Origin of the sequence: Streptomyces sp. NPDC046465, assembly GCF_040646035.1 — a bacterium.
Classification (GTDB): domain Bacteria; phylum Actinomycetota; class Actinomycetes; order Streptomycetales; family Streptomycetaceae; genus Streptomyces.
The window spans coordinates 57,672-115,342 of record NZ_JBEYZK010000003.1 but is presented as its reverse complement, the minus strand read 5'-3'; the positions used below and the strand labels follow the sequence as shown (position 1 = coordinate 115,342).

General features: G+C 72.2%; 43 protein-coding genes and 2 pseudogenes (2 of these 45 cut by a window edge). 17 read left to right on the top strand and 28 right to left on the bottom strand.

The window, feature by feature from the left end; translation table 11 throughout:
- From ABZ953_RS05860 to thpR, 8 genes are all read left to right on the top strand, one after another.
- Positions 1-751 carry the 3' portion of a SidA/IucD/PvdA family monooxygenase gene (locus tag ABZ953_RS05860; RefSeq protein WP_361717327.1) on the top strand. It extends 527 nt beyond the left edge of the window, so 751 of the gene's 1,278 nt are visible here — the last part of the coding sequence; the start codon falls outside the window, past its left edge; its stop codon occupies positions 749-751.
- The gene (locus ABZ953_RS05855) at positions 748-1,155 is read left to right on the top strand and encodes a cupin domain-containing protein (RefSeq protein ID WP_361717324.1); all 408 of its coding nucleotides are present in this window, start codon (positions 748-750) and stop codon (positions 1,153-1,155) included. Before ABZ953_RS05860 ends, ABZ953_RS05855 begins: the two co-directional genes overlap by 4 nt.
- Positions 1,148-2,251 carry an FAD-dependent oxidoreductase gene (locus tag ABZ953_RS05850; protein ID WP_361717321.1) on the top strand — a complete coding sequence of 368 codons (1,104 nt, stop codon included), beginning with the start codon at positions 1,148-1,150 and terminating at the stop codon, positions 2,249-2,251. Before ABZ953_RS05855 ends, ABZ953_RS05850 begins: the two co-directional genes overlap by 8 nt.
- The gene (locus tag ABZ953_RS05845; protein ID WP_361717318.1) at positions 2,248-3,894 is read left to right on the top strand and encodes a class I tRNA ligase family protein; all 1,647 of its coding nucleotides are present in this window, start codon (positions 2,248-2,250) and stop codon (positions 3,892-3,894) included. Before ABZ953_RS05850 ends, ABZ953_RS05845 begins: the two co-directional genes overlap by 4 nt.
- Positions 3,891-5,138, top strand: a complete 1,248-nt coding sequence (locus ABZ953_RS05840) for a hypothetical protein (protein ID WP_361717315.1) — start codon at positions 3,891-3,893, stop codon at positions 5,136-5,138. Before ABZ953_RS05845 ends, ABZ953_RS05840 begins: the two co-directional genes overlap by 4 nt.
- The gene (locus ABZ953_RS05835) at positions 5,131-6,408 is read left to right on the top strand and encodes an MFS transporter (protein WP_361717312.1); all 1,278 of its coding nucleotides are present in this window, start codon (positions 5,131-5,133) and stop codon (positions 6,406-6,408) included. The genes ABZ953_RS05840 and ABZ953_RS05835 overlap by 8 nt, the downstream gene beginning before the upstream one ends.
- A 70-nt stretch (positions 6,409-6,478) precedes the next feature.
- The gene (locus ABZ953_RS05830; RefSeq protein WP_361717309.1) at positions 6,479-7,678 is read left to right on the top strand and encodes a low specificity L-threonine aldolase; all 1,200 of its coding nucleotides are present in this window, start codon (positions 6,479-6,481) and stop codon (positions 7,676-7,678) included.
- Positions 7,679-7,745: 67 nt separating this feature from the next.
- Positions 7,746-8,387 (top strand): RNA 2',3'-cyclic phosphodiesterase, encoded by a 642-nt coding sequence (gene thpR, locus ABZ953_RS05825; RefSeq protein WP_361717306.1) that lies wholly within the window; start codon positions 7,746-7,748, stop codon positions 8,385-8,387.
- A gap of 31 nt (positions 8,388-8,418) precedes the next feature.
- On the opposite strand, the gene ABZ953_RS05820 is transcribed toward thpR, so the two are convergent.
- Together ABZ953_RS05820 and ABZ953_RS05815 are read right to left on the bottom strand one after the other, a co-directional pair.
- Positions 8,419-10,278, bottom strand: a complete 1,860-nt coding sequence (locus ABZ953_RS05820; RefSeq protein WP_361717303.1) for an APC family permease — start codon at positions 10,276-10,278, stop codon at positions 8,419-8,421.
- A gap of 145 nt (positions 10,279-10,423) precedes the next feature.
- Complete coding sequence (locus ABZ953_RS05815) at positions 10,424-11,158, bottom strand: SDR family oxidoreductase (protein WP_361717300.1); 735 nt, start codon at positions 11,156-11,158, stop codon at positions 10,424-10,426.
- 126 nt (positions 11,159-11,284) lie between these two features.
- On the opposite strand from ABZ953_RS05815, the gene ABZ953_RS05810 reads away from it, so the two are divergent.
- Positions 11,285-11,875 carry a helix-turn-helix domain-containing protein gene (locus ABZ953_RS05810; protein ID WP_361717297.1) on the top strand — a complete coding sequence of 197 codons (591 nt, stop codon included), beginning with the start codon at positions 11,285-11,287 and terminating at the stop codon, positions 11,873-11,875.
- Positions 11,876-11,964: 89 nt separating this feature from the next.
- Positions 11,965-12,777, top strand: coding sequence for an SAM-dependent methyltransferase (locus tag ABZ953_RS05805; RefSeq protein ID WP_361717295.1), 813 nt, complete (start codon positions 11,965-11,967; stop codon positions 12,775-12,777).
- 11 nt (positions 12,778-12,788) lie between these two features.
- Here the strand turns inward: ABZ953_RS05805 and ABZ953_RS05800 are convergent, their stop codons facing one another.
- Positions 12,789-14,576 carry a helix-turn-helix transcriptional regulator gene (locus tag ABZ953_RS05800; RefSeq protein WP_361717292.1) on the bottom strand — a complete coding sequence of 596 codons (1,788 nt, stop codon included), beginning with the start codon at positions 14,574-14,576 and terminating at the stop codon, positions 12,789-12,791.
- 602 nt (positions 14,577-15,178) lie between these two features.
- Positions 15,179-15,736, bottom strand: a pseudogene (locus ABZ953_RS05795) (AAA family ATPase); the annotation flags it as partial.
- 347 nt (positions 15,737-16,083) lie between these two features.
- Here ABZ953_RS05795 and ABZ953_RS05790 point away from each other — a divergent pair.
- Positions 16,084-17,847 carry a putative Ig domain-containing protein gene (locus tag ABZ953_RS05790; protein WP_361717290.1) on the top strand — a complete coding sequence of 588 codons (1,764 nt, stop codon included), beginning with the start codon at positions 16,084-16,086 and terminating at the stop codon, positions 17,845-17,847.
- A gap of 22 nt (positions 17,848-17,869) precedes the next feature.
- Here the strand turns inward: ABZ953_RS05790 and ABZ953_RS05785 are convergent, their stop codons facing one another.
- Complete coding sequence (locus ABZ953_RS05785) at positions 17,870-18,670, bottom strand: hypothetical protein (protein ID WP_361717287.1); 801 nt, start codon at positions 18,668-18,670, stop codon at positions 17,870-17,872.
- Positions 18,671-19,055: 385 nt separating this feature from the next.
- Between ABZ953_RS05785 and ABZ953_RS05780 the strand changes: the two genes are divergently transcribed.
- Entirely contained in the window at positions 19,056-19,742 is a 687-nt protein-coding gene (locus ABZ953_RS05780; protein ID WP_361717284.1) for a phosphatase PAP2 family protein, read from the top strand.
- Positions 19,743-19,792: 50 nt separating this feature from the next.
- Here the strand turns inward: ABZ953_RS05780 and ABZ953_RS05775 are convergent, their stop codons facing one another.
- From ABZ953_RS05775 to ABZ953_RS05675, 21 genes are all read right to left on the bottom strand, one after another.
- Positions 19,793-21,118: a glutamate-1-semialdehyde 2,1-aminomutase gene (locus ABZ953_RS05775; RefSeq protein WP_361717281.1), complete on the bottom strand. Its 1,326-nt coding sequence runs from the start codon at positions 21,116-21,118 to the stop codon at positions 19,793-19,795.
- Between the two features lie 7 nt (positions 21,119-21,125).
- Positions 21,126-21,677: a dTDP-4-dehydrorhamnose 3,5-epimerase gene (rfbC, locus tag ABZ953_RS05770; RefSeq protein WP_361717278.1), complete on the bottom strand. Its 552-nt coding sequence runs from the start codon at positions 21,675-21,677 to the stop codon at positions 21,126-21,128.
- Positions 21,674-22,921: a polysaccharide pyruvyl transferase family protein gene (locus ABZ953_RS05765; RefSeq protein WP_361717275.1), complete on the bottom strand. Its 1,248-nt coding sequence runs from the start codon at positions 22,919-22,921 to the stop codon at positions 21,674-21,676. The genes rfbC and ABZ953_RS05765 overlap by 4 nt, the downstream gene beginning before the upstream one ends.
- Complete coding sequence (locus ABZ953_RS05760; protein WP_361717272.1) at positions 22,918-23,883, bottom strand: glycosyltransferase family 2 protein; 966 nt, start codon at positions 23,881-23,883, stop codon at positions 22,918-22,920. The genes ABZ953_RS05765 and ABZ953_RS05760 overlap by 4 nt, the downstream gene beginning before the upstream one ends.
- On the bottom strand, positions 23,880-25,190 hold the full coding sequence (locus ABZ953_RS05755) for a hypothetical protein (protein ID WP_361717269.1): 1,311 nt from the start codon (positions 25,188-25,190) through the stop codon (positions 23,880-23,882). Before ABZ953_RS05755 ends, ABZ953_RS05760 begins: the two co-directional genes overlap by 4 nt.
- A gap of 5 nt (positions 25,191-25,195) precedes the next feature.
- Positions 25,196-26,479: a DUF4910 domain-containing protein gene (locus tag ABZ953_RS05750; protein ID WP_361717266.1), complete on the bottom strand. Its 1,284-nt coding sequence runs from the start codon at positions 26,477-26,479 to the stop codon at positions 25,196-25,198.
- Positions 26,467-27,492: an SDR family oxidoreductase gene (locus ABZ953_RS05745; RefSeq protein ID WP_361717263.1), complete on the bottom strand. Its 1,026-nt coding sequence runs from the start codon at positions 27,490-27,492 to the stop codon at positions 26,467-26,469. The genes ABZ953_RS05750 and ABZ953_RS05745 overlap by 13 nt, the downstream gene beginning before the upstream one ends.
- 3 nt (positions 27,493-27,495) lie before the next feature.
- Positions 27,496-28,143 (bottom strand): PIG-L deacetylase family protein, encoded by a 648-nt coding sequence (locus tag ABZ953_RS05740; protein ID WP_361717260.1) that lies wholly within the window; start codon positions 28,141-28,143, stop codon positions 27,496-27,498.
- Positions 28,140-28,934, bottom strand: a complete 795-nt coding sequence (locus tag ABZ953_RS05735) for a glucose-1-phosphate cytidylyltransferase (protein WP_361717257.1) — start codon at positions 28,932-28,934, stop codon at positions 28,140-28,142. Before ABZ953_RS05735 ends, ABZ953_RS05740 begins: the two co-directional genes overlap by 4 nt.
- A complete protein-coding gene (locus tag ABZ953_RS05730) occupies positions 28,931-30,187 on the bottom strand; it encodes a class I SAM-dependent methyltransferase (protein WP_361717254.1) in 1,257 nt (418 codons plus the stop codon). Before ABZ953_RS05730 ends, ABZ953_RS05735 begins: the two co-directional genes overlap by 4 nt.
- Positions 30,184-31,461, bottom strand: a complete 1,278-nt coding sequence (locus tag ABZ953_RS05725) for a glycosyltransferase (RefSeq protein WP_361717251.1) — start codon at positions 31,459-31,461, stop codon at positions 30,184-30,186. The genes ABZ953_RS05730 and ABZ953_RS05725 overlap by 4 nt, the downstream gene beginning before the upstream one ends.
- A gap of 8 nt (positions 31,462-31,469) precedes the next feature.
- Positions 31,470-32,696 (bottom strand): O-antigen ligase domain-containing protein, encoded by a 1,227-nt coding sequence (locus ABZ953_RS05720; protein ID WP_361717249.1) that lies wholly within the window; start codon positions 32,694-32,696, stop codon positions 31,470-31,472.
- A gap of 1 nt (position 32,697) precedes the next feature.
- Positions 32,698-34,224 (bottom strand): right-handed parallel beta-helix repeat-containing protein, encoded by a 1,527-nt coding sequence (locus ABZ953_RS05715; protein ID WP_361717246.1) that lies wholly within the window; start codon positions 34,222-34,224, stop codon positions 32,698-32,700.
- 9 nt (positions 34,225-34,233) lie between these two features.
- The gene (locus ABZ953_RS05710) at positions 34,234-36,177 is read right to left on the bottom strand and encodes an alginate lyase family protein (protein WP_361717243.1); all 1,944 of its coding nucleotides are present in this window, start codon (positions 36,175-36,177) and stop codon (positions 34,234-34,236) included.
- Complete coding sequence (locus tag ABZ953_RS05705) at positions 36,174-38,366, bottom strand: bi-domain-containing oxidoreductase (RefSeq protein WP_361717240.1); 2,193 nt, start codon at positions 38,364-38,366, stop codon at positions 36,174-36,176. Before ABZ953_RS05705 ends, ABZ953_RS05710 begins: the two co-directional genes overlap by 4 nt.
- Before the next feature lie 32 nt (positions 38,367-38,398).
- Positions 38,399-40,327, bottom strand: a complete 1,929-nt coding sequence (gene asnB / locus ABZ953_RS05700; protein ID WP_361717237.1) for an asparagine synthase (glutamine-hydrolyzing) — start codon at positions 40,325-40,327, stop codon at positions 38,399-38,401.
- A gap of 15 nt (positions 40,328-40,342) precedes the next feature.
- Positions 40,343-41,866, bottom strand: a complete 1,524-nt coding sequence (locus ABZ953_RS05695; RefSeq protein WP_361717234.1) for a Wzz/FepE/Etk N-terminal domain-containing protein — start codon at positions 41,864-41,866, stop codon at positions 40,343-40,345.
- Positions 41,863-43,260 (bottom strand): Wzz/FepE/Etk N-terminal domain-containing protein, encoded by a 1,398-nt coding sequence (locus ABZ953_RS05690; RefSeq protein WP_361717231.1) that lies wholly within the window; start codon positions 43,258-43,260, stop codon positions 41,863-41,865. The genes ABZ953_RS05695 and ABZ953_RS05690 overlap by 4 nt, the downstream gene beginning before the upstream one ends.
- Positions 43,257-44,522, bottom strand: coding sequence for a glycosyltransferase family 4 protein (locus ABZ953_RS05685; RefSeq protein ID WP_361717228.1), 1,266 nt, complete (start codon positions 44,520-44,522; stop codon positions 43,257-43,259). Before ABZ953_RS05685 ends, ABZ953_RS05690 begins: the two co-directional genes overlap by 4 nt.
- Entirely contained in the window at positions 44,512-45,828 is a 1,317-nt protein-coding gene (locus tag ABZ953_RS05680) for a nucleotide sugar dehydrogenase (protein ID WP_361717226.1), read from the bottom strand. The genes ABZ953_RS05685 and ABZ953_RS05680 overlap by 11 nt, the downstream gene beginning before the upstream one ends.
- Positions 45,829-45,916: 88 nt before the next feature.
- Entirely contained in the window at positions 45,917-47,395 is a 1,479-nt protein-coding gene (locus ABZ953_RS05675) for a sugar transferase (RefSeq protein ID WP_361717223.1), read from the bottom strand.
- A 692-nt stretch (positions 47,396-48,087) separates the two neighbouring features.
- Here ABZ953_RS05675 and ABZ953_RS05670 point away from each other — a divergent pair.
- Both ABZ953_RS05670 and ABZ953_RS05665 read left to right on the top strand, forming a co-directional pair.
- Positions 48,088-50,289 (top strand): annotated as a pseudogene (locus tag ABZ953_RS05670) (AMP-binding protein); the annotation flags it as partial.
- The gene (locus ABZ953_RS05665) at positions 50,282-51,079 is read left to right on the top strand and encodes a thioesterase domain-containing protein (RefSeq protein ID WP_361718240.1); all 798 of its coding nucleotides are present in this window, start codon (positions 50,282-50,284) and stop codon (positions 51,077-51,079) included. The pseudogene ABZ953_RS05670 and the gene ABZ953_RS05665, both read left to right, overlap by 8 nt.
- Before the next feature lie 24 nt (positions 51,080-51,103).
- Here ABZ953_RS05665 and ABZ953_RS05660 read toward each other — a convergent pair whose 3' ends face one another.
- On the bottom strand, positions 51,104-52,195 hold the full coding sequence (locus ABZ953_RS05660; RefSeq protein WP_361718238.1) for a HAMP domain-containing sensor histidine kinase: 1,092 nt from the start codon (positions 52,193-52,195) through the stop codon (positions 51,104-51,106).
- Positions 52,188-52,889: a response regulator transcription factor gene (locus tag ABZ953_RS05655; RefSeq protein ID WP_361717220.1), complete on the bottom strand. Its 702-nt coding sequence runs from the start codon at positions 52,887-52,889 to the stop codon at positions 52,188-52,190. The genes ABZ953_RS05660 and ABZ953_RS05655 overlap by 8 nt, the downstream gene beginning before the upstream one ends.
- An 87-nt stretch (positions 52,890-52,976) precedes the next feature.
- On the opposite strand from ABZ953_RS05655, the gene ABZ953_RS05650 reads away from it, so the two are divergent.
- The 3 genes from ABZ953_RS05650 to ABZ953_RS05640 all read left to right on the top strand — a co-directional run.
- On the top strand, positions 52,977-53,654 hold the full coding sequence (locus ABZ953_RS05650; RefSeq protein WP_361717217.1) for a M15 family metallopeptidase: 678 nt from the start codon (positions 52,977-52,979) through the stop codon (positions 53,652-53,654).
- 89 nt (positions 53,655-53,743) lie between these two features.
- Complete coding sequence (locus tag ABZ953_RS05645; protein ID WP_361718235.1) at positions 53,744-54,754, top strand: endonuclease/exonuclease/phosphatase family protein; 1,011 nt, start codon at positions 53,744-53,746, stop codon at positions 54,752-54,754.
- 410 nt (positions 54,755-55,164) lie between these two features.
- Positions 55,165-57,671: the 5' portion of an amino acid adenylation domain-containing protein gene (locus tag ABZ953_RS05640; RefSeq protein WP_361717214.1), read on the top strand. 1,456 nt of this gene lie beyond the right edge of the window; the window shows 2,507 of its 3,963 coding nt (coding positions 1-2,507); the start codon lies at positions 55,165-55,167; its stop codon lies off the right edge, out of view.

Here is a 57,671-nt window from a genome sequence, read left to right as displayed (position 1 = left end):
CGTCCTCGGACCCACCGTCTTCCACTCCGGGGAGTTCCTGCTGCGCTCCCCCGACGTGACCGGACGGCGGGTCGTCGTGGTCGGCGGCGGCCAGAGCGGCGCGGAGATCGTGCGCCACTTGGCGGTCGGCGCTGCCCCCGACAGCATCACCTGGGTCAGCCGGCGCTCGTCGTTCCTGCCGATGGACGACTCGCCGTTCGCCAACGACCTCTACACGCCCGAGTACGTACGCCGCTTCCACGCGCTGCCCGCCGACCACAAGGCCCGGCTCCTGGAGCGGCAGAAGTACACCAGCGACGGCATCGACCTCCAAGTCCTCCAGGACATCTACCGGTTGAGCTACCGCGACGAGTTCATCGAGAACAACCCCGGCAGGTTGCGCTTCCTGGCGGACTGCGCGGTCACCGCGATCGAGGGTGGCCCCGACGAATGGAAGCTCGTCGTCGAGTCCTCGGGCCCGGACGCACCCGCCGTGCTCGCCGCCGACATCGTGATCCTGAGCACCGGATACGCCCACGCGCTGCCGGACTTCATGGCTCCGCTGGCCGCGCGGCTGCGGCGGGACGACGGGATGCTCGTCGTCGGCGACGACTTCTCGGTCGCATGGGACGGGCCCGCGGAGAACCGGATCTACCTCCAGAACGGCGCCCGGCACTCCTGGGGCGTCGCCGATCCCAATCTCAGCCTGCTCGCCTGGCGCAGCGCGGTCATCCTCAACAGCATGCTCGGTGAGACGAGGTATTCCGTATGACCGCATCCCGTATGACCGCTTCCCGTATGACCGCCCATCAGGTCGCGCAGTTCCAGGCAGAGGCGGTCGGCGTCCTGGTCCCCTTCGGTCCGACCGAGGTGGAACCCGACGGAGTGACCGTCGCCGAGGCGGACTTCGCCCGTTCGGTCTTCCCCCGCGTGCCGTTCGAGGCGGCCCGCTTCACCGTGCCCCCGGGCGGGACCAGCTCGCCCGACCAGCACGCGGTCCAGGAGATCTGGGTGGTCCACGCCGGATCCGGCACCCTGGAGGTGGACGGCGAACGGTCGGTCGTCGGGCCCGGCTCCCTGGTGGGCTTCGCCTCGCAGGCCGTCCACGAGATCTTCGCCGACCAGGGCGAGGAACTGGTCATCTACTCCTTCTGGTGGTCGGCGCCCGATGAATGAGCGCACCACAGGGACCGGTGAGGCGCCCCACTACGACCTCGCCGTCGTCGGCGCGGGCGCGGTCGGCGCCCTCGCCGCGTACTACGCCGTGCGCCGGGACCCGGGCCGCCGCGTCGCCGTGATCACACACGCCGGACGGGGGACGGGCGCGACCCGTCTCTCCGCCGGGTTCGACACGCCCACGGGGCACAGCCCGGCCCAGCGCGCCCTGGCCGCCCGCAGCACCGCGCTCTTCGACGAGCTCGCCGCCGGACTCGGCGACGCCGGACGCGCGCCGGTCGACGTCCGCTGGCTGGTGGCGCGCGAGAACACGGCCGCGCTCGACGCGACCATGGCCGACGGCGGCCGCACCCGCCCGGTCACCGGTGAGCAGCGGGCCGTGCTCGACCGGACGTTTCCCGGGCTCGCCCACAGCGGCGACGAAGTCCTGCTGGCCACCGCCCCCATGTCGGCAGGTCAGCCCCAATGGCTCACCGACCGGCTTCTCGACGAGGTCCTCGGCCGCCGGGACAACACGCTCCTGGAGGGCTTCCGGGTCACCGAAGTTCGCCGTACGGGCGGCCGTGTCGAACTGGTCGCCGCCGACGGCAGCAGGATCACCGCCGCCAAGGCGGTCCTCGCGCCCGGCCCCTGGGTCCTCGACGGCCCAGTGGCGGCGGCGGCCCGCGAGCGCGGGGCCCGGGTGAAGAAGGTGGTGGCGTTCCACGTCATGACGCCGCCCCCGGCGGGCGCCCCGGCACTCGTCTTCGAGGACGCCGACGCCTTCCTGCTGCCCCACCGCCCCGGCGGCCACTGGATCTTCAGCATCACCTCGTCCGACTGGGACCGCGGCCCCGACGAACCGCTCGCCATCGACGCCCGCGACCGGGACATCGCCCGGTCCCTGCTCGCCCGGCACGTATCGGGATTCCTGCCGCACCTGCTCGGCGGCCGGGTCTTCAGCGACTGCTTCACCCCCGGCCATCTGCCGGTCGTGGAGACGGTCGGCGGCGATGACGTGGTCATGGCCATCGGCGGCTCCGGTTCCGGCTACCGACTCGCCCCGGCCATGGCCGAGGACGCACTGAACCTGCTCGACGGGAGAACGCGAACATGAGCCTGCTGACGGGGGACACGCACACCCCCCGGCACTACCTCCTGGTGCCGCCCGAGGCCACGCCCAACGGCCCCCTGCACCTCGGCCACGTCGGCGGCCCCTTCCTGTGGTCGGACATGATCGCGAGGCATCTGCGGGTCCGGGGCGACCTGCCGTTGGTGATCACCGGCAGCGATGTGTACGAGTCGTACGTGGCGCTCAAGGCGCACGCCGAGGACTCCACGCCCGGCGAGGTCGCCGCCCGCTACGGACAGCGCATCCAGGACGACTTGGCCGCGCTGCGCATCGGCGTCGACGCGTTCATCGTCCCCGATGAGGAGCCCTGGCGAGAGCAGTTCGAGCAGGAGGTCGCCGCCTCGATCGAGCGGCTGACGGCCCGGGACGCGGTGGTGACGCGCACCGAGCGCGTGCCGCATTGCGCGGCGTCGGACCGCTGGGTGGTGGGCGGCTGGCTCCAGGGCCGCTGCCCCGAGTGCGGTGCGGGCATCGCCAGTTACTTCTGCGAGGAGTGCAGTGCGCACTTCCTGCCCGAGTCGGTCGTCGAGCCGCGCCCCCTGCTCGACGAGGGGCCGCTGACCTGGCGGGAGATCTCCAGCCTCTTCCTGCGGCTGCCGGACCGCGACGTCCTGGACACCACGCTCGCGGACCTGGGCGTCGCCGACCGCTACCGGGCGACCGTGGCGCGCTTCCTGGAGCGCGACGGCCTGACCGTACGGCTGAGCGCCCCGCAGACGTGGGGACTTCCGCTGCCCGCGGCCGAGCCGGACGTGCCGCGCGCGCTCTTCCCGTACGCCGGGATCTTCATGTTCGCCCGCCTCGCAGGCGCCGTTCACGGCCGCCTCTCCGGCACCGGCGTGAACGCCTTCGACCCGGACTCCGGGGTCACCACCATCACCACTCTGGGGGTCGACAACGTGATCCCCACCCTGGTCTCGATCGTTGGCACCAGCCTGCTGCACGGCGACATGAAGCCGTACGACCGGTGCCTGATCAACAACTTCTACCGGCTGGCCGGGCGGAAGTTCTCCACCAGCGCCCGGCACGCCATCTGGGCGGCGGACATCGCCGCGTCGCCCGCCATCGGCGTGGACACCGTCCGGTACTACCTCGCCGGGGCCGATCTGGAGTCCGAGGCGGCGAGCTTCGAGACGGCGGACTTCCTGCGGACCGCGAACGCCACGCTCGCCGACGGCCTCGGCAAGCGGATCGACGCCGCCTGGAGCCGACTGCCCGAGGGGCCGCCCCGGCCACCCGCCCCGGCCGCCGTCGACCTCCTGGATTCCCTGCTCGCCGAGCAGTCCGCGGCGCTCGACGGCGCCCGTGTCTCGACCCGGCGGGCGGTCGCGGCGCTCGACCGCTGGTGCGCCGACGACGCGGTCGCCCACGCGGCCGATGACGGCGCCTACTGGTGGCTCAAGGGCCTGTCCCTGCTGGCGTTCCCGGTGATGCCGGACCTCGCCGAGCTCGTCTGGCAGCGCCTCGGCGGCGCCGGGGAGCCTCGCGCGGCGGCCTTCCTCGCCAGGACCCCGGCCCACCGGGACCGGCCCGCGCCCGGCTTCGGCCGGGTGAGCGCCGCCGATCTGGACGCCTGCCTGCCCGACACCCTGCGACCCGACACCCTGCGACCGGGAGCGAACGCGTGACCGAGCGGAGCACACCGCTGTACGTCGTCCTCAACCGCTCCGGCGACGAGTTCGGCGAGTACCACCGTTTCCTCGACGGCCACCCCTGCCGGACGGTCTACCTCACCACGCCTGGGGGACTGCCCGCGCTCGACCAGGACGGGGCGACCGAGGTCCATGTGCTCGACAGCCTCGCCCACGACGACCTGCTGCCTCTCGTACGGGAGATCGCGGACCGGCACGGCACGCCCGAAGCCGTCTTCGGCCAGTCCGAGTACGACATCCTGACGGCCGCCCGGCTGTCGGCCGCGCTCGGCGTCCCCGGCGGCTACGGTCTCGACCTCGTCGAGCGGTTCAAGGACAAGCCCGCCATGAAGAGCGCGGTCGGCGCGGCAGGGCTGCGGGTTCCACGGTTCCGGCGCCTCGACGACGCGCCCTCCGCGGAGGCGGTCGTCGACACCCTCGGCGGTCTGCCCCTGGTCCTCAAGCCGCGCGCCGCGGCGGGCTCCCAGGGCGTCACGGTCGTCCACAGCACCGACGAACTGCGCGACGCGCTCAGGGGCGTCGACCTTGAGGCGTACGAGTGCGAGGAGTACGTCGACGGGGACATCTTCCACGTCGACGGCGTCCGCCGCTCCGGCCGCCTCCACTTCGTCACCGCCTCCCAGTACGTCCACACCTGCCTGGACTACACGCACGGCCGCCCGCTCGGCTCGGTCCTGCTCGACCCGGGCCCCGAGCGCGACGGGCTCACCACGTTCGCCGACCACTGTCTGCGGGCGCTGGGGCTGCGCGACGGCGCGTTCCACCTGGAGGTGATCCGGCGTCCGGGGGGTGAGCTGGTGTTCCTGGAGGTCGGGCTGCGGCCGGGCGGCGCGCAGGTGCCGTTCCTGCACGTCGACCTGTACGGCATCGACCTGTTCGCCGAGGCGTTCCGGGCGGCCCTGGGCCTGCCCCCGCTGTGGCAGCCGTCCGAACCGGCCGGGTCCCGGGCCGGTGGCTGGCTCATCTATCCCGCTCCGCGCGAGCTGCCCGGACGGGTCGTCGCGCGCACCTCGCCCGGGTCGGCCGTCCCCGAGGTCTACCACGAGGAACTGCCCGAGATCGGGCAAGTCATGACCGGGCCCGGCAGTTATGACGAGGGCTGCGGGATCTTCCGCTTCCAGGGGCGGAGCGCCGCCGGGGTGCGCGCCGCCGTGCACGCCGCGATGGAGGTGTACGGGCTGCGGACCGAGCGGGCCGAGGGGGCTGAGCCGCGTGGCTGAGGCAGGCCGGTACGGCGCCGTGCTGCGCGCCTGGTTCCGGGAGACCCTGCCGGCCGCCGGGAACGCGCGCAGACTCGGCGTCCTCACGCTCATCCAGGCCCTGGGGCTCGGGGTGTTCCTCACCTCAAGCGCCGTGTTCTTCACCCGGACCATCGGCATCCCCGCCCAGCGCGTGGGTCTCGCCCTGTCGGTCGCCGGGCTCTGCGGTCTGGTCTGCACCGTGCCCATCGGCCGGCTCGCGGACCGGCTCGGCGCGGGCCGGGTGCTCACCGTCAACTTCCTGCTCGCGGCCGTCGGCTTCACCACGTACTGCCTGGTGGACGGCTTCGCCACGTTCCTCGCTGTGGCCTGTGCCATCGCGGTCCTCGAGACCTCGGCGGGCGCGCTCCAGGCGTCCCTCACCGACGCGCTGGTGGGCGAGGCGGAGCGGCTCAGGGTGAGCGCGCAGATGCGCAGCCTGTTCAACCTGGGCTTCCTCGGCGGCGCCGCGCTGGCCGGAGCCGCCATCGCGGCGGGCACCTCGACCGCCCTGTACGCCACGGTCCTCGCCAACGCCGCCCTCCAGTTGGTCTCCGTCGCCGTGCTGCTCGGTATGCGGCTGCCCGCGGGCGCCGGGCCCCGGGCCGCCGCCGAGTCACCGGACGGAGTGCTGCGCAGCGCCGCGCTGCGGGACGTGCGCTATGTGGCGGTCGCGCTGGTGTGCGGCGCTCTGGAGCTGTATCACCCGCTGCTGACGGTCGGTCTGCCGCTGTGGATCGTCACCGGCACCGACGCTCCCGCGCTGCTGGTGTCGGGGCTGCTGATCGTGGACACCGTTCTGGTGCTGTTGTTCCAGGTCGCGGTCAGCAAGGGGGCGCGTACCCCGGCGGGAGCGGCACGTATGCTGCGCTGCGCGGGGTGGGCGCTGGGGGCTTCCTGCCTGGTCTTCGCGGTGAGCGGAGGGCACGGCGCGCTCCTGGACAGCGCGGCCCTCCTCGGCGGCGCGCTGGTGCTCGTCCTCGGCGAGCTGTACCAGGCGTCGGCGAGCTGGGGCCTGTCCTTCGGGCTCGCCCCGGCGGGCCGGCAGGGGGAGTACCAGGCGGTGTTCTCCCTGGGGCGCGGGCTCCAGCAGTTCGCCGGGCCGTGGCTGATGACCTCCTTGGTCGTCGGCGCGGCGGCGACCGGCTGGCTGGTCCTCGCGGCGCTCTTCGCCCTGCTCGGGCTCGCCGCGCCGCCGTTGGTGCGCGGCCTGGAGAAGGCCCGCGCGCGGACGGAGCCAGCACCGGCCTGAGCGGACCGGCCGGCGCCCGTCCGGATCACATGTGACACACCCGTACGACCGAAACAAGTGAGCGAGCACCATGACCGTACAGCGACGGCACGACCCCGACGAGCGCGGCTTCGCCAGCGACAACTACGCGGGTGCGCACCCCGAGATCCTCGCGGCGATCGCCCTGGCCAACGGCGGCCACCAGGTCAGCTACGGCGCCGACGTCTACACCGAGCGCCTCCAGGAAGTGGTGCGCGGCCACTTCGGCCCCACCGCGCGGACGTACCCGGTCTTCAACGGCACCGGCGCGAACGTGGTCGCGCTCCAGACCATGCTCGACCGCTGGGACGCCGTGATCTGCGCCGAGTCGGCCCACATCAACGTCGACGAGGGCGGGGCGCCCGAGAAGGTCGCCGGGATCAAGCTCCTGACGGTGCCCGCATGGGACGGCAAGCTCACCCCTGAGCTGATCGACCGTCAGGCATGGGGCTTCGAGGACGAGCACCGGGCCCGGCCCAAGGTCGTCTCGATCGCCCAGTCCACCGAGCTCGGCACCTGCTACACGCCGGACGAGATCCGGGCGATCTGCGACCACGCGCACGACCTCGGCATGCTCGTCTACCTGGACGGCGCGCGGCTCGCCAACGCCGCCGCCACCCTCGGTGTGTCCCTGCGCGAGATGACCACCGACGCGGGCGTGGACGTCCTCTCGCTCGGCGGCACCAAGAACGGGCTGCTCTTCGGCGAGGCGGTGATCGTGCTCAACGAGGACGCGGTGCGCGGCATGGCCCATCTGCGCAAGACGAGCATGCAGCTGGGCTCCAAGATGCGTTTCATATCGGTGCAGTTCGAGGCGCTGCTCGGCGGCGACCTCTGGCTGCGCTCGGCGGGCCGTTCCAACGCGATGACCCAGCGGCTGTACGAGGCGGTGCGCGAACTGCCGGGCCTGGAGATCGCCCGCCCGGTGCAGGCCAACCAGATCTTCGCCGTCCTGCCACCGGCCGTCACCGAGCGTCTCCAGAAGCGCTTCCGCTTCTACACCTGGGACGAGCAGACCGGCGAGGTCCGCTGGATGACCTCCTTCGACACCACCGAGGACGACGTGGACGCGTTCGCGACGGCGATCGCGGAGGAGCTGGCGGCGGAACGAGGCCAGGGTCCGACGAGCGCGCTGACCACGGCCGAGCGCGAGGAGCTGGTGCGACTGCGGCATAAAGTCCGCGACTTGGAAGATGCGGTTGAAGCGCTGAGGAAGGCGTCGGCCTCTCCAGCGGACCGCAGGACGAAGTAGGCGACGGCGGAAGCCCGGGGGCGGGTGCGCGCCCTGCCCCCGGGAGGCATGAGATAAGAAGACATCCGTGACCGAACCGCCCCAGGCCGCCACCCAGCACGCGTTCATCGCCCTCGCGCCGCCCGACGATGCGAAGAACGAGCTGGCGCATGCGCTGAGCCCGGCCTACGCCGCCTGTCCCGACCTGCGCTGGAACCGCATCGAGGACTGGCACATCACTCTGGCCTTCCTGGGCGAGCTGCCGGTGCGGGCCGTCCAGCGGCTTCGTTCACCTCTCGCCGATCTGGCGGCTGCCCGGTCGCCTCTCGAACTGGCACTGCTCGGTGGCGGACACTTCGACGAGCGAGTGCTGTGGAGCGGCGTCGAGGGCGATCTCGACCAACTGCACGAGCTGGCCGAAGCGGTACGGGCGCGGGTAAGGGACTGCGGCGTCGCCTTCGCCGAGCGTCCGCTGCGTCCCCACCTCACGCTGGCCCGCGCTCGCCGCTACGACAACGCGTCCGTGGCGGCGGCGGCCGCCTGCCTCGACGGCTTCACCGGACGCCCTTGGCAGACCGAACGCCTCCACCTGGTCGGCAGCACAATAGAAGGCCACCCAGGCTTGCGGCGCTATCAGGACGTCGACGCATGGACGCTGGTCACCGGGCACAGGCATGCCGATCCGAAACCGCCACAGACTGCTCTGCCCGAGCGGCCCCTCGCGCCCTGAACCGGTCGGACGGCCGCCCCGCCGGTCTCTGTCAGCGCGGCCGAGGGGCCGTGAGCCGGAAGCGGAGTCGGCAGATCACCGCGTCCGTGTCCCGGCGTACGGCGTGGGCGACGACCGCGCCGCGCTGATTCTGCAGCAGCCGCTGCCACAGGTGTTCGGGCTCGACTTCCGGGATGAGGACCGTGATGCGGGTGCCGGGCTCGGACTCGGTGAGTCCGCGTATGTACGCGGTGATGGGGCGGCCCAGCGAGCGGCGATCGGCCGGGATTCGTACCAGGTCGGCGCCGGGGTTCCACAGCGCCCAGTCGCGTTCCAGGGCCTCGGTGGCCGCCCGGTCCCCCGGGTCCGGGTGGCAGACCGTGACCGCCCGTACCTCGTCGCCGAGTGAGACGGCCGCGGTGAGGGCCTCGCTGGTGAGCCGGGTCAGGGAGGAGACGGGGACCAGGACGAGGGAGCGCTCCCGGTGCGGGGGCTCGGGCACCCGGCCGACACCGAGACGCTCGCCGATCCGCCCGTACGCCCGGTGGACGAGCTCGAACAGGGCCACGAGGAGAGGCAGGGCCACGACGATCAGCCACGCCCCGTCGTGGAACTTGGTGGCCGTGACGGCGACCGCGCTCACCCCGGTCAGCAGCGCGCCGAGGCCGTTCAGGAGGGCCTTGCCCCACTGACCGGTGGCCCGCCAGCGCAGCACCATGCCGGTCTGGGCGATCGTGAAGCCGATGAAGACGCCGATCGCGAAGAGCGGCACGAGGGTGTTGGTGTCGCCACCGGAGAAGACCAGGAGCGCCGCCGACACCACCGCCAGCCACACCACTCCGTGCCGGTGGACCTGCCGGTCCGCCTTCAACCCGAAGACGTGCGGCACGTAGTTGTCGCGGGCCAGCAGGTTCAGCAGGACGGGAAGTCCGCCGAATGAGGTGTTGGCGGAGAGGGCGAGGAGGGCCATGGTGGCGAACTGGACGACGTAGAAGGGCCAGCCGTGGCCGAGGGACGCGTCGGCGAGCTGGGCGAGGACGGTGACGCCCGCCACCGGCTGGAGCCCGAAGCGGGAGATGAGCACCGACAGGCCGATCAGCATCGTGCCGAGCAGCGCGCCGAGCGCCACCTCGGCCCGCATCGCCCGCCGGGCTGCCGGGGCGCGGAAGGACGGCACCGCGTTGGCGATCGCCTCCACGCCGGTCAGCGCCGAGCAGCCGGAGGCGAACGCCTTGAGCAGCAGCAGGGCGCCGACGCCGGTGGCGTTGTCGGCGAGCACGGAGGCGTGTCCGGCCGAGGCTTCGGTGGAGACGGGGCCGTCGCGGAACAGGCCCACGGCGATCAGGATCATGATCGTCCCCACGAACACGGCCGTAGGGACGATGAACGCCCGGGCCGAGTCGACGATCCCCCGCAGGTTCACCGCCGTGACCAGGACCAGAATGCCCAGGCACAGCCACAACCGGTCCTCGTACAGGCCGGGCAAGGCGGAGGTGAGGGCGGCGACACCGGCGGTGACGGCCACGGCCACGTTCAGGACGTAGTCGAGGACCAGGGAGCCCGCGGCCACCAGGCTCGCCCGTCGGCCGAGGTGCGCCTTCGCGACGGCGTACGAACCGCCGCCGTCCGGAAAGGCCGCGATCACCTGCCGGTACGAGGCGACGAGCACCGCAAGCAGACCCGCGATGGCGAGCGTCACCGGCAGCGTGAATCCGAGCCCGTACCCGCCGGCCGCCGCAAGGACCAGAACGATCGCCTCGGGCCCGTACGCCACCGACGCCATCGCGTCGAGGGACAGGGCGGCAAGCCCGGTGACGGCCGTCAGCTTGTGCCGGGCTTCGGTGTCCGAGGGCTCCCGGGCGCTGAGGGCAGCCCTTTTCCCGGTCCTCTTTTCGGTGGTCGGAGCGGTCATGCGGCGAACTCCTTCAGGCTCAGGTCCGCCCAGCGTGATCCCCCGATCGGCGCTGCTCCCGCCCTCCTGGCGTGTTCTTGGCGCCCGGCCTCCCCCTCTTCACGCGATCTTGACGCCGGTCCGGAGGGGACCCCCGACAGGGGCCCTAGTTCTGCGCTGTGGGGCGGACGACGATGTCGCCCACGTCGACGCCGGGCGGCTGCTCGACGGCGAAGGCGATGGCGCGCGCGACGGCGTCCGGCGGGATCGCGATGTCGCCCATCCTTTCGAGGATCCGGTCCTTCATCTCCGGTGCCATCGAGTCCGTGAATTCCGTGCGCGTGGCGCCCGGCGAGACGACGGTGACGCGCAGGCTGCCGCCCGCCTCCTGGCGCAGGCCCTCGGAGATGGCACGGACCGCGTTCTTGGTCCCGGCGTACACCGCCTGCTGCGGAACGATGCGCAGCCCGGCCGTGGAGACGGTGTTCACGAAGTGTCCGAAGCCCTGCTCGCGGAAGACGGGAAGCGCTGCGGCGATTCCGTACAGGACTCCCTTGAGGTTGACGTCGATCATCTCCTCCCAGTCCTCGACGCGCAGGTCCTCCAGCGGGGAGATCAGACCGATGCCGGCGTTGCTGACGAGGACGTCGACCTTGCCGTACCGGTCGCGGGCCAACTCGACCAGACGGGACAGGTCTGCACGGCGCTTCACGTCCGTGCGTACGTACGCGGCCTGGCCACCGGCCTTCTCGATGCGGGCGGTCAGCGCCGCCAGACGCTCCGGCCGACGCGCACCCAGTACGACTTTCGCGCCCCGCTCGGCCAGCAGCTGCGCGGTCGCCTCGCCGATCCCGCTGCTCGCGCCCGTGATCACAGCGACCTTGCCTTCGATTCCCGACACGGGACCCTCCGAAAATGAGAATGAGCGCAGCGCACCCCTTAGACTGAAAGTGGAGGCGCCGCCAGTTGACTCGACATTAAGTGGAGGCCCCTCCACTTAGCAACCGGGATGAGGAGCGAGCCGTCCATGGCACGGGATACGGAACGCCCGCTGAGGGCCGACGCGCAGCGCAACAGGGACAAGATCCTGGTCGCCGCGGTGCGTGTGTTCACCGAGGAGGGGCTGGACGCCCACTTCGAACGCATCGCGCGGGAGGCGGGCGTGGGGACCGGCACGCTCTACCGCAACTTCCCCAACCGGGAGGTCCTGATCGAGGCGGCCTACCGCAACGAAGTGGCGCGGCTGTGCGATGCCGTCCCCGGCCTCCTGGCGACGATGCCACCACGTGAGGCCCTGCGTGACTGGATGGGCCGCTTCATCGACTACGCCACCGCCAAGCTCGGCATGGCCGAGGCCCTGCGAGCCGTCGTCGCCTCGGGAGGCGATCCCTACGCCCACAGCCGCGACTTGATCCAGGCCGCCATCTCAAGGCTCATGGCAGCCGGTACCGAAGCAGGCGTCCTGCGCACCGACATCCGGCCGACCGACATGTTCGCCGCGCTCGCCGGCATCGCCCTCACGTCGGCGAAGCCCGACCAGCGGGACCAGGCCGAACGCCTCCTCGACCTGACCTTGGACGGGTTGAGACCCGCACCGCCACAGCTCCCCGAAAAGTGACGGTACGGATGTGCGGACACCGTGATCCAGGAGCACCACAATGGCAGCACGGGCCATCGTCGCCACGATGGCAGGAGTAAGGGGAAGACGTGAGTGGGAGCCAGCATCCGTCGGATGTGTCGGGCAGACTGAACACCGGGATCGCGCACAACGCCCGGGTATGGAACTACTGGATCGGCGGCAAGGACCACTACGAGGTCGACCAGCAGGTCGGTGACCAGGTCGCCACCATGTTCCCGGTGATCCGGGACGTGGCCCGCGCGGACCGCGACTTCCTCGGCCGCGCGGTCCGGTTCCTGACCGCCGACCGCGGAGTGCGGCAATTCCTGGACATCGGCACCGGATTGCCGACCCTCGACAACACCCACGAGATCGCCCAGCGGATCGCGCCCGAGTCCCGGATCGTCTATGTCGACAACGACCCGATCGTGCTCGTCCACGCCCGCAGTCTGCTGGTCGGCACCCCGCAGGGTGCCACCGATTACATCGATGCCGACGCCCACCAGCCGGACAGCGTCATAGCGGGCGCATCGGCGACTCTCGATCTCGACCAGCCCGTAGCGGTCATGATGCTGGGCATCCTCAACTTCGTCCTCGACACGGAACAGGCGCTGGACATCGTGCGCCGGATCATGGCCTCGGTGCCCTCGGGCAGCTATCTCGCCCTGACGCATCCGACCACCGACACCGACCTCGGCGGTGAGGGCAATGTCGAGGCCATGAAGTTCTGGAACGAGAACGCCACGCCGCCGATCACCGCCCGGAGCCGTGCGGAGATCGGCGCGTTCTTCGACGGAATGGAGCTCCTCACTCCCGGCCTCGTGTCGTGCTCGCGGTGGCGCGCGGAGTCGCAATCCGCGCCCGTACTCCCCCAGTTCGGCGCCGTGGCCGTAAAGCCCTGACCCGGCGCCGGTCACGGGGCGAGCGCGGCGGCGAGCTGTGTCCGGGAGCGGATGCCGAGTTTGCGGTAGACGCGGCTCAGCACGGTCTCCACGGTTTTGACGCTGATGAACATCTGCTGTGCGGCCTCCTGGTTGGTCGCACCGGCGCGCACGAGGTCGGCCAGGCGCAGCTCGTGCTCGGTCAGGCGCCGGTCCGTCGGGCGGGGCGAGGCACCCGGCGCGGGCGCGTGGCCCGTCAGGTGGGTCAGATGGTTGTCCACGAGCGCGCTCCAGGGGCGCGCCTCGGCGTGCTCGAAGAGGGCGCCGGCCGTCTCCCACGCGGTGCGGGCGGCGGCCGCGCGCCTGCGGCGGCGCTCCACCCGGCCGCTCAGCAGGTGGGTGCGCCCCTCCTCCACCGGCAGTCCGAGCGTGACGAAGACGCGTGCGGCGTCGGCGAGGAGCTCCGCGGCTTCGTCGTGGGCGCCGTCGAGGTGACGACAGAGCCCGCGGGCGCGGGTGAGCGTGGCGCGCAGGGCGGTGTGGGCGGGGTGGGGCCCCACCCGTTCCCGCATGCGTTCCAGTAGGTCATGCGCCTCCGTCGGGCGCCCGGACAGAGCAAACGCCTCCACCGCGTCCCCCTGCCAGCGCAGCACGGCCGGGTCCGCCGCGCCCGACCCCGACTCCAGCGCCGCGACCTCCGTCAGGGCGACAGCGGCCTCCTCGACGCGGCCGGTGTGCAGCAGCGCGGCCCCCGACATCCAGAGGCCACGGGCCGTATAGAGGGCGTCGTGCTCTTCGCGTGAGGCGCGTACGGCGTGGGTGGCGTACCGCAGTGCTTCGGCGAAGCTGCCGCCGCAGGCCTGCGCGAGGGCCGCGGTGTACCAGGCGGGGCCGGGCGACAGGCCGACGGCCGCGGTGAGGTCGGCGGCACGGGTCGACCAGTGCAGCGCCTGTCGGCACGCGCCGCGCCCCGCGTCGACTTCGGCGAGACTCCGCCACAGGTCGACCAGGTCCTCGGCCTCTCCCGACTCCTGTGCCGCGGGCAGCAGTTGGAGCAGAAGGGCACGCGCCTCGGTCAGCCGGGCGTCGAAGACCGCGTGGCGGGCGGCGAGGAACTGCGGGCTGTTGCGGATGCCGAGTCGCGCCGGTGGCACGGCCAGGGCCAGGGCGCGCTCCAGGGTGCTGGTGGCGTCGTCCGGACGGCCAAGGACGCGCTGCAAGCGTGCGCTCATCGTCAGTGCGGCGGCCTCCAGGTGTACGGTGCGGGACCGCCCGGCCAGTTCGGTGGCGGCCCGCGCGTGGTCGAGGGCGCGGGCGAAGTCCTCGCCCTCGATGTTCGCCTGCACCGCGGCACGCAGCTCGACGGCGGCGAGCAGCGCGGGGTCGTCCGCGGCGGTGGTGCGGGCGGTGGCGAGCAACGGCCGGGTGCCCGCCGGGTCCTGGCCGTACGCGTCGACGACGGCCAGCAGGGCGTGTACCCGCTGTGCGGCGGTGCCGTGCTCCGCCACGATCCGGTCCGCCGCCGAACGGGCCAGGGTGGCCGAACCGGCGGCCGACGCTTCCCGGGCGGCTTCCGCGAGGCGGTCGAGGCGCAGGTGGGGGCGGTCGGCCGGGGTGAGGCGTGCGGCGAGGAGCAACAGTTCGGCGGCGCGCCGCCGTTGGCTTGCCGCGCGGGCCGCGGCCGCCGCGTGCGCGGTGTCCTCGGCGACGGCCCGCTCCGGGACCTCCTGGGCCAGGGCCGTGTGCAGGGCGCGGGCGACGGGATCGTGGGCGCAGGCGGCGAGTTCGCGGTGGATCGCGGTGCGGCGCTGCCGGTCCACCGTGGCGGCGGCGGCGTCGGCGAGGGCGGTGGCGGCGAAGCGGTGGCGGCGAAGCGGTGGGGGGCGGTGGGCCGCCCGGACGGCTCGCGTCCCGTGCCCGCGCCGGGCACGAGCAGCCCGGCGTCGAGTGCGTGGCCCAAGTGGTCCTCGGCGCAGCGCTGTCCGCTGTGCCGCAGCAGGTCCGCGTCGCAGGTGCCCGCCAGCGCGGCGACCTGGAGCGTGGCGCGAACGTCGGCGGGAACGGAGGCGAGCCAGGCGGCGCCGAGCTCACGCACCTGCCGGGGCGGATCGGGCGGGTCGGGGGTTCCGGTGCTGTCGTGCGGCGCGGGGTGCGGCCCGGACCGCAACCACGCGACGAGCAGGGCCCGATGGCCTCCGCAGTAGCGGTGGATCGGCGCCGCCCAGCGCGAGGGCAGCGCGTGTCGTGCGCACTCCGCGGCCGTCTCGGTGAGGTCCGCCGGGGGCACGGGGAAGACCACGGGGTGCCCGCCGAGCAGGGTGGCCGCGGCGGCGGGGTGACCGGTGGTGCGTTCGGCGATCACGACTTGCAGTCTCGCCGGGGGGAGCGTGCGGAGCGCGTAGCCGATGAGGTCCGCGCTGGGTGGGTCCAGCCACTGCGCGCCGTCTATCAGGAGCAGGACGGGAGGGCCCGCGCCGAGCAACCGGGTCAGGGTCAGGCGCAGGTGCAGCGGGTCGACGGGGGCGACGGTGCCGTCGGGGTGGCCGGTGAGGCTGCCTGGCACGGCGGGTCGGGGGGCGGTGTGTGCTCGTACGAGGGGTGGGGCCACGGGAGTCTGCGGTGGTTTGGGGGCGTGCGGGGGTTCGGGGGCGTGCGGGCCGAGGCGTTCCTCGGGGCCCTTCCGGCAAGGGTCGAGGCAAGGGTCAAGGCATGCGTGAAGGCATTCGTCACCGCGTTCGTCATGGCGCTCCGGGCTCAGGGCGGGCTCGTACGCACCAGGCTCCGTGACGCCGTCCGCGCCTCCCGCCTCGGCCGCGCTGAGCAGTTGGACCAGCGCGCCGTAGGAAATGTCGGCGTCACCCCGCTCGGCCCGCACCCATAGACAGCGCCACTCCCCCAGGGCGCTCCGCTCGGTGCGCGCCCGGTCGGCCAGCGCGTCAAGGAGGGTGCTCTTGCCCGCGCCCCAGGGGCCGCTGACCACCAGCCGCCCATGGTGCCGCAGCAGCGTGGCGGCACCGCTGACCACGGCGTCCCAGCCGTCCTCCGCCGCGCGGTTCACGCCGCTCGCGTCCACTCGTCCTCGCACATCGCGCACCGTAAGCGCCTGCCGGGTCCGCCACAACGCCCGTGCGCGAGCCCCGTACCGGACGAGGGATTTCCCTGACCCGCAATGACGACCCGCAATGACCCGGGGCCCATGTCGAGGGCCTTCCCGGATACCGCACGGCGCCCCGCCGCCAGGACGCTGTGCCCGTCACGGCCCCGGCGGTGTCTGACCTCTGCGCCGCCGGTGTGCCGGTGTCCCGCTCCCGAAAGGACCCCTCCCCCATGCGTACTCGCTCCCATCGGTTCCTGACCGGCCTCGGTGCCGCGGCGGCTCTCGCCGGGCTTGCCGCCATGCCCGTTCCGGCGGCCCGGGCCGCCGCTCCGGTTCCGCCGACGTCGAACAGCACGGATCGGCCGCCCTTGCCACCGGAGCTCCGCGCCGCCCTGGCACGCGACTTGGGCCTTGACCCCGCGGGCGTCGAGAAGCGGCTGGCCGACGAGACACGGGCGCAGCGCGCCGCGACCGCCGTCCGCGCCACCGTCGGCGACCGGGCCACGGCCCTCTGGTTCGACGCGTCCGACGGCCGTCTGCACGCCGCCGTCACCACGGACCGGGCCGCGGCGGCGGTGCGGGCCGCGGGGGCCGTGCCGCAGGAAACCCGTGTCAGCCGCGCCGAGTCGGCGGCCACGGCGCGCACCGTCGGCGCGTGGAGCCGAGGTGTGCCCGGCGTACGTTCGTGGGGGCCTGACGCCCGTACCGGCCGGGTCGACATCGTCGTCGACCCCGCCGCGTCGACGGCGGCCACCGCGGCCCTGCGGACCAGACTCTCCACCCTCGGCGCCCTCATACGCATGGTCGAATCCCACGCCGTACCGCGCCAGCAGGGCGGCGAAGTGGTGGGCGGTGAGAAGTGGACGCCGGGCAGCGAGTCGCCCTGCTCGATCGGTTTCCCGGTGCGGCGGACCAGCGGCGGTGGCACGGGATTCCTGACCGCCGGGCACTGCACCAACGACGTCAATCAGCCCGCGTACGGCAAGGACGGCACGCGCGTCGGCACCTCGAACCGGAACGGCTCCGGGTCGGTCAACGCCCGCGAGGGCGACATGGGCATCGTCGACGTCGACCAGCCGGGCTGGTCACCGGCGGCCAAGGTCGCGGGCTGGGGCAAGGGAGACGTCGCCGTGACGGGCTCCGCCGAGGCGGTCGTGGGCACGGCCGTCTGCCACTCGGGGCAGACGACCGGCTACCAGTGCGGTGAGGTGACGAAGGTCGACCAGAGCGTCGACTACGGCAACGTGGTCATCGACGGCCTGTCGTACTCCAGCGCCTGCTCCGCGGGCGGCGACTCGGGCGGCAGCTACGTCACCGCGGCCGGGGGCCGGGCCGTGGGGCTGCACTCGGGCGGCGGCAGCGCGACGTGCAGTGGCGGCAGCGGCGAGAAGTTCACCATCTTCCAGCCGGTCAACGAGGCCCTCGCCAAGTTCGGTGCCCAGCTGGTGACGTCGAATCCGCAGCCCGGCGAGGTGACGGTGGCGGCGGTGTCCGCGCAGAGCGGTGTCACCGGCGCCGAGGTGGAGCTGCGCAACAGCGCGGAGGGCGGTACGGCCCCCTACACCTGGGTCGCCACCGGCCTGCCCGACGGGCTGTCCATCGCGGCCTCCACCGGAACGGTCACGGGCACACCCACGGCGACCGGCACCTTCCAGGTGACGGTGAGCGCGACCGACGCGGCCGGGAAGAAGGGCTCGACCAGCTTCTCCTGGAAGGTGACCGCGCCGGGGACGGGAACCCCGCGACTGGCCGACCCGGGCAGCCAGACCGTCTACGTCGGACGCCCGGTGAGCCTGCCGCTCAAGGCGACCGGCGGCACCGCCCCGTACACCTACACCGCTACGGGCCTGCCGACCGGACTGACCGTGCACCCGACCACGGGCCTGATCACCGGCACGCCGACGAGCTGGGGCTTCCGCAACGCGACGCTGACCGTTACGGACGCGTCGGGCAAGAAGGCCTCGGTCACCGTGACCTTCACGGTGTGGTCCTGACCCGGTAGCGGACACGGGCGCGTCAGGTGCGGCGGCGGACACCCGCGTCGTCGCACGGCACATCGGCCACCGCGTGATGGGCCAGGAAGTCGCGGGTGGCCTGGCGTTCGACTTCGGTGATCGCGGTGGGCCGGACGTCGATCACGCCGCCGAAGGGCCGGTCGACGTCACGGATGATGCACAGCGCCGTGGTGAGCAGCGCCGTGATCACGGTGAGAGTGACCAGCTGTCCGCGGTTGTTCCTGCGGGGCATGCAGATCCCCAGGGCCACCACCGTGATGACGAGGGTGGCCAGCAGGAACCACAGGATGGTGGCGGGGATGCTGGCGGTCGCCTGGGTGAGGCGTTCCTCGCGTTCGTCGGAGCGCTTGTTGTCGGCGGCGACCAGCATGCCGAAGACCGGCTTGCCCTCCAGGTCCGCGAAGGTACGCCGGAAATCCGTGGACCACACGCTGGGGCCCGGGGAACCGTTGCCGTCGGCCATGGCGGGCCACTCCTGCTCGCGGACGGCGCGGGCGTAGCAGACGGCACCGGACTGGACCCGCGCGCGCTGCGCGCCGGGGGCGTACTCGGCGGACTCCACCAGCTGGTCCAGGGCGCGGGCCTCGCCCCGGGCGGCCACTTCCGCCTTGCCGTAGGACCCGTTGGCGGTGACCAGCACGAAGGCAAGCAGCAGGACGGTCAGGGTGAGCAGTGGGCCGACGAGATCCTTGACGGCCATGCCTGTGTCGTCGTCATCGCTGAGCAGCCGCGGCCGGAGGAAACGGTTGGCCGCGAGCCCCGCGAGCAGGGCGAGAACAGCGACCACGATGACGAGCACCACGGGGGGCACCTCCAAAGGAGACGGGCGGGGAGCGTCCGGCGTTCGCGGACGCGCCGCGATCTTTTCCCGGCTCTCGCCGTCGGTCACTGCAGAATCGTTCGCTCGCCTTCGCACGGGGGACAAGCCTTGGGCCAGTGGGCGGCCTGACGGCCCGCCCGCACTCCGCTGATGCCTGCCCGGCGCAGGCGGTGCGTCGCGACCGGGTTGTTGGTTAGGGTGACATGTCGGGAGTGATCCCGACGCCTTGGCCAAGTCGGCTGCCTGGGGGGCCGGTTCGGGCCGGCGACAGCTTTCGGGGCGACTCAGGGGGGCTCGCGTTGGATCGCCTGCTCATGGCGGACGAGAAGTGCGCTGCTGCCGCGCCTCGGCCTGGCGCGGTGGGCGGGTGACCGGGCGGGCGGCGACCGCGGTGCTGCCCGCGGCGCTGCGCGCGTGGTTCGGGCTGATCGCGGCCCTCGCCGCGCTGGGGGCCGGCGCGCTCGGCGTCCTGTACGCCGGTCACAGCGAGCCCGGCACGGCGGACAGGTGGGTCATCGACCCGACGGCGGACAGTGTGAGACAACCGTGGCGGTCCGTCGCCCTGGCCACGGACTTCCTCGGGGAACCCGCCGGATCGGCGATCCTGATCCTGGCCGCCGTGGCGGGCTGTCTGCTGCTTCGGTGGCGCCGCGCAGCCGTGTTCCTCGTTGCCGGGGTCGGCATCACCGTGGTGACGGCGACGCTGCTCAAATCCCTGGTGGGACGCACCATTCACGGCGACGACAACCTGTCCTACCCGAGCGGGCACACCGCGTTCCTCACCGCGCTCGCCGTCGTGGTGGCGCTGCTCGCGGTCGGCAGGACCGGCCTCGGCAGCCTGGCCGGTACTCTCCTCGTGCTCGCCGCCGCGCTGGTCGCGGGCTCCGCCATGGGCTGGGCGCAGGTCGCCCTGGGCGCGCACTATCCGACCGATGTCCTCGGCGGCTGGTGCACCGCGCTGGTATTGGTACCGGCGACCGCGTGGTTCGTCGACCGGACGGCCGACCGGCTCGCGCGGCGGACGGCCGATGCCGGTCGGCGGCAGCCCCGCTGACGCAGCGTCACATCACGCGACGCCACATCAGCGGGTCAGGTCACCGCACGTCACACCAAGCGGCGGAACACCGGCTTCACCGGTCGACCGGCCAGCCAGGGCGTCGGGTCACCGGCGTCCAACGCCTTCCGGTACACCGCACACGCCTGGCCCACCACCTCCACCGTGCGGTCGATGTCGGCGTCGCTCAGCGCGCTGCTCACCACGAACGACGGGGCGAGGACGCCGCCCGCCAGGAGTCGGCGCAGGAACAGGGTGCGGTACGGCTGCGACGGCTGCCCGTTCTCGTCGAGGGTGGCGAAGACCAGGTTGCTGGCCCGGCCCCGCACGGCGATGTGGTCGCCGACGCCCATCCCGGCCGCGGCGTCGCGGACTCCTGCGGCCAGCCGCTCGCCGAGGGCGTGCAGCCGCGCGGTGACGCCCTCCTCGACGTACGTGGTCTGCACGGCCATCGCGGCGGCCAGGGAGTGCGTCTCCGCGCCGTGCGTGGTGGACAGCAGGAAGACGCGCTCGCCGGAGTGGCGAAGGCCGCCCCGCTCCATCAGGTCGCGGCGCCCGGCGAGGGCGGAGACGGCGAACCCGTTGCCCAGCGCCTTGCCGAACGTGGAGAGGTCGGGGACCACGCCGTACAGGCCCTGGGCGCCCGCCTCGGACCAGCGGAAGCCGGTGATCATCTCGTCGAAGACGAGCACGCAGCCGTGCCGGTCGGCCAGTTCACGCAGGCCGGTGAGGTAGCCGGGCGGGGGCTCGGTGTGGGCGGCGGGTTCGAGGATCAGGCAGGCGATCTCGCCCTGGTGGCGGGTCAGTACCTTCTCCGTGGCGGCCAGGTCTCCGTACGGGAACGCCACGGTGAGATCGGTGGTCGCCGTCGGGATGCCCGCGGACATCGGCGTGGTGCCGATGAACCAGTCGTCGACGGAGAAGAACGGGTGGTCGCCGCAGATGGCCACCCGCGGGCGGCCGGTCGCCGCGCGGGCGAGGCGCACGGCGGCGGTGGTGGCGTCGGAGCCGTTCTTCGCGAACTTCACCATCTCGGCGGTCGGCACCGTGGCGAGGAAGCGTTCGGCGGCCTCGACTTCCACGATGGACGGCCGGACGAAGTTGCTGCCTCGGTCGATCTCCCGCCGCACCGCCTCGGTCACGCGCGGGTGGGCGTGGCCGAGGCTGACCGAGCGCAGCCCTGAGCCGTATTCGATGTAGCGGTTGCCGTCGACGTCCCACACGTGGGCGCCGCGGCCGTGGCTGATGACCGGCGCCAGGTCCTCGGGGTACTGGTCGTCGCCCTTGGCGTAGGTGTGCGCGCCCCCGGGAATCAGGGCGTGCAGGCGCTCGTTCGCCTGCCGGGACCGGGAAAGGTCGAACTCTTCGGTGTCCACGCCTGCTTCACCTTTCTGCTTGCTTCAGGACCTCGGCGAGGCTCGGCGCCTGCCGGTCCCGCTGGGACATCGACGCGGGCGGCAGCGGCCACGCGATGGCGAGCTCCGGGTCGTCGAAGGCGATCGTCACGTCCTCGGCGGGATCGTGCGGACGGTCGATCCGGTACGAGGTGTCGGCTGTCTCGGTCAGTGCCTGGAAGCCGTGCGCGCACCCCGCCGGGATGTAGAGGGTCATCTGCGTCTCGCCGGACAGCTCGAAGGTCGCCACGTTGCGGTAGGTCGGCGAGTCCTCGCGCAGGTCCACGACGACGTCGAAGATCTTCCCGTACGAGCACCGCACCAGCTTGGCCTCGCCGCCGCCGGAGCGCAGGTGGAGGCCGCGCAGCACGCCCCGGACCGAGCGGGAGACGCTGTCCTGGATGAAGGCGTCCGGGTCGAGGCCCACCGAGCGGATGACGTCGGCGTCGAAGGTGCGGCAGAAGAAGCCGCGTTCGTCGGCGTACGGCGTCGGCTCGAAGAGGTACGCGCCGTCGATCGCCCGGACTTCGGTCGCCTTCATGGAGTCTCCCGCATGGCGTGGGTCTGAGTGGGGGTGAGAGCGTGGGCCCGGGTGGGGGCGGCCGTCGGGAACAGGGCCGCTGTGAGTGCGGCGAACTGGTGCTCCAGGCGCTCGGCGGCGGCCGCGTTGCGCTCGGCGAGGGTCCGCCGCAACTCCGTAGAGTTGTGCTCCAACTCCCGGAACTGTACGAGCAGTCGGTCGGCGTCGACCTCGCGTGCCGGGTGGCAGTACGCGGCGAGGCCCATCTCCGCCATGAGCGCGTCGCTCTTCGCCGCGTAGCTGAGGGCGAGCGTCGGTGTGCCGGTCTTCAGCGCGCAGATCAGGTTGTGGTAGCGGGTCGCCACCACGGTGTCCGCGGCCGCCGTCTCCTTCATCAGGTCGGCGAGCGAGGCCGCGTCGGATGCGGTGACCAGCGGTGAGTCCACCGCGTCGAGGATCGCGTCGACCACCGACGCGTCGCACTCGTCGCCGGTGAGCAGCCGGACCGGCCTGCCGTCCGCGACGAGCGCGCGGATGAACCGGGTCGTCCCTTCGAGGTAGCGCCGGTGGATCTCCTCGGCCCGGTCGCGGTCGTCGTTGCCGCCGTGGAAGTCCATGACGCCGACGCAGACCGGGCCCGGCGGGTCCGAGGGGCCGCTCGCGGGGGGCGTCGGCAGGGCGAACGCCAGGTCCGGGTAGACCTCGTCGCGCGCGGTGTCCACGCCCATCTCCCGCATCGCGTCGCGGGACAGGGTGTCGCGGTAGGAACGGTACGTGGCGAGCCGCGCCGACCAGCGGACCAGGGCCCGGGTCGGCCGGTCGCGGATCGGGGCGGCGCCGACGCCGACCAGCGCGACCCGGGTGCGGAGCAGCCGCCCGGACGCGCAGAGCAGGAACAGCGAGTACGGGAAGCCCCACGGCCGCAGCGGCAGGGTGGCCTCCAGGACGCCCATGCCCGGGACGATCACCACGTCGTGGCGGCGCACCCAGGCGGCGGTGCGGGCGACGTCGACGAGTTTGCCCACGCCCTTCGCCGCGATCGCGCCCGCACGGGACGCGGTCCGGTACTCCCCGCGGTTCCAGTGCAGCCGGGTCGCGGGGATCCGGTACCGGGCCGCGACGGCTTCCGGTCCGCCGCACAGCGCGTCCACGGACGCCTCCGGGTGCTCGGCGCGGAGGTATCCGAGCACGGCTTCGAGTGATCCGTCGTTGCCGAGGTTGCCGGAGCCGAGCAGGCCGAACACCCCGACGCGGGCCGCCGTCACGCCTGCCCCCCTGCACGGCCCCGGCGGCCTTCGCGACCCGCGACGAGGGCGTCGACGGAGACCGTGAGCAGGGCCGGGTCGACCGCGGCACGGTCCTCGACGCGCTCGCCGGTGCCGGGGCGGGCCCGGCTGGTCATCCACGCGGCCAGGTGGCCGTAGCAGGCGCGGCGGTCGGCCGCGGACAGCGGCGCCCGCTGGATCGCCGACGCGAAGCCAAGGACGTACTCGGCGAGCAGCCGGGGCGTCGGGTGCAGTCGGCCCGCCCGGCGCGGGTCCAGGTTGACGCACCGGGAGCGTTTGCTGGGGTTCGCCCGTTCGGCGCGGGTGGGGTGGTCGCGGCGGAAGTAGAGGAGCTCCGGCACCTGGTGGAAGGGGCCGTGCAGGACGATCTCGGCGACGAACGTGCGGTCCGCGTGGTGGTAGCTGTCGTGCGGCTTCACCCGGCGCAGCATGTCGGCGCGCATGACGCCGTAGAAGTCGTCGCCGCCGGGCTCGAACAGGAAGCTGCGGAAGCGCTCCGGCGCGCGGGGCAGGTCGGTGGCGATCCCGTACTCGTAGGGGACCTTCACCTGTCCTTCGCCGTCGATGACCGCTTGGCCGGAGTGTGCGAGGACGACGTCAGGGCGCTCGTCGAGCGCCTCGACGCAGCGGCGCAGCAGGTCCCGGGCGTACAGGTCGTCGTGCGATGCCCACTTGAACAGCTCGCCGCGGCACTGGGTGAACACGTAGTTGTGGTTCGGCGCTGCGCCGATGTTGCGGAGCAGCCGGATGTAGCGGATGCGCGAGTCCCGCGCGGCGTACGTGCGGCAGAGGTCCTGGGTCCCGTCGGTCGAGGCGTTGTCGGTGATGACCAGCTCGAAGTCCTCGTAGGTCTGGCCGAGCAGCGCGTCGAGCGACTCGGCGAGGTACTCCTCGCCGTTGTACACGGGCAAGCCGATGCTCAACCGGGGGTGGGCGGTCATTGCGTCCTCACTTCAGGGATCGTGTTCTGGTGGTGCTCACGCAGGGCGGTCCGCAGTTGCAGCCACCACACGGCCGAGCTGCAGACGGTGGCGGAGGCGACGCCCCAGGCCGAGCCGACCGTGTTGCCCACGGTCGCCCCGCCGAGCCCGCCCGCGACGTAGCAGGCGGAGGCGAACAGCTGGCTGCGCAGGCTGCGCCGGGCCGCGGCGAGCGCGCGCAGGCCGGCCGCCGCGCCGGTGCCGAGGCCCGCGCCCGCGACGCCGAGGGTGACCGGCACGATGAGCTCCGAGGCGGAGTGCCAGACGTCGCCGAGCGCGAGCTCGCCGAGCCGGTCCGGCATCAGGAGCAGAGCCGCGCCCCAGAGCAGCGCGGCGACGGCCTGCACGCCGCCGAGCAGGAGGCAGAAGACGCCGAGGCGGTGCGGGGCCTGCCGCAGCACGCGGGCCGCCTCCGCGACGGTGACCAGCGAGAGCCCCATGAGGACGGCCATGAACGGGCCGAGCAGGAGCTCGGCGCCCCGGACCACGCCCACCGCGCTGACGCCGACGATCGCGCCGAGCCCGTAGGCCCGCAGTTGGCTCGCGCCGCTGACGCCGACGTTCTCGACCAGGTAGCGGTAGCTGAGGTCGCGGTGCTCGCGCAGCCATGCGCGCGCTCCGGTCATCCGGGGCCGGATGCCGGACTGGAAGCAGCCGTACACCCCGGCGACGGCGGCGGACGCGCCCCAGGCGAGCACGAAGGCGGCCACGGTGTCCACGCGGGCCGCCACGACCATGGCGGGGACGAGCGCGACGCCCCACACCAGGTCGTTGACGAACGCCTTGCGCCCGGCGCCCGCGGCGAAGAACGCGTACCGCCAGGCGTCCTGCAGGAGCAGTCCCGGCAGCATGACGCCGAGGCAGACGAACGCGGGCCCCACGCGTCCCCCGACGGCGAGCCCGATCACCAGACATGCCACGCCGACGGCGGCGCCGACGCCGACGGCGGTGCCCGACGAGCGGGCCACCGCCCCGCGCCAGGACGTGTCCGGCACGCCGCTGAAGCGCACCACGAGCGGGTCGGTGGCCAGGCCTCGGGAGACGCTGAGCACCACGCCGTAGGTCACCCACGCCAGGCTGAACACGCCGAAGGCGGTCAGGCCGAGGGAGCGGGCCACGTACATGCCCACCACGAAGTTGGACAAGCTGGAGGCCGCCTGGTCGGCGAGGCCCCAGGACAGTCGGCCGACGATGGCCCGCCTGGCGCTCCGCCGGGCGGGTCCGGCCGGGACCGCCGACGGCGTGGGCTTCTCCCCCTCGGTGGTCATGGGCGTCATGCCTTGATCAGTCCGGCGCCGTGCAGGGCGTCGGCCGCGCCGGCGACGGCGTCGAAGGGCAGCCCGGCGCGCTCGGCGACGTCCAGCAGACTGTGCTCGCCGTCGGAGAGGCTCAGCACCCAGAGCATGGCCATCTGGGCCTCCTTGGTGTCGCTGCGGCCGCCGAGCGCGTCGTACAGCCCGCGGCGGCCCAGCTGCGGTTCGCCGTAGGGGCTGAGGTTGACGTACCGCCGGTTGCGGTCGAGCACGGTGAACGCCTCGCGGCAGACCGCGAGCGTGTCCGCCATCGCCTCCGGGGAGACGAAGTCCGGGTTGTCCGCCGAGGTGTGGTACTCGGGGTAGCCCGCGTACGGGGTCCGGCTGAGCGAGCCCACACCGAGGTCGAACCCGGGCGAGCAGTACTGCCGCTCGTCGTAGCCGTACGGAGTGAACTCGTTGACCTGGTGCGGGCGTTCGGAGCTGCGCAGTACGTGCCGCAGCACCCGGTCGATCTCCGCGTCGCCGCGCCTGCTCTGTTTGTACGTGAGTCGGCCCGAGTCGCCCGCGCAGGCAAGAACGAGCCCGTGCTTGACGTGTTCGATCCGGTCCGCGTTGCGGGCCAGCCAGGTGATCGCCCCGATGGTGCCGGGGGCGAAGATGAACCGGTAGGTGTAGTACGGGGTTTCTCGCGCCAGGGCACGGGCGAGGTAGGTCGCCACCGCGATGCCCGCCAGGTTGTCGTTGGCCAGCGACGGGTGGCAGACGTGGCAGGAGACGATCACCTCGTCGGGGACCTGCCCGGGGACGACGTGCTCGGCGTAGGTGAGGTGGCCGTCCGCGAGGGTGGAGTCGACGCGGACTTCGTAGTCGCCGTCCGGCAGCGCGTCCAAGGTCTCCTGGGCGAGGCAGAACCCCCACTCCGGCTTGTAGTAACTGGTGCGGTACGGCACCCAGCTCGGGTGGTCCGGCAGGGTGTGGAGGTGATCGCGCAGCTCGGCAAGCGGCATGGTCGCCGACACCGGCACGCTGTAGCCGAGCACGTGCAGGCTGGACGCGGCGAAGTCGACGACCCGGCGTCCTGTGCTGTCGGCGACGTACGCGTCGCGGATGTTCCACTCCTGCGGCACCGTCCAGTCGAGCACCTGCGTCCCGGTCGGCACCTCGTGCACCCGCAGCGGAACGTACTCGTCGACGATTCTCAGGGTGGCGCGCACGCCGTCGCCCGTGATGCTCCGGCAGAGCGGGTAGAGCCGCTCCACCAGTTCGTGCATTTCTTCGCCGGACTCGCTCATCGGCGCCACCGCAGGGTGTCGTCGACGGCGCCGGTGTCGGAGGCCGCGCGCAGCACGGCGAGGCGGGTGAAGCGCCGCTCGAAGTCCTCCTGCGTCAGGCCGTGCTTCCGGTAGGCCTCGGCGAGTTCGAGGGCGCCCTGCTTCACCGTCCACTCGCAGTCGAAGCCGGGTATCGCGGCGCGGAAGCGGGCGAAGTCCACCCGGTACGACCGCGGATCGGCGCCGTTCTCCCCGGTGATCACCACCCGCGAGCCCGACACCGCCTCGGCGACCTGCTCGGCGATCTCGGCGACCGTGACGTTGTTGACCTCGCTGCCGATGTTGAACGCCTTGTCGTGCACCGCTTCCCGCGGCGCGGTCAGCGCGGCCGTGAAGGCCCGCGCGATGTCGGCGGCGTGCACCAGCGGTCGCCAGGGGGTGCCGTCGGAGAGCACGAGCACCTCGCCGGACAGGAGCGCGTGTCCCACCAGGTTGTTCAGCACGATGTCGGCGCGCAGCCGGGGCGAGTAGCCGAAGGCGGTGGCGTTGCGCATGTACACCGGGCTGAAGTCGCCGTCGGCCAGCGCGTGCAGGTCGTCCTCCACCCGCACCTTGGACTCCGCGTACGGCGTCACAGGGCGCAGCGGGGCGTCCTCGCCCACCAGGTCGCCGCCGCCCGCGGCGCCGTAGACGGAGCAGGTCGACGCGTACAGGAAGCGCCGCACCCCGGCCTCGCGGGCAAGGCGGGCGAGGCGGACCGACGCGTGGTGGTTGATGTCGTAGGTGAGCTCCGGCGCGAGGGACCCCAGCGGGTCGTTGGACAGCGCGGCCAGGTGGATCACGGCGTCCACCCCGGCGACGTGTTCGGCGGTGACGTCGCGCAGGTCCACCCGGTGTCCGGACGGGTCGGCGGGCGTCGGGCCGAGGACGCAGTCGGCGAACAGGCCCGCGTCGAGACCGACGACCTCGTGCCCGGCGGCGGCGAGGACCGGGGCCATCACGGTGCCCAAGTAGCCCTGGTGTCCGGTCAGTAGTACGCGCAAGGTTCAATCCCCCAGGTCGAGAGTGAGTTTGGTGACGGCGAACGCCTCGGCGTAGCGCGCGTGACATTCGATGCCGCGGATACGGGCGAGGCCCAGGAAGGCCTCGCGGTCGTACCAGGGGCGGTGCCGCTGCGAGGGGTAGTGCTCCTGAAGGAGGCGCACCTTTTCCTCGGCGGTCTCGGGCGACAGCGGCTGGTACGCCGACGGGCGGCCGAGGTCGCCGTCCCACTTGACGATCTCGTAGCCGAGCACGAGATGGTCGCGGAACGCGGTGGGTATCAGCTGCGCCAGGCCGCGGTGGTCCTGGTGCGCGTCGTCGGTGCGCGGGGCCAGGATCAGGTCGGGCTCGCTCTCCCCGCGCAGTTCCTCGACGGCTGCCTTGGCCTCGTCCCAGTGCGTGGGCATCCGGCCGTCCGGCAGCTTGAGGACGGTGACGCGCAGCTCGGCGCCCGGGCAGAAGGCGGCGAGTGCGGCCCGCTCCTCCTGTTCGCGCTCGCTGCCGCCGCCGGAGAGCACCAGCGCGTCGACGCGGATGCCCGGCCGCGCGTGGCACAGCGTGAGGAGCGTGCCGCCGGCGCCGATGGCGATGTCGTCGCAGTGCGCGCCCACCGCGACGACCCTGTCCAGGCGCCCCGACCCGAGCCGGATCACGAGCTCACCCCGGCGCCGTCCCGCTCCCACACGGCCCACGGCCGGTCACCGCGGGCGTAGGCCTCGTCGAGCGCGGCCCGCTCCTTCACGGTGTCGGTCGGCTTCCAGAAGCCGCGGTGCTGGTGCGCCACGAGGCGGTTCTGCTTGGCCAGTTCGGCGCATCCGTCGGCGACCAGGTCGCCGTTCTCGGGTATGTGATCGAAGACTTCCTGGCGCAGGACGAAGTAGCCGCCGTTCTCCCACATCGGCAGCTCGCTGACCGGGGTGATGCCCCCGACCAGGCCGTCGTCGCCCAGCTCCACGCAGTGGAACGAGGACTGCGGCGGCACCACCATCATCGACGCACCGGCGTCGCGCCGGGAGAAAGATTCGATCATCTCGGGCAGCGGCGCGTCGGTGAGCACGTCGGCGTAGTTGGCGAGGAACATCTCGTCGCCGTCCAGGTGGTGCCGCACCCGGCGGAGGCGCTCCCCGATCGGTGACTCGATGCCGGTCTGGGCGAACGTGATCGTCCAGTCGGCTATGTCGGTGGAGAGGAGTTCGGTCTTCCCGCCGCGCAGCACGAAGTCGTTGGACGTCGTCTCCTCGTAGTTGAGGAAGAAGTTCTTGATGTGGTGGGCGCCGTAGCCGAGGCACAGGATGAACTCCTTGTGCCCGAAGTGCGCGTAGTAGCGCATGACGTGCCAGATCAGCGGCCTGGGGCCGACCATCGCCATCGGCTTGGGCACGTCGTCGGCGGCGCCGCTGCGCATCCGCATCCCGTATCCGCCGCAGAACAGGACGACCTTCATGCTGTGACCTCTTTCGCGGCCTCGACAATGCTCAGTTCCGGGATGGGAAAGACAAGGCGGCCGCCCCACTCGTGCACGAAGGACAGCTGCTCGACCAGCTCGGCCCGCAGGTTCCACGGGAGGACGAGGACGTAGTCCGGCTTGTCGGCGGCGATCTGCTCGGGCGGCAGGATCGGGATGCGCGTGCCGGGCGTGAACCTGCCGTGCTTGTAGGGGTTGCGGTCGACGGTGTACGCGAGCAGGTCGGGCCGGATGCCGCAGTGGTTGAGCAGGGTGTTGCCCTTGCCGGGGGCGCCGTAGCCGACGACCGTCTCGCCGCGCTCGACCGCTGTGATGAGGAACGTGAGGAGGTCCCTGCGCACCTTGGCGACCCGGGCGGAGAACTCGGTGTACCCGGAGAGGTCCTGCAGCCCGGCGGCCTTCTCCCGGTCGAGGACTTCGGCCACCTGCCGCGACGGCTCGCCGGCCACCTCGGCGGGCCGGGCCCACAGCCGGATGGAGCCGCCGTGCGTGGGCAGCAACTCGACGTCGACCAGGGCGAGTCCGCCACTGGCGAGCGCCCTGATCGCGGACGCGACCGTGTAGTACTGGAAGTGCTCGTGGTAGATCGTGTCGTACTGGTTCTCCTCGATCAGGGTCAGCAGGTGCTGCACCTCGATGGAGACCCAGCCGTCGTCGGCGACCAGGGCGCGCAGCCCCTGGGTGAAGCCGACGACGTCGGGGATGTGCGCGTACACGTTGTTGGCCACGACCAGGTTCGCCGGGCCGTGCTCGGCGCGGACGGCCGCGCCGGTCTCCGGGCTCAGGAACTCCGTGAGCGTGGGCACGCCCGCGTCGCGCGCCGCGGCGCCGACGTTCACCGACGGCTCGATGCCGAGGCAGCGGATCCCCCGGTCCACCACATGCTTCAGCAGGTACCCGTCGTTGCTCGCGACCTCGACGACGAAGGCGTCCTTCGCGCCGGAATCGAGACCCACCCGCTCGGCGGCGTCGGCGACGAACGTGCGCGCGTGCTCCACCCAGGAGGTCGAGAAGGAGGAGAAGTACGCGTACTCGCTGAACGTCTCCTCCGGCGTGATCAGCGGCGGAATCTGCGCGAGCCAGCAGTCGGTGCAGACCTGCAGGTGCAGCGGGTACGCGGGCTCCGGCTTGTCCAGTTGGTCCGCGGCGAGAAAGCTCTCGCACGGCGGGGTCGCCCCCAGATCGACGACGCTCGCCAGCGTCGCGGAGCCGCAGAGTCGGCATCGTGTCATTTAGTGCCCCCATCCCTGCCCGCGCGGATGCCCCGGCGCGAGCCATTGCTCTTGTTCCCCAGCGGCGGCGGGCTTTCCCCGCCGCCCGACCGACCCGCGATCGCGGTCCGGTACCCCTCCTCCAGGCGTTCGAGGCCCACGGCAGGGCTGAAGCCCTGCTCGTAACGGCGTCGGGCCGCCCGGCCCATCTCCCGGTTGCGGTCGTCCTCGACCGCGATCCGGCGTATGCGGGACGCGAGCGAGGCGGCCTCGCCCGGCCGGTGCAGCAGCCCGGTCACCCCGTCCTCCACGAGTTCGACGAAGGCGCCGTGTCCGGCGGCGACGGCCGGGACCCCGGCCGCCATCGCCTCCACGACCACCAGGCCGAACGCTTCGAGCCACGTCGAGGGGGCCACCACGGCGACCGACCGCGCGATCGCCGCGCGGCACTGCGCCGTGTCGTACAGGCCGACGTACCGCACGTCGTCGCGGCCCGCGGCCCAGGCGGTCACCTCGTGTTCCAGTGGCCCCGTACCGGCGATGACGAGCGGTACGCCCACCCCGCCGGCCGCGGCGATCTCGTCCCACGCGGCCATGAGCAGCCGCACGCCCTTGGCCTCGGCGAGCCGCCCGAGATAGAGCAGGTGCTCGCCGGCTCCTGATCGCCGGTCGTCCGGGTCCGGTACGAAGTTGTGCTTGACCGCGAGGCGTTCGGCCGGCATACCGGCTCCCACCAGGACGTCGCGCTGCGCCGCGGAGATGCAGAAGAACCGCTCCACGCCGGTCCACCACCGCCGCCGGTTGACGACGAGGCTGAGGGCGAGCGGCACCGTCGCTAGGCGCGAGTCGCGGTAGCAGCCGTGCCGGACGGCGGGCAGCGGCGCCGCCGCCCCGACGCACTCGGTGCACGGCTTGCCGTCCCGCTGCAGCGTGCCGGGCGGGCAGACCTGGGTGTAGTTGTGCAGCGTGGCGACGGCGGGCACACCGGCGTCGGCGCACGCGGCGAGCACCGCGGGCGACAGGAGCGGGAAGACGTTGTGGATGTGCACCACGTCCGGCCGTTCGGCACGCAGGCGGGCGGCGAGCTCCGAGCGGACCGACGGGTTCCACGGCACGAGGAGCGGCACCCTGGCCTTGGTCGCCAGGGACATGTCGGCGATGGTGTCGCTGCGCCGCTCGAACAGCTCGACCCGGTGACCGGCCGCGCGCAGCAGCCCCACCTCCTGGTCGACGACCTTGTTCTCCCCGCTCGGCTGCGCCGAGGCGTAACGGTTGTGCACCACGAGAACGTGCATGCTTGGGGTCACCTCCGTTCCTTGGCCCAGCGCGGGACACGTCGCCGCGGGACTGCGGGCGTCGAGAGGGGCGTGGCCGCGGCGGGCGCCGCGAGCAGCGAGGCGGCCAGCGCCAGGTGCAGCAGATACGGCGAGGCGTCGCCGAGGCCGGCCTCGGTGTACGACGCGATCGCGCAGTAGCTGATCAGGAAGATCGCGCAGGCCCGCTGCAGCGAGGGCGGGCGCAGCAGGGCGACGCCAAGGAGCACGAGGATGACCGCGGCGACGATGGCGGTGCCGGTCAGGCCCTGTTCGTTGTAGACGGCCAGCCAGCTGTTGTCTATCGGCAGACCGCCGAACGACTTGTCGCCCAGGCCCATGCCGAACAGCTGCTCCGAGGTCGACCGGGGCGCCGCGAGCAGGGCGTCCCAGACCTTGGCCCGGCCGGTGAGATTGGAGAAGTTCTCCTGGCTCTGGCCGCGCAGGAACCACGCCTGGAGCGCGGAGGCGAACCCCACCGCGGCCACCGTGGCGATCACCACCGTCCAGACGAAGAACCGGCGGGCGGCGGCGCTGGTCAGGATGAGCGAGCCGATCGCCAGCGCGAGGCCGAGGAACAGGCCGAGCGTGGCCGTCCGGGTATGGGTCAGCGCCAGCAGGACGAGGGACGGCACGATGACCAGCGTCGCGCTGCCCCGGTCGATGCGGCGGCCCAGCACGAGCAGCACGGTCAGCCCGATGATCACTGCGGCGTACTGCCCGATCTGCGGCGGGGTGAGCGGCCACAGCGCGCCGACGAGGCGTCCGCCGTAGAGGTCGGGCAGGGCCGCGCCCGGCGCGATGACCAGGCCCGCGGCGACCGATCCGAGCACCGCGAAGTACATCCGGATGTGGTGCCGGACGAACGTGAGGCCGCCGTCCCACCAGCGGCTGAGCAGCCACAGCGTGCCGACGAAGAGGGCGAGACGGGCGCAGCGGAACAGCGCGCCGAATCCGGACTCCAGGTTCGCGCTGGAGATCACGCTGGGCACCAGGAGCAGGGTGAGCAGGAACACGTAGGCGCTGGGCCTGATGCGTAACTGGAGATTGACCGCGAGGGCCAGCGTGAACGCGGCGACCAGCGCGCCCATGGTGGCCATCTGGATGAGGGAGCGGGGCAGCGGGACGATGGTCTTCGCCCCGGCGGAGCCGAGCGTGTTGAGGATCAGGAGACCCCAGACCGTTGCGACGATCTTCGACGTGTGGTCGGCGCGCATCTCAACCACCGTCCCGTACGCGGAAGATGCTGCCCTCGTCCTGCTGGTAGGGCCTGCCCTGCCACTGCCCCGGGTCGAGCACGCGGCTCGGGTCGTGGGCGACGAACTTCCACGGTCCGACGTAGACGTTGTCGTGCCAGCGGTTGTGCTGGTCACGGGTGATCGCCTCGGCCACCTGCTCGCCCTGGTAGGGGGACCAGTCCGGATAGGTGCCGTAGTTGGCGAGCAGCGCCATGCGGTCGCACCTCACCGTGCACTCGACGGCCGACTTGTCGAGGACGAAGCGGTTGTGGTGGATGTCCACCCGCTGGGTCTTCCACCGGCAGTCGGAGTAGAGCGGATCCTTGGAGATCGCGGGCCTGGCGCAGCGGTCGGTGTTTTTCACCAGCAGGGTGCAGTCGCCGGAGGAGGTGTTGGCGGGGCTGTTGCAGAACCGGTCGGCGTTCTCCCACAGGGTGATGCCGGACCAGTTGTTCTCCAGGACGTTCCGGTAGATCTCGATCTTGCTCGTGCGGGCCTTGACGCGTGGTTCACCGCCGGACTCGGACAAGTAGACGGTCGCGTACGGGAAGTTGTCGTCGCGGTCGGCGTACCTGCGGCCCTCGACCCAGTTGTTCCGCCGGATCGTGTTCTTCCGGATGACCGCGTTGTAGCTGGTCTCGTAGATCAGCGCGGCGCCGTCGTTGGCCTCGATGACGTTGCTCTCGATGCGGAAGTCGTTGTTGTTGGTGTCCGCCCACAGTCCGGTCCCGCGGTTGTCGTGCACCCAGTTGCCGCGGATGTCGGCGCCGTCGACAGCCCAGAACTTGATGCCTCCGGTGCAGCCGCAGCCCTTGCGCCTGCGCTCCCAGTCGCCGGTGTTGTTGCCGACGATCTCGTTGCCCTCGACCACCAGACCGCTGATCCGGCCCTTGGCCTTGTACGCGTTCATGCCGTACTGGCCGTTGTCGCGCAGACAGCTGGCGCGGACCCGCTGGCGGGCGCCGGCCATCAGCCCGGCACCGGAGTTGCGCCGGATCGTCGCGTACTCGATCACCCACCCGTCGGCCGAGTCGTGGTTGACCACGCCCTCGTCCGGCGGCGCCACGAATCGTTGCACGGTCAGATGGCTGACGGTGACGTCGTGGGCGGAACCGCCGAACGCGTACTGGTTGGTCTTGCCGCCGTCGAGCACCGCGCCCGGCGCGCCGAGGTAGCGGTTCCCCTTCTTGGGGATGACCTGGGCGTAGCGGTCCGGGTCGAGCCGGTGCTTGCCGGGCCGCAGCCAGAACGTGGTGTTCGCCGGGCTCTTCTTGGTCTTCGCGACCAGGTCGCCGACCACCCCGGGGTCGACCGTCACCGCGCCCGGCGGCGCCTTCGCGGGACCGGCCGCGGGCTTGGCGCACACGCGGGCCACGGACCGGGCCGCGGACGTGGAGGGCCGGCTGGTCGGCTCCGCCGCCGGGGCGCCCGGCGTGCTCTCGCAGCCGGTCGCGAGGAGGGCGAGGGCCGCTGCGGGCCCTGCCCATATCCGCCATCTGATCGCCACGCGCGCCCCCTAGCCGCGGAACCCGAGCACGGTGGTGAACCCCCGCACGCCGTCGGCGAAGCCGCTGCCGACCAGCGTGGTGGTGGGTTCCTTGCGCCCGAAGCCCGCGGAGTACCAGCCGAGCGGCGGGCCACTCTCGCCGCGATGTGCCTGCCAGGACAGCTCCCCCGGCAGGTCGAGCACCGCGGAGCGGTCCTCGCCGTCCCTGGTCCAGGTGAGCACGGCCCGGTTCTCCACCAGGTCCGCCGTGATGTCCGGGCCGAGGTGGAACGCCAGGCGCACGGTCCTGCCGGGCCCGCGCACCTCGTCGATCACCTTCAGCTCCTGGCTCTCGGCCGTCAGCTCCACCCGGCGGCGGTGCACGGAGTCCTCGTAGCCGTCGTGTTCGGCGCACCAGCGCTTCGGTTCCGCGACCAGGACGCGGCTGTGGGCGTGCCGGGTCCAGAGGAACGGGCCGCCGGACACGGACTGGTCGGCGCCGTCCATTTGCAGGGTGTTGTGGCCGAGGGTCGACCGGAAGTACTGCCGCCACTCGGGCTGCCCGTGGTAGCAGTACGTGCCCGGGTCGGCGAGCACGTCGACCCCGTCGTGCCGGACCTCCACGGACAGGGCGTCCGCGTGGGCGTGCGCGGCGATGGACAGGAAGCCGTGCGGCCCGCCGTCGCAGCGGCACCAGATCTCTTCCGGTCCGCGCAGGATGGTCATGCCCGCGTCGGCGAAGTGGTCCGGCCGGGTCTCCGGACGGGCCACGGCCGGGCCTGCCCCGTCCTTCGCGTACGGCCGGAGGAGCGCGGCGAGGAGCGGGGTGCGCACATCGGTGGCGGTCACCTTCGGCCACCAGGCGAGCCTGCCGAACACGGCGTCCCCGGTGGCCAGGAGCGAGCCCCAGCGGTCGGTGCCCGCGCCGTCCAGGATCAGACCGTGTCCGTCGTCCGCGTCCCCCTGGCGCGGCGGCCGCAGCCGGTTGTCGACGACGGCCGCGAGCGCGTCGGTCATCCGCAGCAGTACGAGACGGGTCGCGCCGGGGACCGGCACGCCCGCGGCGTCCGCCTCGGCCACGGCGGCCAGGCCGAGTTCGAGGACGAGGCCGTGGTACTCGGATGCCAGCTCGCGGTTGAGGCCGGACAGGAAGGTGTTGCCGCGCAGGTGCCGCTCGAGGGAGCACAGCGCGTCGTCCCGCCAGCGCGCCGATTCGGGATACCAGTCGAACGCGCAGGCCGCGGCGGCCTGCCCGGCCGCCTCGGCGATGATGTGGTTGTTCGCCGAGGAGCCCCGGCTGGGGAAGGCGGCCAGCCAGCGCTGGTGGTGCCAGATCTGGTTCACCGCCACCGGGTTGTCCTCGAAGAGGCCCGCCGCGCCCGGCCAGCCGTCGAGCAGCCGGCGGATCCACACCCAGGAGAGCAGCCGGATCCCCAGCTCGATGCCGCTGACCCAGTGCACGCCGCGCAGCGGCGCGTTGGCCGTCCACCACAGCCGCAGGTGTTCGGCCACGCGCTCGGCGTACCGCTCGTTGCCGGTGACCGCGTAGGCGGCGGCGAGCACGGTGAGGTACTGGTGCCGGGACAGCTCCCAGATCTGCTTGATGTCCCCGACCGCGTCCTCGTCGCGGTAGGGCATGTCGAAGGCGTAGCCCCACGGTGCCCGGCGCCCGGTCTTCGGGTCGTACCACCAGTCCGGGTCGACCAGGTCGTCGCGGTCCACGCCGAAGAACTCGGCGTGCCCGGCCATCAGCCGGTCCGCCTCGGCGATGAGCCGCTTCGCGGCGTCCTGCGGCACCGCGGCGAGCGCCCCGTCGGGCAGTGCCGCGGTGAAGCGGGCGCCGGTCACCTCGGGGCACCGCGGCCGTGCCGACTTCCACCGACGCCTGCGCACCGCGTCGCCCACCCGGCCGCCGACCTCCCGCGGCCCCATCCGGGAGAGGCGTCGCAGGTACCAGCCCGCACTCAGGGTCATCGCGTTCTCGCCAACGTCACCGGCGCGCCGCCGGCCAGGCCGGTCCGCACGGCGAGGGTGGCCGCCGTGGTGGCGACGAGGGACTCAAGCGGCACCGGCATCGGCCCGCCGGTCCGCACGGCCCTGACGAACGCGGCCAGCTCGGCGTTCTGGCCCTTGTCCCGGGCCTTGGGCAGCCGCGAACTCACCCACCGCTTCTGGCCGTAGACCGAGGCACGGACGAAGTCGTCGAGCCGCAGCGCCCTGCCGTCCGCGACCATGTCCAGCGTCTCCTTGGGGAAGCCGGCGGGGCCCGTGGTGACGTAGCTGATGGTGGCGGTGGAGCCGTCCGGGTAGCGCAGCACGACCTGCAGGTCGTCGTTGCCGGACGTGGCTGTCGAGTACACCGATACCGGGTCGGCGCCGAGCAGCCAGCTCGCCGTGTCGATGAAGTGGCCGCCCTCACCGGCGAACCGCGAGCCCTCGGTGCCTTGCTGCAGGTACCAGCTGCCGTGCCCGAGCTGCCCCGCGTTGACCAGGTAGCGGAGGTTCGCCGGTCCTGTCCGGGCGCCGAACCGCTTCCTGGCCTCCTGCAGCAGCGGCGCGAACCGGCGGTTGAAGCCGACCTGCAGCCGGTCGTTGCCGGACTCCTCCACCGCCGCGAGCACACCGGCCAGCTCGTCCTCGGAGAGGGCGAGCGGCTTCTCCACGAAGACGGTCTTGCCGGCGAGGAGGGCTCTGCGGGTCAGCTCGGCGTGCGAGCTGTGCCGCGTGACCACGAACACCGCGTCGATGGATTTGTCGCCGAGCACGGCGTCGAGGTCGGTGGTCGCCCCGGTGAAGCCAAACTTCCGCTGTGCGTTGGCCGCGGAGAGCGCCGTGGTGGTGACGACGGTCGACAACTCGACGCCGTCGCGCCGGGCCAGGTGCGGCAGCAGCATCGACGTCGCGTAGTTGCCCGCGCCGACGAACGCGAGGCGCACCGGTGTCCCGGCGGTCCGGGCCGGGGCGGCGCCTGCGCCGCCGGTTCGCCTGACCGCGGGAACGGCCACTTCCGGGGCCACCGCTTCCGCCGGGCCTTCGGCGGGTGCCGGGTAGCGGAACAGCACGGCCACGGCCTTCAGGTCGCCGTCCTTCAGCCGCTGGTACGTCTCTACCGCGTCGTCGAAGTCGGCTATGTGGGAGATCAGGGGCTCCACGTCGACGCGGCGGCGGGCGACGAGGTCGAGGAAGCACGCGAGGTTGCGGCGCTCGGTCCAGCGCACGTAGCCGATCGGGTAGTCGCGCCCCTCCAGCTCGTACGCCGGGTCGTAGCGCCCGGGGCCGTACGAGCGGGAGAACCGGACGTCGAGCTCCTTCTCGTAGTACGCGTTCCACGGCAGGTCGAGGCGGCACTTGCCGATGTCGACGACCCGGCCGCGGTCGCGGCTCAACTTGGCGGCCAGCTCGACGGGTTGGTTGCTGCCGCCGCCCGCGGCCAGATACACCTGGTCCACGCCGTGGCCGCCGGTGAGCTCGGCGACCGCGCTCTGGACGGCCGCGGACTCCGGGTCGCCGCAGGCCGCGGCGCCCGAGCGCTCGGCGAGCTCGCAGCGCACCGGGTCGGGGTCGACCCCGACGACGCGGACTCCCGAGGCGGTCAGGAGCTGCACCACCAGCTGCCCGATGAGGCCGAGGCCGATGACCAGGGCGACCTCGCCGAGCTGCGGTTCGCCCTGGCGAACGCCCTGCATGGCGATGGAGCCGACGGTGCCGAAGGCCGCGTGCCGCGGCGCGAGGCCCTCCGGTACCGGGGTGTAGAGGTTCTTCGGCACCCAGTTCAGCTCGGCGTGCAACGCGTGCTCGTTGCCGGCGCAGGCCACCAGGTCGCCGACCTTCACGTCGTCGATCCCGGCGCCGACCTGCTCGACCACCCCGCACAGCGAGTAGCCGAGCGGCGTGTACGAGTCCAGCTTGCCCATCACCTTGCGGTAGGTGGCGGGCACTCCGTTGGTGGCCACGCTCTGCATGACCTTGGCCACCTGGTCGGGGCGGGAGCGGGCCTTGCCCACCATCGACATGCCGGCCTCGGACACCTTCATGAGCTCGGTCCCGGTGGAGATCAGCGAGTAGGCGCTCCGCACCAGCACACCGTCCGGCTTGCATCCCGGCACGGGCACGTCGAGCAGCGCCAGTTCGCCACTCTTGTAGTTCTGAACGACCTGTTTCACCCGAGCTCCTCTTGTTTCAACTTGCAATGCCGTCAAGCCGCTTGGCTCTGGCCGGAGCCAGAGGTCGCGTCGCGATACCAGTACTCCAGGGTCAGCACGTGCCACAGGTGCTTGGAGAAGTCCCGCTGCCCCGAGGCGTCCTCGGCGACCATCCGGGCGAGCGCGTCGCGGCGCAGCAACCCGGAACGGACGAGCTCGCCGTCGTTCACCACCTCGCGCACCAGCGGCGCGAGGTCCCGGCTCATCCAGGCCCGCAGCGGGGCGCTGAACAGGCCCTTGGGCCGGTACACGATCTCCTTGGGCAGGATCGAGGTGGCCGCCTCCTTGAGGACGGCCTTGCCCTGCCGCCCGACGATCTTGCGGTCACCGGGCACGGCGAACGCCGCCCTGACCACCTCGACGTCCACGTACGGCACCCGCACCTCGGTCGACGCGGCCATGCTGGAGCGGTCCGTGTACGCGAGGTTCAGGCCCGGCAGGAACATGCGGGCGTCGCCCAGGCACATGCGGTTGACGAAGTCGTCGAGTTCGTTGTCCTCGTAGACGTCCGCGTGCTCGGTCAGCACGTCGTCGACCGTTCCGGCCAGCTCCGGATCGACGAGGGCGAGCAGTTCGTCCTGGTCGTACATGGTGTAGCTGCGCCGGAACGCGGTCTCCTCCGGCAGATCGGCGAAGGAGAGGAACCGCTTGGCGAAGCGCACCGACCGGTACCCCCGGCGGGCCGTGGCGACCGGCAGCCGGTCCACGGCCGCGGACACCCCGCGCCGCAGGGGCCGCGGGACGCGCTGGTAGCGCACCGCGAGCAGGTTGGCCAGGTGCTTGCGGTAGCCGGCGAACAGCTCGTCGGCGCCCATCCCCGAGAGCATCACCTTGACCCCGGCTTCCCGGGCGGCCGAGCAGATCAGATAGGTGTTGATGGCGGCGGGGTCGCCGATCGGCTCGTCCAGGTGGCGCGTCATCTGCGGCAGCAGGTCGAGCACGTTCGGGGCGATCTCGATCTCATGCAGGTCGACGCCGAACTGCTCGGCCACCTGCCGGGCGTAGCGCAGGTCGTCCGGCATCGCCTCGAACTTGGCGTCCTCGGCGCGGAACCCGATCGTATACGCGGAGATCCCGGGCCGGTCGCGGGCCGCGAGGGCGGTCAGATAGCTGGAGTCGAGACCGCCGGAGAGGAAGGTCGCCACGGGCACGTCGGAGAGCAGGTGCCGCCGGTTGGACTCCTCGACGATGGCGGCGAGGTCCGGCAGTTCGCCGCTGCGGGCCCGCTCCCTGCCCTCGGCGGCGACGTCCTTCAGGTTCCAGTACCGGCCTTGGTCCACCCGGCCGTCGGGCCGGACCCGCAGCCAGCTCCCCGGCGGCAGCTTCTCCGCCTCGCGGAACGCGCAGCGCGAGTCCGGCACCCAGTAGTACAGCAGCGAGGCCACCAGCGCCGCGTGGTCGACCTCAAGGGTTCCGCCGGTCACGGCGGCGAGCGCCTTGAGCTCGGAGGCGAACACCAGGCCCCCGCCGCGCCGCATCAGGAACAGCGGCTTGATGCCCAACTGGTCGCGGGCGAGGACCAGTTCACCGGTGCGCTCATCGAAGATCCCGAACGCGAACATGCCGCGAAGGCGGGGCAGGCAGTCGGTGCCCCAGCGCCGCCAGGCCTCCAGGAGCACCTCGGTGTCGGAGGTGCCGCGGAAACGCACCCCGGAAGCGGCCAGTTCGGCGCGGAGCTCGGGGGCGTTGTACAGCTCGCCGTTGTACGTCAGGGCGAGGCCGTCCGAGACCATCGGCTGGGCGCCCGTCTCGGACAGGTCGATGATGGCGAGCCTGCGGTGCCCGAGCTGCACTTCGCCGTCACCGGCGAGGTGGCTGTACCGGCCCGCTCCGTCCGGGCCGCGGTGGGCGAGGGTATCGGTGAGCCGGTCGGTCACGGCCTTCCCGTCCGGCCATCGGTACGTGCCTGCGATGCCACACATGTCTTTCCGTGCCTCTCATTCGCTGTTCGGAACGCGTGCGGCCCACATCGGCAGCCTTTCCGTCCACATCTGGCTGATCCCGTTCCGCCGGTCGAGGCGCTCGCTGTGGCCGCGCAGCGCGATGTGCAGCCCGTCCCACAGCGTGCCGTCGGTCCTGTCCCGCGGATCGGGGTCGATCAGCACCACGCCGATCACCGGAATGCGCTGGTCGGCGAGTTGCCGCGCCACGGTGTGCAGCCAGGAGGCGCTGCCGTGCCCGGCCCGCACGACGAGCACGGTCTGGCCGCCGAGGTACTGGAGGTCGGTCCACGCCGTGCCGGGCGCGACCGAGCCGACGCCGAGCCTGCGCGCCTGCTGCGCCTCGGCCTCGGCACGCTCGCCGCTGAGCACGACCGGGTCGTCGGGCTTGCGGCGGAGGTTGGCGAGCTGCGGTCCCGGCAGGCCGTCGATGATGACCACCGGCGGCCCCTCCGTCGCCAGCTCCCTCGCCACGTCCAGGGCGAGCACGCTCGTGCTGCGCGCGCAGCCGAGTTCCAGGAACGAGACCGGTTCCGCGGAGCCTCGCACGGTACGCGTGAGCGTCGTGGTGAGCCGTTCGTGCGCCGTACGGCTCCGTCGGCGCTGCCAGAGCGCGGCCGGCCTGCGGGGTGTGCGGCGCAGCTCGGCGATGACCGAGGCGCCCAGGTGCGCCGCGATCTCCCGGCGCAGCACGGGGCGGTCCGCCACCACGGCGCCGACCGCGGCCGCCGCGAGGCCGAGGAAGAGTCCGAGAAGGCACCCGATGCCTGCGTTGGTGACGGCGGCCTTGGGCAGGGAGTGCTGCACCGCGCGGGGGGCGTCCACGATCTGCGTGCCAGAGACGATCTTCGGTGTGCCGGTGCGCGCCTCGGCGGCACGCTGGTCGAAGTCGGCTATGCGCGCGTTGAGTTCGGCCCGGCGGGCGAAGAGCGACTCGATGCTCGCCGACCCCTTGGGGTCGCCGTCCGGCGAACGGTCGCCGATCGACTTGTTGACCGCGGTGAGTTCGTCCCGCATCCGGTCGCGCTGCTCGATCAGGGCCTTGGACTCGGCTTTCGCGGTCTCCCGCATCCGCCGCACATGGTCCGCGACGAACGCGTCGGCCAGCGCCTCGGCCCGCGCCACCGCTTGCGCGTCGGTGTCGGCCGTCACGTCGATCTGCAGCAGGTTGTTGGTGAGGCCGGTGCCCCGGTAGTCCCGCATGAAGTCCTCGGGTTTGTCCGGGGACTTGAGGGCTCGCAGTGCCGCACCGGCGATCCGGGTGGTCCCGAGCAGCTCGACGTCGGTACGGATCAGCGTGCCGGTGTCGTTCGCCTGGTCCTCCTGGTGCGTGACGAGGACCTTGGTCGCCGCGCTCGGCGGCGGCGGCATGAGCACCGCGAACGCCGCACCGGCGAGGAGACCGAGCAGCGCCAGCGTCGACCAGATGCGGCGGCGCCTGCGCACCGCCACCACCAGCGCCTGGAGGTCGAAGAGCGGAGAGCCGCCCGACGACGGCTCCGAGGTCTTGTCCGTCGTCACCCCGCACCTCCCCCGGCGTTGTCGCCCACCGCGACCGCGGACACGGCGCGCCGCGGAGGACGGCCCGAGGCACGCTCCTTGCGGGCCCGGACCGGCCCCGCAAGGACGATGCCGACGATCTCGTGCCCGGCGTCCGCACACGCCCCGGCGATGCCGGTGAGCTCCCCCGCGGTCCAGCTGCCCGCGCTGAGCACGACCAGGGCGCCGGACTCGGTGTCGCGGTCGGGCACCATGGGCCGGTCCACCGGGACTTCCACCGCGCGCAGCGTGGGGTAGCCCCTGCTCGAAGAGGCGGCGGAGCCATCGGATCCGGCCTCGGCGACGAGCTGCTCGGCGGCCCGGTGGGCGGTCCCGTCGCCGTCCGGCACGACGACGAGGAGCCGCCGGGGACCGGCCAGTTGATTCCGCAGGCGGGCGCACACCCGCCGGTAGCGGGTCCGTCTGCTGGCCTCGTCGCCGGAGGCCTGCGGGGTCGGCAGGTCCCACCGCGTATCGGTGCCGAGGAGCCGGCGCAGCAAGGCCTTCGGGCCGTGCCCTGCCGGCCGGTGCGCCGACCGGTCACCCGGTACGTCGACGGTGCCGAGGAGCGTCGAGCCGAGGGCCGCGGCGATCTCCGCCTCGGTACGCAGCCGGCGGTTCATGCGTGCGGAGGCGAGATGGCCGATGACCCCGCACAGGAAGGCAAGGAGCGCCCCGCCGACGATCAGTTGCATCCGCGTCGGCGGCGCCTCGCCGGTCGGCCGGGCCGCGGGCCCCATCACGACCATGTTGGCCTTGTTCGCCGCGGGGTCGGCTTCGTCCAGCTTCTTCATAGCCTCCGCCAGTGCGGTCCGCAGCTTCTCCAGCTCGGTGCGGGCCTGCACGCTCTCCACGGTCTGTCCCGGATCGGCCGCGTTGGCCAGGTCGGTGATGCGGCGATTGGTCTGCATGACCTTCTGCCTCAGTGCCTCGGGCCCCGATTCCGCTTCGGGGTCGGAGGTGTCGCCCGCGATCCGCCCCGCGAAGGTGACGAACTGGCCGGCCACCTCGTCGGCGAGCCGCTGCGCCCGCGCCGGGGTCTCGGCCGTACCCGAGATCTTGATGATGTTCCCGTCGGCGGCCTTGGCGCTCACCTGGTCCCGCAGGTCGGTGGCGCCGACACCGGCCCAGTGGAGGGTGCCTGCGGCGCGGTCGACCACCTCGGAGCTGGTCGCGATCTCCGCCTGGGTCAGCAGCTCGCGCTCCTCCCACTGGCCGGGCAGCAGTACGGACGCCGACGTCGTGTAACTCGGCGGGAACAGCAGAGAGGCGCCGTAGCCCACGAGTGCGCCAAGGACGGCGACGGCGGCGAGAAGCCGCCAGCGCCGACGGAGAATCCGCCCGATGGTGACCAGGCGTATCGTGTCGTCGCTCAACGGCGCGGCCTCCTCCCTGACCGAGCAGGGCCGCCCGACGCCACCGGAGTGCGGCCACCGCAGGCGGCGGCGTAGGCGGCGAGCAGCGAGCGCTGGGAGTTCTGCCAGGAAAGCTGCCCGGTGATCCGCTCCTGGCCGGTCTTGCCCATCCTGGCCCGCTGCTCCGGATCGTCAAGGAGCTGCGCGATGAGGCGGGCGAATTCGGCCTCGTCGTTGGCGGGGGCGTAGAGCGCGGCGTCACCGGCGGAGACGCGCGCCTCCCGGAGGTCGAAGGAGACGATCGGCCGGCCCATCGCCATGTATTCGAGGACCTTGTTCATGGTCGACACGTCGTTGAGCGGGTTGTGCGGGTCGGGCGAGAGGCACACGTCCGCGGTGGACAGGTAGCGCACCAGGTCGGCGTCGGGTATTCGGCCGGTGAACCGCACCTGCTCGGAGAGCCCGAGCTCCCGGGACAGCTCCACCATCGCGTCGAAGGCGTCGCCGGAGCCGACGAACACGGCGTGCCAGTCGGTCCTTTTGACCTCGTCGCGCAGCTTGGCCAGGGCCCGCAGGGCGTAGTCGACGCCGTCCTGCGGGCCCATGACCCCGAGGTAGCAGAGCAGATGGGGCTTGCCGTTCTTCAACTCCGGTTCCGGCTCCACGGGTTGGAACCGGTCGACCTGGGGCGCGCTGCGCACCACGAAGACGTCCTCAGGGCGCTTGCCGCCGCGGCGCACCGCGACGTCCCGGTAGCTCTCGTTCGTGGCGAGCACGATGTCGGCGGCCCGGTAGGTCATCCGTTCCAGCGCGCACACGCCGCGGTAGAGCAGGTCCTGGCCGCGGTCGAACCGGGACAGGTACAGCTCGGGCACCAGGTCGTGCTGGTCGAAGACGAACCGCGCGCCGCGCCGCGTCAGCCACCGCGCCGGCAGGAACAGCAGGTCCGGCGGGTTGCAGGCGTGGACCACGTGGACCGGCCCCACCTTGCGGGCGAGGCGGGCCGTGTGCCACAGCGCCGATCCGTACTCCCGCAGATAGCCGGCCGGTCCGCCGGTGGCCGCGCGCAGCGGGTAGCGGTGGATCCGCACCCCGTCGATCTCCGCCTCCGGCTCCGTGTCCCGCTTGACCCCCTGCGGGCAGATGACGTGCACTTGCCAGCCCGCGTCGCGCAGTGTCGTGCATTCCTGCCACACTCGCCGGTCGAACGGCACCGACAGGTTCTCCACCAGGATCAGCGCGCGCCGTCCCTGACGGTCATTACTGGTCGTGTCACCAAGCAAGGCCTATGTACCCCGGTTCAGTTCGGCGCGTCGCGGCGTCGGGAAGGTGGATGAGGTCGACGATCACCGGGCCGTCGCCGTGGGGCAGCTCCGAGAGCACGGCCGGGTCCTTGGTTCCGACCAGGCACACCTCGGCGTGTTCGAGCACCTCGTCGACGGAGTCGGCGAGCAGCTGGGCGAGGTGCGGAAGGCGGGTCTCGATGTACTCCCGGTTCGCGCCGATCAGCCTTGAGAGGCTCACGTTGGCGTCGTAGATCCGCAGGTCGTACCCCTTGCCGAAGAGCCGCTCGGCCAGCTCGACGAGCGGGCTCTCGCGGAGGTCGTCGGTGCCGGGCTTGAAGGAGAGCCCGAACAGCCCGACCCGGCGCTTGCCGGTGCGCTCGACCAGCTCCACCGCGCGCTGCAGGTGGTCTTCGTTGGACGGCAGTACGTGGGACAGGATGGGCACCGAGACGTCGGCCCGCTGCGCCGCGTACACCAGGCTGCGCAGGTCCTTGGGCAGGCAGGAGCCGCCGAAGGCGAAGCCGGGCCGCAGATAGGCGGGGCTGATGTTCAGCTTGCGGTCGGCGAGGAACACGTCCACGACCTGGTGCGAGTCCACGCCGAGTGCCTGGCACACCGCGCCCAGCTCGTTCGCGAAGCCGATCTTGAGGCCGTGGAACGCGTTGTCCGCGTACTTGATCGCCTCGGCCGTCGGGACCGGCACCCGGAACGTTTCGCCCGGCAGGCCGTCGTACAGGGCCGCGACCGTGTCGCCGCTGGCCGTGTCGAGTTCACCGATGACCGTCTTGGGCGGGTCGAAGAAGTCCCGCACGCTCGTGCCCTCGCGCAGGAACTCCGGGTTGACCGCGACCCCGAAGTCCACCCCGGCCGTGCCGCCGACGGCCTTCTCCAGGATCGGCACGAGCAGGTTCAGGCAGGTGCCCGGCAGCATGGTGCTGCGGAACACGACGGTGTGCCGTCCGTCCCGCTCGGCGAGGGCGGCGCCGATCTGCTCGGCGACCCGCTCCAAGTACGTGGTGCTCAGGCTGCCGTTGGGCGCCGACGGCGTGCCCACGCAGACGAGGGACACCTCGCTGCCCATGATCGCCTCGCGGACGTCGCCGGTGGCGCGCAGCGCTCCGGAGGCCACGACCTCGGCGGTGAGCTCACCGATCCGCTCCTCGACCACCGGGGCCTTGCCGTCATTGACCAGGTCGACCTTCACCGGGTTCACGTCGACCCCGATGACCTCGTGGCCCAGGCTCGCCAGGCACGCGGCCGACACGCAGCCCACATAGCCAAGCCCTAAGACGCTTATTCTCATGAACCGCTCCTCCCCCCGGGCAGGCCCTTGCGGCCTGCCGTCCGTGCGCCGTTCGAACGGCGCCCCCCGTACATCGGCCCCCCGTACATCAGTAGGCCCCCTGCCCCTGGAGCACCGCACGCAGCGTCTTCCACAAGATCACCGTGTCCAGGGCGAGCGACCAGTCCTCCACATACCGCAGGTCGAGGCGGACCGCCTCCTCCCACGGCAGATCGCTGCGCCCGCTGATCTGCCAGAGGCCGGTGAGGCCGGGCTTGACCAGGAGACGCCGCCGGATGTCCGGGCCGTACGCCGCCGACTCCTCCGGCAGCGGAGGCCGCGGGCCGACGAGCGACATCGATCCGGTGAGTACGTTGAAGAGCTGCGGGAGCTCGTCGATCGAGTACCGGCGCAGCACCGCGCCCACCCGGGTCACCCGCGGGTCGCTGCGGACCTTGAACAGCAGCCCCGCGCCCTCATTGAGCTCGGCGAGCTCGGCACGTGCCTTGTGGGCGCCGGTGACCATGGTGCGGAACTTGAAGATCGTGAACTCGCGGCCGTCCTTGCCGACTCTGCGCTGTCTGTAGAGCGCACCGCCCCGGCTGTCCACCAGGACGAGGAGCCCGACGAGCACCATCAGCGGCGCGAACAGCATCAGCAGGATCGCCGCGCCCAGCCGGTCGACCACTCCTTTGACGGCACGGCGGCCGCCGGTGAAGGTCGGCATGCTGACCCGGAGCAGCGGGATGCCGAGCACCGCGTCGACGTGCAGCCGCGGTCCCGCCACCTCCATGAGGACGGGGGCCACGACCATCTCGGCGTCGCTGCCTTCGAGGTTCCAGGCAAGGCGCTGCAGCCGCTCCGGTGACCAGTGCGGGTCCGGGGTGACCGCGATGACGCGGTAGTCGTCGCGGCTGACGTGGCCCGCGACGTCCGCGAGGCGTCCGACGACCGGCACGCCGTCCAAGTGGTCGCCGTCGGGCCCCAGACCGTCCGCCGTGCACACCGCCTCCACCCGCCAGCCGAGGTGCGGGAACTTGCGGGCCCGGGTGATCAGGTCGCGTACGGTGGCCAGGCTTCCGGCCGCGAGGACCGGGCGCAGGCAGCGTCCTTCCTTTCGCTGCTTGTGCAGCCAGAGGCGCAGCAGATAGCGCTCGGTCATGGTGATGAGTGCGATCGCCGGGATCGCGACGAAGATCCAGAGCTTGATGTTGCGCGAAGTGAGGGCGATACCGCCGAGTGCCAGGACAACGGCCGCCGTGAACAGTGAGCGGCCGAGCCGGCGGAATTCCTCGGCGCCCTGGCCGAGTACGGCCGGAGCCCACGCCCGGCTCACCGCAAGCGCTCCCAATACAAGAAGCTCGGTGCCGAATGCGAGAATTCCCCACTTCTCGTGCCAGTTGGCCGCGTCACGGACTCCGAAGAAGTTCCCGATCGCCGCCACTATGAAAGCGGTAGCTACTGTGTCGCTGGTTATGACGGTGCGGCGGTAGCGCTGCTCCCAGTCGCTGGCCGGCCGGCTGATTACCCCGTTCGCCACACGTCCGCGGGCGGACGGAAACGGGTTGACTAACTCCCCCTGCTGCACAGGACCCCCCAGGTCACCAGTGGTTCGACGTGCTCTCCTCACACGTTTCTCCCGGGAAGCACCCCCGCCCCCCGCGCCGTGCTGTTCCTCCCCTCGGGAGGCCCCCGCCCCCCGCGCATGGCAATCCGGCTACGTTGCGCTACTTCGACAACCCACCCAGGCGGCAGCAGACGTACAGGTACTGCCGGACTCTCGAAGTGCGCGGAAACCCGTTCGAATCCTGGATGCTCCCCGCACCCAAGACCCTCTCCAGGGCTCCTGGAATTGCTCTCCCCCAGGCCGGGTGCCATGGACGCAATTGGTGGCTGTCCATGACATCGGACCTATAGATCATTATTTGTCGCCTCGTGTCCGCATGTGAAGCACGGTCAATCTAGACCATCGGAGCCGCCCTGGAGAGGGGATGTGTGCAACTTGTGCTCAACCTTTGAAGCTCGATCTATCGGCCATTGACCGCCCACGGGCGCCCCACCGACGAGCACACGCCTTGTGACCTGGGGTGACTGGGTCTTCACGGACTGCCGTCAGTGGCGACCCCCGGGCATTCAGGCGCTCCCAACTGGGCTGGATATAGGCGTGCTTTGTCTCATCTGCCGCTCCTGCCTCCGGCCGGGGCGTTCGAGCTCCCGCCCCGCCCACCCGCCTCTAGGCTCAACATCGTTGTGGAGCAGGGCACTTGGAGGGCGGAGACCATGAGGCGCGACGACTTGATCCGGCCGGTTCCCGAGCTGTTGCAGGAGCACGCCGAGCGGTCACCGGGACGCGTCGCCTACGCGGACGCCGCCCGGTGCGTCACCTACGGCGGGCTGGAGCGCCGCACCCGCGCGCTGGCCGCACATCTCACCGCGACGGGCCTCCAGAAGGGGGCCCGCATCGCGATCTGCCTGGACAGTTGTGTAGAAACCGTGGAGAGCTATCTGGCCGTCCTGCGGGCAGGGATGGTCGGTGTCCCGCTCGACCCCCGCTCGTCCGACGCCGAACTGACCCACTTCCTCCGGGACAGCGGCGCCGCGTACGTCGTCACTAACGCAACGCACCTGTTGCGACTGAGGCGCCTGGGCCCCCCGTACGACCACCTCCGCGCCCTGGTGACCGGCACCGAACCGGCACCGGACGGCGCTCACCTGTTCGAGCATGCCGCCACCACGAGCGCACACGCCACCGAGATCGACCGGCTCGGCCTCGACGATCCGGCCTGGGTGCTCTATACCTCTGGCACTACGCACCGCCCCAAGGGCGTGCTGTCCACCCAGCGGGCCGCGCTGTGGTCCGTCGCCGCCTGCTACGCCCCGCTCTTCGGCCTCTCGCCCGACGACCGGCTGCTCTGGCCGCTGCCGCTGTTCCACAGCTTCAGCCACTCGCTGGCGGTCCTGGGTGTGACGGCCGTGGGCGCGAGCGCCAGGATCGTCGGCGAGCCGCTGCCGCCGGGCGGCCTGCGGCAGGTCCTTCACACGGGGGGCGAGGCACTCGGTGGGCCGTTCACGCTGCTGGGCGGCGTGCCCGCCACGTACCACCGGCTGGTCGGACCGGCCGATGAGGCCCCGCCCCCACAGGCGTTACGGATGTGCGTCGTGGCCGGTGCGCCGAGCGGTGCCGCCCTGCGTGCGGCCGTGGAGCAGACCTTGGGGGCGCCGCTGCTCGACGCGTACGGCAGCACGGAGACCTGCGGCGTGATCACGGCGAATCGCCCCGAGGGGACCAGGGTCGACGGTTCCTGCGGGCCGCCCGTCCCCGGCATCGACGTGCGCGTCGTCGACACGGACAGTCTCAAGGACGCTCCGGCCGGGGCCGAGGGCGAGGTCTGGGTGCGGGGGCCGAGCCTGATGACCGGGTATCACGAGCGGCCCGATGCGACGGCTGCCGCACTGCGGGACGGCTGGTACCGGACGGGCGACCTCGGCCGCTTCGTCGCCCACGGCCACCTGCAGCTCAGCGGCAGGCTCGACGAGGTGCTGATTCGAGGCGGCGAGAACATGCACCCGGCGGAGATCGAGCACGTCCTGGCGCGGTGTCCCGGTGTGTCAGACGCGGTGGTCGTGGGCCTGCCGCACGACGTGCTCGGCGAGGTGCCGGTCGCCTTCGTCGTACCGGGTCCCGGCGGATTCGACGCACGGCGGGTGCTCGCCGAGTGCCGGGCCCGCCTCGCCGAGTACAAGGTGCCGACCGAGATCCGCGAGATCGCGGCGGTTCCGCGCACCGCGTCCGGCAAGATCGCCCGGCACCGGCTGCCCGTCCCCGCCCCGGCTCCGCCGACCGGCAGTGCGCTGCGCGAGCGGCTCCTCGCCCTCTCCCCCGACGAGCGGCTCCGTGCGCTGCGCGAGACGGTGCTGGCCGCGACGGCCGAGGTCTGCGGGCGCGCGCCGGGCGATCTGCCCGGCGCGCACGGCCCGTTCGCCGATCTCGGCATGACGTCCCTCGGCGCGGTCGGACCGGTGGACCGGCTCGGTGCGGTGACCGGGGTGAGGCTGCCGTCCACGCTGGTCTTCGACCACCCGACGCCCGCCGACGCGGCCCGGTACCTGCACACGGCGCTCTTCGAGGACGCCCCCACGGACACGGAGCGGCGGTCGCGGTCACGCACACGGTCGTACGACGGGCGAAACCGTCCCGCCGAAGACGATCCCGTGGTGGTCGTCGCCATGTGCTGCCGCTATCCAGGGGACGCCAACTCCCCCGAGGAACTGTGGGAGTTGGTGTCGCAGGGCCGTGATGCCATCTCCGGGTTCCCCACCGACCGCGGCTGGGACCTGGCCGCCCTGTACGACCCCGATCCCGACCGCCTCGGCACCTCGTACACCCGCCACGGCGGATTCCTGCACCGGGCCGCGGACTTCGACGCCGGTCTCTTCGGGATCTCACCGCGCGAGGCGCTCGCGACGGACCCACCTGCTCGTCACGGCGTCCTGGGCGCTGCCCACCTTCACTGCCGCTCAGGGCCCGCGGCACGCCCTGCTCCCCATCCGTCGCTCCCACGGCCGCCCGGGCTCCGGGAGGCCCACGGTCGTCTGCTTCCCGGCGTATCACCCGTCGTTCGCGTCGGGCGGCGTCGGCTTCCCGCGCTTCTACGGTGCTTTCCGCGACGATGCGGATGCCTGGGACGTTCTGGAGTTCCCGCACCCCGGGATCGACGCCGGTTCCGCCGTACCTGCGGACCGTGGCGCGTTGGCGTGTGCACAGGCCGAGAGCGTCCTGCGGCATGCCGGGGACGGACCTCTCGTGATCGTGGGGTGGTCGGCGGGCGGGAACGTCGCGCACCTGGTGACCCACCACCTGGAAGGTGCGGGCCGGGCGCCCGTCGGCCTCGTACTCCTCGACACGTACCGCATCACGCCGGACAACAGCGGCACGGACTGGCTGCTGTCCCTGGCCGCCCCGCGACAACAGCGGACCGGGCGGGGCGACGACGACCACGCCCTGGCCGCGATGGGCGCCTACAACCGGATCTTCCTCGACTGGACCCCCGCGCCGGTCACCACCCCGACGCTCCTGATCCGCGCGTCGCGTCCCACCACCGCCATGGCGGCCGCCACGGAGGGCGACGCCTGGCGCACGTCCTGGCCCACGCCGCACGATGTCGTGGACGTACCCGGCGATCACCTGACGATGATGCAGGAACATGCGGAGACCACCGTGTCGGCGATCCGCGCCTGGTTCGAGGGACGGGCGGCGGAGCGGGGCCGGTGAGCGGGCGCGCGGCGGCCACCGCCGTCACTGCGGTGTGCGGGGCGCCGCGGGCAGTTCCACCGTGATGCGGACGCCACCGGCCGGGCGCGGGGTGAGGGTGAGGGTCCCGTCGTGCGCGTCGGTGATGGTCTTGACGATCGCCAGGCCGAGGCCCGCGCCCGCGTGGTCGGTGTGTGCGCGCTCGGTGCCGCGCTGTAAGGGTTCGGTGAGCGTCGAGGCCAGCCGGGGGGCGATCTTCTCGCCGGTGTTCTCGACCGTGAGCACCACTGTGTCGGGCCGGACGCCGGTGTCGACCCACACGGTGCCCCGGCCGGGCAGGTTGTGGACGATCGCGTTGTGCACGAGGTTCATGGTCAGCTGCAGCAGCAGCGCCCGCGATCCCGTCGTGGGGGTGATGTCGCCGCGGGTCTCGATGGTGACGCCGTGCTTCTCCGCGAGGGGCAGGAGGGTCTCGGTGGCTTCTTCCGCCATGAGGGACAGGTCGACGGGTTCGCGGGTGAACGATCGCTGGCCTGCGCGGCTGAGCAGGAGCAGTGCCTCGGTGAGGTCGATCGCCCGGGTGTTGACGGCATGGAGGCGGTCGACGACCTCGGCGGGGTCGCGGTGCGGATCGGTGCGGGCCACGTCGAGAAGGGCCTTCGAGATGGCCAGCGGGGTGCGCAGCTCGTGTGAGGCGTTGGCCGCGAACCTCCGCTGCTCGGCGACGTGTGCTTCGAGCCGTACGAGCATCGCGTCGAAGGCGTCGGCCAGTTCGCGGAACTCGTCCTCGCGGCCCGGCAGTTGAATGCGGTGGGAGAGCGAACCACTCGTGACCTTGCGGGTGGCGTCCGTGATCCGGGTCAGGGGGGCGAGCATGTGGCCGGCGAGGAGCCACCCTCCCAGGAGCCCGAACACCAGCAGGAACGCCATCACCGTTGCGGCCGCCGGGGCGAAGGCGCCCAGGAGGAGCTGACGGTTGGGATTCTCGTGGAGCATGCGACGGTCCCAGTCGTCGGGCACCTCCTGAAGGAGAAACACCCACACGGCCGCAAGCAGCAAGGCACCGGCGACCATGACGAACCCGGCGTAGCTGAGGGTCAGTTTGGCGCGAACGCTCAATCCGGGCGCCCTATCCACAGTCGGCTTCCTCATCCGGCCTCCTCGTCCCCGGTTCCGCGTCGATGCGGTAGCCGACGCCCGGCGCCGTGGCGATGATCCACGGCTGTCCGAGCCGCTTGCGCAGAGCCGAGACGGTGATGCGCACGGCGTTGGTGAACGGGTCGGCGTTCTCGTCCCACGCGCGTTCCAGGAGCTCCTCCGCGCTGACGACACCGCCCTCCGCGGCGACGAGGACTTCGAGTACGGCGAACTGCTTCCTGGTCAGCGCGACATAGCGGCCGTCCCGGTAGACCTCCCTGCGGAACGGGTCCACCCGCAGCCCCGCGATCTCCCGCACGGGAGGCCTGCTGTGGGCACGTCTGCGGTCGAGCGCCCTGAGCCTGAGCACGAGCTCTCGGAGGTCGAAGGGTTTCGTGAGGTAGTCGTCGGCTCCGAGTTCGAATCCGGAGGCCTTGTCGTCGAGCCGGTCGGCGGCGGTGAGCATGAGGATCGGCATGCCGCTGCCGGTGGCCACGATGCGAGCGGCGATCTCGTCGCCGGAGGGCCCGGGGATGTCGCGGTCGAGGACGGCGATGTCGTACGTGTTGATGCTCAGCAGTTCCAGTGCGGTGTCGCCGTCGCCCGCGATGTCCGCCGCGATCGCTTCCAGGCGCAGGCCGTCCCGGACGGCTTCTGCCAGATAGGGCTCGTCCTCGACGATCAGCACTCGCATGTCGTCGATGCTACGAGCCGGTACATATCGTCGGCGTATCGAAAACCGCATACGTGTCGACAACACCGCGCTTCCTTCACTGGCGGTATGACTCGAACCCCACCGACAGCTCCGCCCTTACTCCCGCCGTCGGCACGGAAAGCGACCCGCTGGATCCTGGTCGCCCTCCTGATGGCCGCGATGGCCGCGATCACCGCGACCCTGGTCCGCCAGCTGCCGGAGTCCTCTCCCTTCTCGGCCGCGTCGCCCTCGAATTCCCTGCACCGCGAGCAGCGTGAGTCCCCCGACAACCCCGAGGGCCGGGGTGCGGTCGGAGAGGCCGACGGTGTCGTCCCCGACGGCGTGACGGTCTTCGACGGCACGGTTCCGGCCGTGGCCCGTCTCGACCCGGATCTGCTCAAGGCGCTCCGCCGGGCCGCGACGCACGCCGCGGCCGACGGAACCAGGTTCTACGTCAACAGCGGCTGGCGTTCCCCGGCGTATCAGAAGCAGCTCTTCCGCAAGGCGGTCGCCACATACGGCTCCGAAGAGGAGGCCGCCCGGTGGGTGGCCACCACGGCGACGTCCCCGCACGTGTCGGGCGACGCGGTCGACATCGGGCGCTCCGACGCGGCGGCATGGCTCTCCGGGCACGGCGCCGCGTACGGGCTGTGCCAGATCTACCGCAACGAACCCTGGCACTACGAGCTGCGCACCGATGCCGTCGAGCACGGCTGCCGACGTATGTATGCCGACCCCACCGAGGACCCGAGGATGCAGCAGTGACCGGCAGTGCGCGAGAACAGACGACGACTCAGGTGGACGTGGCGGAGGCGGCAGAGGACACCGGTGCCGCCGTCAACACCGACACCGGGATCTGGCGGGCGCGCGTCCGCCGGGCCCTCCGCACCGCCGCCCGGCCCGGACCATGGAAGCGCGGTCTCGTGCTCGCGGCCCTCGCGCTGCTGCTCGGCCTGCTCATGCTGCTGCACGCGCAGATCACGGACCGCCGGGGACTCGGCAGCCTCGTGGAGACCTTCCTGCCGTGGTTCGGCCTGTTCGTTCCGGTGCTCCTCGCGGGGGCGCTGTGGCGGCGCTCCGCCTCCGCGGTGGTCGCGCTGCTGCTGCCGGTCACGGTGTGGCTGAATCTCTTCGGCGGGCTCCTCACCGACAAGTCCCGGCCGGGCGGCGACCTCACCGTGGTCGGCCACAACGTCGGCGCGGGCAACCCCGACCCGGCGGGCACCGCCCGCGACCTGGCCGCCTCCACGGCTGACGTGCTTGCCCTGGAGGAGATCTCCGTTCAGGCGAAGCCGCTGTACGAGAAGGGGCTGGCGAAGACGTATCCCTACCACGTCGTACGGGGCACGGTCGGGCTGTGGAGCAAGCTGCCGCTGTCGGACACCCGGCCGGTCGACATCGAGACGGACTACGGGCCGCTGGCCGACACCAAAACGACCGGCGCCAGGGCCCCCGACAACCGGGCCCTGCGCGCCACGGTCACCACGGACCGGGGCCCGCTTGCCGTGTACGTGGCCCATCTGGGGTCCGTACGCGTGGTTCCCGGGGACGGCTTCGGGACGGGCACCCGGGACCGCAACGCGAAGGCGCTCGCCGAGGCCGTCGCGGCCGAGCCGAACGAGCGCGTGGTGCTGCTCGGCGATCTGAACGGCACCACGGACGACCGCGCCCTCGACGGCCTCACCTCGCGCCTTGACTCGGCCCAGGAGAGGGCCGGGAACGGCTTCGGTTACAGCTGGCCCGCGAGCTTTCCGGTGGCGCGGATCGACCAGATCCTGGTCCGCGGCGTGGATCCGACGCGCTCCTGGGTACTGGCGGCCACAGGCAGCGACCACCTGCCGGTGGCGGCCCGGATCAGCTGGTGACGGCGCTTTCCGGCCAGTGCTCCGCGCTCCGTCGCGGTCACCGGCCTCGGCGCCCGAAAGGTCACTCGCGAATGCCCGGGTCGCTGCCCGCTCTGCCCAAACGGGCACCAACCGGGGCACAGACGGCCGTTGACACATTGAACAACCCAGGCCAATGATTGTGGCTGGCCGGACCCCCTGACCCTCTGACCAGGCCTGACGACAGCCCGCGATTCCGCACGCCGCCCACCTTCGCGCAACAGAACCTGTCCCCCACGAGAGACAAGTGACGCGTCGACGCCGGGAGCCTCACCCGGCCGTCCGTGTTCCGCCGCCCCGGCATCCCCCGCTCCATCCGCCCCGCGACGGCGACACCGCGCCCGGCTCTCGTGGGCACCGATCGTTCACCTCACGGCAGAAGGACCGCCCCCTTGACGGCGACACACACCCCCCGCATCGTCTCCTCCCCCGCCCCGGAATCCGGTGCGCCGCCGCTCGCCTCCTTCGGCCAGCAACGCCTCTGGGCGCTGGAGCAGGCGGAGGGCCCGCACACCGCGTACAACGAGCAGATGGCCTACCGCATCGAGGGAGACCTGGACCGGGCGGTGTTCGTGCGGGCCCTCGACGCCGTGGCCGCGCGGCACGAGACGCTGCGCACCCGGCTCGTCGCCGTGGAGGGCGAGGTCCGGCAGGAGATCGCGCCGCCCGGGGCCGGTTTCGCGCTGCGCACGGAGGATCTGTCCGGCCGTGCGGACAGTGAAGCACTGCTCATCGCCCGGCAGCGCGAGGAGTGCGACACCCCCTTCGACCTCGGCGCCGGGCCGCTCGCGCGGGCGCGGCTCCTCACGCTCGCGCCGGACCGCCACGCCCTGCTGCTGACCGTCCATCACTCCGTGTACGACGGACGGTCGATGGTGCTCATGCTGACGGAGCTGAGCACGGTGTACGCCGCCCTGCTGCGCGGCGATCCCGACCCGGTGCCGCCGCTGCCCGCACAGTTCGCCGACCACGCCGCGCGCCAGCACGCGTGGGTCGGCGGCGAGGAGGCCGCCGCCCAGGCCGCCTACTGGCGGGAGCAGTTGACGGACGCCCCGGCGCTGCTCGCGCTCCCCACCGACCGGCCGCGTCCGATGCGCCAGGACCATGCGGGCGGCCGCGTCCCGGTCCGCCTCTCCCCCGAGTTGACGGCCGCGCTGCGCGACGCCGCCCGCGCGGAGCGGGGCACGCTGTTCACCGCGGTCCTCACCGGCTGGCACATCCTCCTCGGTCTGCTCTCCGGGGAGTCGGACACGGTCGTCGGCATCCCGGTCGCGGGCCGGCGCCGCCCGGAGGACACCCGGCTGATCGGCTTCTTCGTCAACTCCCTCGCGATCCGCGCCGATCTGTCCGGCGACCCGACGGGATCCGAGGCGCTCGGCCGGGTCCGCGCGGCGATGCGCGGAGCCCTCGACCACCAGGACCTGCCCTTCGACCGGGTGGTGGGCGCGGTGAACCCGCGCCGCGACCTGTCCCACAGCCCGCTGTTCCAGACGATGCTCGCATGGGGCTCGACCCGGTCGGGTTGGCTCGAACTGCCCGGGGCCGAGGTCGAGCCCCTCGACATCCCGTACGCCTCCGCCAAGTTCGACCTCACGCTGTCGCTGAACGAGGAGGACGGCGGCGTCGCCGGGCACCTCGACTACGCCCGCGCGCTGTTCGACCACGACACGGTGGAGCGGTTCGCCCGCTACCTCACGCGCGTCCTCGCTCAGTTGGCCCGGCATCCCGAGCGCGAGATCACCGGGTACGCGCTGCTCGACGCGGACGAGCGGGAGCGACTCCTCGCGGAGGGTCGGGGACGGGTCACCTCGGGGCCGGTCGTCGGGCCCGTCGAGCGCTTCGCCGAGCAGGTACGGCTGCGGCCCGACGAACCGGCGCTCGTCTGCGGCGGGACCCGGCTGAGCTACGCCCAACTGGACCGGCGGGCCAACCGGCTCGCGCACGCCCTGCGCGCCCGGGGCGTGCGGCCCGGCCAGGTCGTCGGCCTGCACTGCGGTCGCACGGCGGAATTGATCGTCGGCATCTGGGGCGTCCTGAAGGCGGGCGCCGCGTATCTGCCGCTGGACCCCGGCCAGCCGCACGGAAGGCTGCGGGCCATCGTCGAGGAGGCCGAGCCCGCGCTGGTGCTCGGCGATGTGGCGGACCCGCCGGGACCGTGGCTCGACCTGTCCGGTGTGGAGGCCGAGGGAGACCGCGACGACGCGCCCGGGGAGCCGCCGTCGCCGTCGCAGCTCGCCTACGTGATCTACACCTCGGGCTCGACCGGACGGCCCAAGGGAGTGGCCGCCACCCACGGCAACATCGCCAACCTCCTTGAGAACTGGCTCGCCGCCTACGGCGCCCTGCCCGGCGAGCCGTCGTCGGCATGGGCCAGCATCGGCTTCGACGCGTCCGTGCACGAACTGTTCCTTCCGCCGACCACCGGCGGCGTGCTGCACCTCGTGCCCGACGAGCGGCGGGGCGACCCCGAGGCGCTGCTCGACTGGATGCGGGAGCACCGGATCGCGCACGCGTGGCTGCCCGCCTCGTACATCACCTGGATCGACGAGGACCCGGGCAGCCGCCTCGCGGGCCTCTCCTTGCGTCAACTGGCCACCGGAGCGGAGCCGTTGCCGGAACGGTCGCTGTGGCGGCTCGGCGAGGTCCTGCCGGGTCTGCGCGTCTGCTACGTGTACGGGCCGACCGAGACCACCGTCTACAGCATCACCCACAACGAGCCGCGGGACCTGGACCGGCGCAGCCCGATCGGCCGACCGGTCGACAACACCCGGATCTATCTGCTCGACCGGCGGCGCGAGTTGGTGCCGCCCGGGGTCGTCGGCGAGGTGTACATCGGCGGCGCCGGTGTCACCACGGGCTACCTCAACCGGCCCGACCTGACCCGGGAACGCTTCCCCGC

Bases quoted from the DNA above. Each gene is read 5' to 3' on its own strand.
- ABZ953_RS05845 (WP_361717318.1), top strand. From the start codon at position 2,248: ATGAGCCTGCTGACGGGGGACACGCACACCCCCCGGCACTACCTCCTG.
- ABZ953_RS05735 (WP_361717257.1), bottom strand. From the start codon at position 28,934: ATGAAGGTCGTCCTGTTCTGCGGCGGATACGGGATGCGGATGCGCAGC.
- ABZ953_RS05810 (WP_361717297.1), top strand. From the start codon at position 11,285: ATGGCACGGGATACGGAACGCCCGCTGAGGGCCGACGCGCAGCGCAAC.
- ABZ953_RS05720 (WP_361717249.1), bottom strand. From the start codon at position 32,696: ATGCGCGCCGACCACACGTCGAAGATCGTCGCAACGGTCTGGGGTCTC.
- ABZ953_RS05820 (WP_361717303.1), bottom strand. From the start codon at position 10,278: ATGACCGCTCCGACCACCGAAAAGAGGACCGGGAAAAGGGCTGCCCTC.
- ABZ953_RS05760 (WP_361717272.1), bottom strand. From the start codon at position 23,883: ATGACCGCCCACCCCCGGTTGAGCATCGGCTTGCCCGTGTACAACGGC.
- asnB (WP_361717237.1), bottom strand. From the start codon at position 40,327: ATGTGTGGCATCGCAGGCACGTACCGATGGCCGGACGGGAAGGCCGTG.
- ABZ953_RS05725 (WP_361717251.1), bottom strand. From the start codon at position 31,461: ATGCACGTTCTCGTGGTGCACAACCGTTACGCCTCGGCGCAGCCGAGC.
- ABZ953_RS05655 (WP_361717220.1), bottom strand. From the start codon at position 52,889: ATGCGAGTGCTGATCGTCGAGGACGAGCCCTATCTGGCAGAAGCCGTC.
- ABZ953_RS05755 (WP_361717269.1), bottom strand. From the start codon at position 25,190: ATGACCACCGAGGGGGAGAAGCCCACGCCGTCGGCGGTCCCGGCCGGA.
- rfbC (WP_361717278.1), bottom strand. From the start codon at position 21,677: ATGAAGGCGACCGAAGTCCGGGCGATCGACGGCGCGTACCTCTTCGAG.
- ABZ953_RS05680 (WP_361717226.1), bottom strand. From the start codon at position 45,828: ATGAGAATAAGCGTCTTAGGGCTTGGCTATGTGGGCTGCGTGTCGGCC.
- ABZ953_RS05855 (WP_361717324.1), top strand. From the start codon at position 748: ATGACCGCATCCCGTATGACCGCTTCCCGTATGACCGCCCATCAGGTC.
- ABZ953_RS05790 (WP_361717290.1), top strand. From the start codon at position 16,084: ATGCGTACTCGCTCCCATCGGTTCCTGACCGGCCTCGGTGCCGCGGCG.
- ABZ953_RS05850 (WP_361717321.1), top strand. From the start codon at position 1,148: ATGAATGAGCGCACCACAGGGACCGGTGAGGCGCCCCACTACGACCTC.
- ABZ953_RS05730 (WP_361717254.1), bottom strand. From the start codon at position 30,187: ATGACACGATGCCGACTCTGCGGCTCCGCGACGCTGGCGAGCGTCGTC.
- ABZ953_RS05650 (WP_361717217.1), top strand. From the start codon at position 52,977: ATGACTCGAACCCCACCGACAGCTCCGCCCTTACTCCCGCCGTCGGCA.
- ABZ953_RS05830 (WP_361717309.1), top strand. From the start codon at position 6,479: ATGACCGTACAGCGACGGCACGACCCCGACGAGCGCGGCTTCGCCAGC.
- ABZ953_RS05710 (WP_361717243.1), bottom strand. From the start codon at position 36,177: ATGACCCTGAGTGCGGGCTGGTACCTGCGACGCCTCTCCCGGATGGGG.